Source organism: Dyadobacter sp. AC419, assembly GCF_979253085.1.
Genome location: NZ_CEEDCD010000022.1, coordinates 1 through 57,671 on the forward strand (window position 1 = coordinate 1; position 57,671 = coordinate 57,671).

A 57,671-nucleotide genomic window follows, 5' to 3' on the forward strand; every position below is an offset into this window, starting at 1 on the left:
ACAAGGCGACTTTTCTTTTCAAATTCAGAATATTTCTTCCAAAAACATCAAGGAATTCAGGACCGGCATTGATCAGCGGGATGTTGAGTATGGTTGGTCTGATCGACGACATTCAACAGGATGTGATTTTGCGGAAATTTAATCCCAAGAAACTAAATGCGGTCGATTTTTTCCTGAAAGTATATGACCCTCAAAAAGGCGATAAAGCAGTTCAGGAGACGATTGCAGGTTATCTGGAAAATTGCAAAGCAATTGGCATCCCGGTACCGCCTGAGCGGGAAAGAAATCTTCATTATGGGCAGCGATGGAAATCCGTTATGGAAACCCGTTGTCTGGGAGCCGGAAAAGGCGACAATCCGCTTTCATTTTATCAGAAACGAGGATAACACGCATTATTTTCCCACAATCCGCCACAAAGTTTCAGAAAGTCGATTTTCAATATAAAAATGCTTTCTTGTTATGTGAAGAACCGGCCTGGCTGGTTCTGGATGGACATTTGTTTCATTTTGAAGGACATGTTGACGGGAAAAAGATCAAACCATTTTTGGCCAAAAAATTCATTGCGATTCCCGGTCAGGTGGAGGAGCAATGTTATGGCCGCTTCGGTCGCGCCGCTGATTGCCTCTTACGACGTTGTGGCACGAGGGTTCGAAATCAGAAATGTGTCATCAATGCCGAAAACGGTGCTGACGATTTCAGAATATAACATCAATGCGAAAAAAACGCCGGCCCTTTTCCAGGATTCGGATGTAGAAGTTCTGGAAGAAGAGGATAATGATGTTGCGTTCGATCTGTCGTTTCAATATGCCAATTTCTCTTTCCATTATGACAGCTTTGCGCATGCATCGAGCGTGCATATGGAGAAAAAAGGGAACGATTATCTATTTAACAAAGTCAAACGCAGCATCGAAACAGAAAGTCAGAATGTTGCCTTGCTCAAAGAATGGGGACTTAACATTCGAAATGGAAGTGTGCAAATGCCTAAGTCACAGGCTTTTGGATGGCTGCAAGGCAATGCTAATGTGCTTTCGGAGAACGGCAAGCATCATCGTCAGGCAAAACACGAATGATACGAAACGCTATTTCCTCGGATATTCCTCGATTGACATTTCTTCTATTCAGGAAGGGCGCGATTGGTTCTGACATTAACGCAAAGGTTAAATTCGGTGAATTTGAAATCCCATTCCTTCAATTAAGGAGCTATATTCTTAACCGCAAGAAGGAATTCCTGCTTCCTAATGGTGAAATCGCAGTTATTCCGGAATGGTGGTTTACCAAATATTCTGCTAGTTTTTCTCTTTCACCGAACATGACGGTGGCGATGAACCGCTCAGGTTGCGCATGCATCACCTTGCGTTGGTCCAGGAGTTGAAAGAGGAACATCTGGCGACAGCCACGATTAGCCGCAAACTTGAAAATTTGCGTGATTTCAATCACATTGAAGCTGTTGAGCCGCCAAAAGATTTTACAGGAACACTGCGTCCTTATCAAAAAACGGGTTACGATTGGCTACGGTTTTTGAAGCAATATCGCTTTGGCGGCTGCCTTGCAGATGACATGGGTTTGGGAAAAACTGTGCAGACGCTTGCAATGCTGCAAACCGAAAAAGAAAGTGGCGTAAAAGAGCCATCCATGCTCATTATGCCAACTTCGCTGCTTTATAACTGGCAATTGGAGGCGAAAAAATTCACGCCTTCTATGCGCGTGATGCTTTACACAGGCACGAACCGCGAAAAAGACACGGCGCAATTTGATAATTATGATCTCATTCTGACGTCTTACGGCATTGTGCGGCTGGACATTGATCTGATCCAGTCTTACCGCTTCAATTACGTAATTCTGGACGAATCCCAGGCGATCAAAAACCCGGCATCGATTATTACCAAAGCAGTCAGGAAGCTCAATTCTGCAAACAGACTGGTGTTAACAGGCACGCCGATTGAAAACAACACATTGGATCTCTGGTCGCAAATGTCTTTTGTGAATCCGGGATTATTGGGCAGTCAATCTTTTTTCCGTGATGAATTTCAGATCCCGATCGAAAAACGTGGAGACGAAGAGAAAACCAAAAGACTTTACAATCTGATTAAGCCTTTCATTTTGAGGCGTTTAAAATCTCAGGTTGCCACAGATTTACCTGAAAAAGTGGAAAGCGTTCAATATTGTGACATGTCCGAGGAGCAGGAAAAAGCTTACGAGGAAGCAAAGGCATATTACCGCAACCTGATCTTGCAAAGCATTGATACGGAAGGGATTTCCAAGTCGCAGCTGGTTGTTTTGCAAGGACTTACCAGATTGAGACAGTTAGCCAATCACCCTTTAATGGTGGATCCGGATTATATGTTTGGCTCGGGAAAGTTTGAAGATGTGCTTTACAAAATGCAGACTGCCATTGGTGAAAATCATAAAATATTGATATTCAGCCAATACATTAAGCATTTAGATCTTTTCAGACAATTTTTGAATGAAAAGGAAATAACATACGCTTATCTCGACGGTGCAACCAAAAATCGGCAGGAACAAGTTGAGCTTTTTCAAAACAACAATGATATCAAAATCTTCCTCATATCATTGAAAGCAGGCGGATTAGGCCTTAACCTCACCGCCGCAGATTATGTTTTCATCCTCGACCCGTGGTGGAACCCGGCTATTGAAGCACAGGCCGTAGATCGAGCACACCGCATTGGCCAGGACAGAACGGTTTTCACTTATAAGTTTATTACTAAAAATTCAGTGGAAGAAAAGATTCTCGCCTTACAAAGGACGAAGAAGCAACTTGCCGATGATTTGATTTCAAATGAAGAAGGCTTTATAAAATCACTGAGCCGCGAAGATGTTTTGAACCTGCTGGCATAAAAAATGTCATCCTGAAACTCAGGATGACATCATTATAATCTTATTATTAAGTCTAAACCGACAATGCAGAAGGTTCTCTGCTGATCAATGCTTCTCTATCCGGACCGGTTGAAATAAACGTGATCGGCAATTTCAATTCCTCTTCCAAAAACTTCACATAAGCCAGCAATTCTTCAGGAATCGCATCCAAATCACGGATTCCATCCAAAGAAGTTTGCCATCCTTTGAAATCTTTGTAAACCGGCTCAACCGTTTCATCACACAAGTCGTATGGCAAATGATCGGTTAATGTTCCGTCTGGAAGGCGGTAATTGGTGCAGACACGAATGTTATCAAAAATTGTTAAAACATCCACTTTCATCATAATCAATTGCGTAACGCCATTGATCATGATCGCATATTTCAATGCAGGCAAGTCAAGCCAGCCGCAACGGCGCGGACGTCCGGTTGTTGCACCGAACTCGCGACCTTCCTGACGCATTTTTTCACCTGTTTCTTCCAATAATTCTGTCGGGAACGGGCCGCTTCCTACACGCGTGCAGTAAGCTTTGAAAATCCCGAAAACCTCTCCAATCTGGCTTGGCGAAATCCCAAGACCTGTACACGCACCGGCCGCCATGGTTGTGGAGCTTGTTACGAATGGATAAGAACCGAAATCAATATCCAGCAAAGAGCCTTGTGCGCCTTCTGCCAAAACTGTTTTTGATTCTGCTAATGCTTCATTTACAACGTATTCGCTATCAACAAGCGAGAATTGCTTCATGAATTCAATAGCACCAAAGAAATTTTCTTCTGATTTCGGAAGCACTTCAGAGTAATCGAATGCGTAAAAATCGAGGATTACTTTATGAGCATCAACGAGCTTTTTGTATTTGTCAGCAAAGTTTGGAGAAAGCACATCCCCTACGCGCAAGCCCAATCTTGCCACTTTATCTTGGTAAGCAGGACCAATTCCTCTCAATGTTGAGCCAATCTTGGAATCACCTTTCGAACGCTCGTAAGCAGCATCCAGCAAAGCGTGGGTAGGAACAATAATCGATGCTTTTTTGGAAACAAACAGATTACTGATGAGGTCGAGGTTATATTTTGCAAGATTCTCAATCTCTCTTTTAAAAACGATCGGATCGAGAACAACGCCATTTCCAATGATATTCTGGATATCGCTACGGAAAATGCCTGATGGAATCTGATGCAAAACGTGTTTGATGCCGTCAAATTCCAATGTGTGACCAGCATTAGGTCCTCCCTGAAAACGGGCTACAACCTGATAACGTGGTGCCAGGACATCCACAATTTTACCTTTTCCCTCGTCTCCCCATTGAAGACCAAGTAATACGTCAACTTTCATTCAATTTATGATTACTGAAAATAATATGGTGTAAGGTTGGCCGGACAATCAATGTCGTCCGGCCCAATATGCATTATCTGTCTTCGTAAAACAGCAGAAGTTTCCCGTGCTTCGGCGCGGTTCTGGCAGTTCTCTTTGGTGCAGTTTCCATAAAAAATAAGCGAATGGTGCATAACGCTGAAATTCAGCATTTCGCCCACCATGTTCTGGATAGACTGGATCCTCGGATCGCAGAATTCCATCACTTTATGGCAATCGGTGCAGATCAGGTGATCGTGCTGCTTGTTACCGTAAGATTTTTCGAACTGCGCCAGGTTTTTACCAAACTGATGCTTGGTTACCAGATCACAATCAACTAAAACGTCCAATGTATTGTAAACAGTCGCGCGGCTAACCCGGTAACGTTTGTTTTTCATGCTGATGTAAAGTTCATCCACATCAAAGTGATCTTCCCTGGTGTAGATCTCTTCCAGGATTGCGAAACGCTCAGGCGTTTTGCGCAATCCTTTGTTTTCCAGGTAAGCCGTCAAGATTTTCTTTGCGGCTTCAAAATTCGGTTTGCTGGCTTGTGGCATATCTCAAAAATTCTTGCGCGAAAATACGCTTTTTTACTTAAATCACAGTCACTCTCACAGGCATACTTGTCACTATCCTGCTAAATTACAATTCAATAACACGTCAGCATGCTAATCGTTCACTGCGGCTATTTTCCGCTGAGGTTTGTGTCGAAACGCTGCACATTATAGACTCCTTCCACTTGTTCCAGCTTGCTGATCAAAATATCCAAGTGCTTGGTATCCTGCACATAAAGCTTAATATCACCATTAAAAACGCCATCTTTTGTATCAATGGTCAGCCCGCGCATGTTGATGTGCAGCTCGTTTGAAATGATCCTGGTAACGTCATTTACCAAGCCCACCCGGTCCGTTCCCGAGAGATAAAGTCCTGCCAGAAATGCCTCATCTTTACCCGATTCCCACTTGGCCTTAATAATGCGGTTTCCGTGTTTCGACATCAGCTCCGCAGCGTTCGGACAAGTTGTTCTGTGGATTTTGATTCCTTCATTAATGGTAACAAAACCAAAAACGTCATCACCCGCAATCGGATTGCAGCATGGAGCAAGCTTGTAATCAATTTTATCCATGTCATCGCCGATCAGCAGCGTGTCGCTGTCTGCCCGGTCGCCATGAATGTGTTTGAGAAACTTGGTTAATGTCTTGCCATCACCTGCCCCGGGCGCTGGTGCGGGCACTGCATTGTTGTTATCAGTTGCCTTGCGCTCCTTGGCTTCTTTATCTCTCTTAAATCGCTTTAATTCATCAAGTTGAATGTATCCTTTTCCGATCCTGTAGAAAAAATCGGCTGCTGTTTTACACTCAAAAAACGCCCTGAGCTGATTTACAACTTCGGCTGTAAGCTCGATGCCAAGGATTTTCAGCTTTTTCTCAACGAGTTGACGCCCGTCTGTTTCGTAACGGCGGTTATCTTCTTTCAGGAAATCCTTAATCCGCGCCCTGGCCTTGGAAGTAACCACGATCCGCAGCCAATCCTCGTTTGGTTTTTGCTTGCTGGATGTGATAATCTCTATTTGATCCCCGTTATTGAGCACATAACTGATCGGAACCAATATGCCGCCCACCTTCGCAGCCATGCAATGTGCACCGACTTCGGAGTGAATATCAAATGCAAAATCCAGTGCGGTTGCACCGCTTTGCAGCACTTTAAGCTCTCCTTTTGGCGTAAAAACAAAAACCTCCTCATTGAAAAAGTTGCTTCTAAACTCATCCAGAAACTCAATTGCGGCTGTTTTGTCACCAAAACCATTTTCCAGTGTCTCCCTAACCTGCGTAATCCACTGCTCAATGTTGCCGCGGACCTTGGTGTCATTGCCTTTATATTTCCAGTGCGCTGCGTATCCTTTTTCCGCAATCTCATCCATGCGCGAAGTCCTGATCTGCACTTCCACCCACTGACCGCTTTTGCTCATAACCGTTGAATGCAACGATTGATAACCATTCGCACGCGGTGTGCTCAGGAAGTCTTTCAAACGATCCGGGTTTGGCTTATAATGGTCAGTAACAATGGAATATGCTTGCCAGCAAATGGCTTTTTCCCGGTCATTCTCCGCAGAAGATTCTAAGACAATGCGGATGGCAAAGAGGTCATAAATTTCCTCGAAAGGCTTGTTCTGCTTCCGCATTTTATTCCAGATCGAATAAATCGATTTGGGACGACCTTTCAGGATAAAATTCAATCCGGCAGCTTCCAGATCCTGCGCAATTGGCTCCATGAATTTCGCAATGAAGCGATCACGAATGCCTTTGGTTTCCCTCAGCTTCCGGGCAATGGCGCGATATTCCTGCGGCTCAGTATATTTCAGATAAAGCTCTTCCAGCTCAGACTTAATGCTGTAAAGTCCAAGCCTGTGCGCAAGCGGCGCGTAAATGAAGATCGTTTCAGACGCGATTTTCAACTGTTTGTCCCGCGGCATGCTGTCCAGCGTCCGCATATTATGCAGCCGGTCGCAAGTTTTACCAAAATCACACGAACATCATCTGAAAGCGTAAGGAGCATTTTCCGGAAATTCTCCGCTTGTTGAGAGGTTCCATATTCGAACCTTCCTGAGATTTTGGTAAGTCCGTCGATGATCTTGGCCACTTTTTTTCCAAAAAGGCGCTCAATGTCCTCGATACGCATGTCCGTATCTTCAACAACATCGTGCAGCAAGGCTGCGACAATCCCCGTCGTCCCCAATCCGATCTCTTCAACGACGATCTGGGCAACGGCAAGCGGATGATATATGTAAGGTTCACCCGACCGGCGACGCATATCTTTATGTGCGTCAACGGAGGTGTAAAAGGCTTTTTTTATTAATTTGGCATCATTGTCTTTTAGAAAGGGCTTGGCTGTTGTAATAACCTGCGGTATTTTTTGAGAATATCCTTACGCTCCTGTTCCAGATCAATGGCGAGGGGTTCAACGAGTTGCTCCACTGAGATATTTAATTGGTATGCTTTACCAAAATAACAAATTCCGGCGACATTTTTCAATTTAATTTTACCCGAAGATAAAATTTTTAAAAAAGTTTGGATCTATCTAAAAAATAAGAATACCTTTGCACTCCCAATTCGACAAAAGGCGTCGAAAAAAGGAAATAAGTGAGCGGGCGTGGCGGAACTGGTAGACGTGCTAGACTTAGGATCTAGTGCCGCAAGGCGTGGGGGTTCGATTCCCTCCGCCCGTACGATTAACAAGGGAATGACGGGGCGTCAAGATTCCTATCTCGATAAGAAAAATGAGCTGCTCCGAAGTAAAACCCGTCAAATGCCCTCAGGACTTAGTTTTGAGGGCATTTTTGTTTTTCTTTTCTATTTAATCTTAAAGGTATTTACCATAGCATAAGCGACACATGGAAGTTGTATTAGAACAAAATTCGCCGACATTAGCCTCTCTCAAAGTTAAGTTGACCAAAGACGATTATCAGCCAAAAATTGATAAGACGATCAAGGATTACTCCAAAAAGGTTAACCTGAAAGGCTTCCGTCCGGGTAAAGTGCCATCCCATGTGATTCAGCGCATGTATGGTAAAAGCATTCTGGTTGACGAGGTGAACAACCTCCTGAGCACTGCGGTAAGCAGCTATATCAGAGAAAACAAATTGCAGGTGGTGGGCGATCCTGTTCCCAACCGTGAAAAAGCTGCCGAAGTAAACTGGGACAGCCCAAGCGAGCTGGAATTCATTTACGACCTGGGCGTTGCAACCGATTTTGAAGTTAATTTATCAGAGCTTCCTGCTGTAAAACGTTACACCATTAATGTGGACGATGCAGAATTGTCTAAAACAGTTGAAAGCCTGCGTGAGCGTTTTGCAGAAAACATTCACCCTGAGGTTAGCGAAGAAGGCGACATGATCTTCGGAGAATTGAAACAAGAATCTTCTGAGTTCACAACCCGCACTGCAATTCCTACAAAACAGGTTAATGCGGATTCACTTTCAAAATTCATCGGCGTTAAGAAAGGCGACGAAGTTGTTTTTGACATTCAAAATACATTTTCTGACGAAGCTGCGATTGCGCATGTAACCGGAAAGAAAAAAGAAGACATTGGTGAGCTTTCGGGCGATTTCACATTGGTTGTTGAAGACATTACGCGTTCAGCTGCTTCGGAATTAACTCAGGACCTTTTTGATAAAGTTTTGGGACCGGGACAAGTGGAGAACGAAGAGCAATTCAACGAAAAGCTTCTGGAAATCATCAAAGGCAACTACGAGCGCGAAACAGAAGCATTGCTTCGCCGCGATATCGAAAATGCATTGCTTGACAACATTACAATCGAACTGCCAGGTGACTTTTTGAAAGACTGGTTAGAGCGCACAAACGAAGGAAAATTCACGCGTGAGCACATCGAAGAGCAATTCGAGGATTTCAAAAAATCATTGAAATTGAGCTTGATCAAAAATAAGATCGCTGATCGTGAAAGCATTAAAGTAGAATATCCTGAAATCCTTGAATTTACCCGCAACATGGTAAAAGGACAGTTCGGAATCTACGGCGATGACGATAACATGAATGAAACAATTGACCGCGTTGCACAAGGTTACCTTGCTGACAAAGAGCGTGATAATTATACCAATGTGTTCAATCAGGTTTTTGATAACAAGGTGATGGACATTATCCGTAACCAGGTTTCTACAGATGAGCAAACCATTGAAGTAAGCGAATTCGAGAAATTGGCCAAAGGCGAAGAAGTAGCCGCTTAACCAGTTTCAAAAAACATTTTTTTCACCGTTCCACGCCAAGGCGTGGACGGTGTTTTTTATTTAAAGCCAATCCGTTCGCGCTCCTCGCCAATATGCCGGATAATCCCGTCGCCGAACCACTGACGGAATTTCACCTTCCATTGATCGAGTTCATTCTGCATTCTCCTGTTTTCTGCCAGCAACCTCGTATTTTCCTGACGAAGCCATTCTGTTTCAGACATGGTCAGCGAATCGAAACCCAGTAATTCAGGAAGCGGGACGTCTAGTAATTTGGCAATATTTTCTACTCTGGAAACCGACAATTCGGTTCTTCCCCTTTCCAGATCGCCATATGCCGTGGTCGATAAGCTCAGCATATCAGCCATATTTTCCTGCGAAAGGCCCTTTTGCAGCCGGATGAGCCTGATTCGCTCAGATAAGTTTGATGCAACATTCATAGCCATTGTATTTTATTCTGCTTTTGAATCAATTCATAATGCAATGTAATCAAGGTGCCCGCTTGCTGACTCTCGCAATTTTCGATAATTTATCGCTTCAATAGACAAGGATTATTCAATGAAATAATCAATTTTGTGAAAACCAAAGAATAAAGAGGCCGGATTATTATCAGAAACTAACATATAGCGCTTTTTGTTCTTTTACTTATTTGCCCTTTATTATTACTTCAATTAAAATTTAAGTTGATCGATGAACCACGGAAATGAATTTAGAAAATACGCCGTTCACCACCTTGGAATGAATGGCCTTACAGTTGACGGCTACGTAAACCACACAGTTGAAAATATGACGCGTTCGGTCATCGAAGAGCGTCCGATGAACTTCCGTGAAGTAGATGTGTTCTCCCGCCTGATGGCTGACCGCATTATTTTTATGGGAACAGGTGTTGACGACAACATTGCCAACATTATTGTTGCCCAGCTGTTGTTCCTTGAATCAGCTGATGCCAAAAAAGACATTTTGATGTACATTAACAGCCCGGGTGGATCTGTTTACGCAGGTTTGGGAATTTATGACACCATGCAATATGTGCGTCCTGACGTTGCGACAGTTTGTACAAGTCTTGCGGCTTCTATGGGTGCAGTGCTTCTGGCAGGCGGTGCGGCTGGAAAAAGATCCGCACTTCCCCATGCGCGTGTAATGATTCACCAGCCTTCGGGAGGTGCACAAGGCACGTCGGTTGACATTGAAATTACAACGTGTGAAATCGTAAAATTACGTCACGAATTGTACGAAATCCTTGCTAACCACACGGGTCAGACTGCTGAGCAAATCGCATTGGATTCTGATCGTGACAAATGGTTAAAAGCCTTAGAAGCAAAGGAATACGGCTTAATTGACGAAGTTTTGACAAGAGATAAATAAGCAATCTCATATGCCTTTGAAATCGCCCGGACAGGTCCTCTGCCCGGGCGGTTCTTATTATAAGGGTCCGGGTCGATTTGGTAACCCCGACAAAAAACCGGAAATTTGTATAATTATAACTACAGGGATGAAAGGTCGGCAAGATTTTTGAAACAATAAATTCAGTCTTCTTGTTAACTGGGTTCCGGTTTTAGCCTTTCACAGACTGGCGCTCACAGACTGCGGACCTCGATTACGACCGGTAAAATTCAAAACGATAAAGAAATCAATGGCACAAGTAAGTTGTTCGTTCTGCGGACGTAAAAAAAACGAAGTAGATTTATTACTTTCCGGAATCGACGCACATATACGGTAATCACTGCATCGCGCAGGGACATCAGGTAATTACGGAGGAGCTGGGGTCGAAAGAAGACAAAAAGGAGAAAAAGACGAAGTTACCGAAGCTTAAACCAATCCCGCCAGCTGAAATAAAGCACTTTCTTGAACAATATGTAATTGGCCAGGACGAAGCAAAACGCTCATTGGCGGTTGCAGTCTACAACCATTACAAGCGCCTTAACCAAGCTGTTACCGACGATGATGTTGTTATCGAAAAATCGAACATTATCATGGTGGGCGAAACGGGAACTGGCAAAACATATCTTGCCAAATCTATAGCACGCATTCTGCAAGTTCCTTTCTGCGTGGCGGATGCGACTGTTGTTACAGAAGCGGGTTATGTGGGCGAGGACGTTGAAACGATTTTGACCCGATTGCTGCAAGCTGCTGATTATAATGTGGAAGCGGCGGAGCGCGGAATCGTTTACATTGATGAAATTGATAAAATCGCAAGAAAATCGGATAATCCTTCGATCACACGCGATGTAAGCGGCGAAGGTGTTCAGCAGGCACTTTTGAAATTATTGGAAGGCTCGTCTGTTAATGTTCCGCCACAAGGAGGTCGCAAGCACCCGGATCAGAAAATGATCACTTTGAACACAGAAAATATTCTGTTCATCTGCGGCGGCGCTTTTGATGGCATTGAAAGACATATTGGAAAACGCATTAACACGCGCCCGATCGGTTTTTCCGGTGACAATCGCATTATTGAAATTTTTGATAAAGGAAATCTGATGCGCTATGTAACAGCAATGGACCTTAAATCTTTCGGTTTAATTCCCGAGCTGATCGGTCGTCTGCCAGTTTTGACGCACTTGAATCCATTGGATCGCGAAACTTTGCGGAGAATTTTGACTGAGCCAAAAAATGCTTTGGTAAAACAATATGCGAAGTTGTTCTCCATGGAAGGCATCACGCTTCATTTCGAAGAAGCCGTTCTCGACTACATTGTGGATCAGGCTATGACTTACAAGCTGGGAGCCCGCGGTTTGCGCGCCATTTGCGAGTCGATCATGACAGATGCAATGTTCGATCTTCCTTCGCAAAAGGACATAAAAGAATTTACGCTTTCGCTTGATTATGCAAAAGACAAGTTTGAGAAATCATCCATGTCTTTGCTGCGCTCCGTAGCATAAAAAGTAAATCGGAATTTAGAAACGCTCTGCAATCCACTAGGGAATGCAGAGCGTTTTATTTGTTGCCGGTGTGAAGATTTTGTACCGCACGCTGGCGACATCAGTTTTTTTGCTTTATTCGCGTAAATTCGTTGGATAAGTAATCCTACTATTCGGTTTTTAACTCACGCAATTGTAATTATATGGCAACCGGCCCTATTGTAACGCTAACCATAAATCCTGCCTCGATAAAAGTTCGAACGTTTCACGCATTGTCCCTGACAATAAACTGCGTTGCGACGCGCCCAACTTTGAGGCGGGCGGAGGAGGAATTAATGTTGCCAAAGCCGTGCACAGACTGGGTGGAAACCCGATCGCCATTTTTACAATCGGCGGTCCTACGGGCCAGAGGCTGCATAAGCTTGTAAAAGCCGAAGGTGTGGAAACAATGGTGATTGAAACCAAACAATGGACGCGCGAAAATTTCCACGTTTTGGAAACCAGCACAGGATTTCAATATCGGTTTGGAATGCCAGGAACCGAAATGATGCCAACCGAGGTGCGTGCGATCCTGGAAACCCTCGAAGAACTTGATCCGAAGCCTTCCTACATTATCGCAAGCGGAAGCCTTCCTCCCGGCGTTCCAGCTGATTTTTATGGTCAGATTGCCAAAATTGCAAATCAGCAAGGCGCCAAATTCATTGCGGACACTTCTGGCGACGCGCTCAGATATGCAACCGAGGCAGGGATTTACCTTTTGAAACCGAACATTGACGAGCTGAGTGAGCTGGTAGGGGTTGAAAAATTAGAGCTCGATGAAGTTGATGATGCCGCAAGAGCGCTTATTATTCGCGGTCAATGCGAAATCGTTGTCGTTTCCATGGGTGCAATGGGCGCTATGCTCGTAACCGAAGATCAGGTCGAACATATTCCAGCTCCTCCAGTTGAACCAAAAAGCACCGTAGGCGCCGGCGACAGCATGCTTGCGGGCATTATATGGACATTATCACAGGGAAAATCTCCTCGCGAGGCGGTGCGAATGGGCGTTGCCTGCGGAACTGCCGCAACAATGAACTCCGGAAGCGAGCTGTTCAAAATGCAGGATGTTAACCGATTGATGGACTGGCTGAACCGTTACGGAAAGCGCTACTCCGCGAGCTAGGGTTTTTGTGTGCAAAAGTGCCAAGTAGTAAGAAATTATTGCCCGCGCCTTTTGCATAGAAAACATCCGTCATGCCTGAAAAACAAACCCGCCGCGACTTTGCGAAACTGACAGCCGTTACTGCCGCTGCCCTGACTTTCAAGCCATTTTACATTTTGCACGCCAAGCCGAAAGTAGACGGGGAAGTCATTGGTCATGGCGCTTATAAATACAAAGTGCACCAAGGCTGGGGAAATCTGGATGCTGCTAAATTTCCTGTCAACAATTGTCACGAAATGGTGCAGGACAGCAAAGGCAGGCTCATCATGGTGGGTGACGAGGTTAAAAACAACATTCTCATTTACGATCGCTCGGGTAAGTTGCTCGAAACCTGGGGACACGAATTTCCAGGCGGGCACGGACTGACGCTCTGGAATGCAAACGGCGAAGAATTCCTTTTCATTTGTGACCCAAACATTGGAAAAGTCTTTAAAACGGACTTGAAAGGAAAAATCCTGCTGACCATTGAGCATCCTTCCAAAGTAGGCGCATATAAGGAAGCCGATCCATTTAAACCCACTGAAACTGCAATCGGGCCGGATGGAACCATTTATGTTGCTGACGGTTACGGCTCGCAATGGATTTTGCGATACAATCAAAAAGGCGAATTTATCGACAAATTTGGCGGATCAGGTGATGGAGATGCCCAGTTCTCAACTGCGCACGGAATTGCAATCGATTACCGCGATAAGGCCAATCCTACCCTGCTCGTGACATCACGGGCACATAATGCTTTCAAAAAATTTACGCTGGACGGAAAATATCTGAGCACATTATTTCTGCCGGGTGCATTTGTTTGTCGGCCCGTATTTCATGGAGACACGCTTTTTGCTGGCGTCTGCTGGTCTCGCCTGCGTTATCTCAACCAAACACCTGACTCTGGTTTCGTAACGATTATTGATAAAAACAACAAAGTAATTTCCAACCCAGGCGGCACGAAACCTGTTTATGAAAATGGCAAGCTGCAATTGATGGTGCAAGAAAAACCGATTTTCATGCATTGCCACGACGTTTGTGTCGACAATGATGAGAACATTTACGTTTGCCAGTGGAATGCGAAAAAGACTTATCCCGTAAAGCTGGAAAGAGTTTGAGAAGATCAGGCTGAGTCGCTTCTCAGCGGATCAGCCTGATGGTAATGCCATTGATCACCATTGTTCCTATGGTCAGAATTCCGTAAGCTGCACCGATGGACATGGTCGGCACGAGATATGCGACGCCGACCAGGAAAGCGACAAACCCATATCCTGCCAAAAGTAATCCATAAAGGATCCGAACTGCTGCGTCCGAACCTTGCTGCGAATGTGTAAAAACAGCCAATGTAGACGTCATGATCGGAAAAGGCGTCAATATGCCGCTCCAAGTCGGGCCGAGATAATCGGCGGCCTGCGTTAGTAACACCACAAAAAACGTTGCAACAAGCATTCTGAGCGGAATGTCATAAACGGGCTGTTTCCTCGCCTCCGCTTTTCCTTTTGGTTTTGGAAAAAAATATAAAACTGCCGTAAGCACGACCAGATTCAACACAACTGCCGCCATCAGCGAAATCGTGTTCCCTAATGACAGTACTGCCACAATGAAAAAGACCAGATAACTGATCAAAACGGTTGGTAACCACGAAAGTCGTGACGAAACGATCGAATAAACCAGCGCAAAAAGAATAGTCCCGACCGACCCCAGCAATGCCGAAGTGATTGTGGAGGCAGCAAACAATGGGCCGTGCTCTAATGCAATGAAGAATGAAATCGGTCCCGCGACCCAGGGAAATCCTCCGATCCAGCCGCCCAGGCCTTCACCCCATTTTCGTACAGCGAGTGTAACGCCTGCAATCAAGGGAGGCATGAGCAGGATTTTGGCCAAAAGCAGATCAGACAATGCGGTGGTGCGTAAAATTCGATCACAAATTTACGTTCAAGCGGTTAAATCGCAGTTAAAATGCAAAAATAGTTATCACTCACATTTGCAACAGAGTTGCAAATGGTATAAGTTTACATTGTAACACCGCACGGTTGCACAGATTTATTTTTCGAGCGCAGCATCAACAATGGCCAGGATTGTTTTAAGCCTATCTTTTTTATTAATCTCCTATTTTACACAAGCCCAAAACCCGGGATGCGCCTGCTTTGTCAAAGGCGTTGTGAAGGATCAGCACACGGGCCAGCCCATTGTCGGAGCAACGGTTCTGATCGTCGGGCAAAACAGCGGTGTGTTTACCGATGCAAACGGGCGTTACGAATTAAAAAACCTCTGTCCGGGCGCTTACACGCTGGAATGCAGGATTGTTGGTTATAATGCCTTTCAGGAAAAACTGGATCTCACGGCTGGTCACGAAGAAAACTTCAACCTCGAAGAACAGGAAGTCCATTTGAAAGACGTTGAGATTACCGCGCACCGGACCGACGCACCCAGCTCACAGCCATTGTCGACCATCAGCGGCAGTGATTTGGAAAAAACACGCGGACAAAATCTCGCAGAAAGCCTCAAAGGACTCTCCGGAGTCACTTCTCTGCAAACCGGATCATCCATTGCAAAACCTGTCATTCACGGACTGCATAGCAACCGCATTCTGATCATGAACAACGGCGTGCGCCAGGAAGGGCAGCAATGGGGCTCGGAGCACGCGCCGGAAATCGATCCTTTTATTGCCACCAGATTGAATGTTGTAAAGGGAGCGGCCGGCGTTCGTTATGGCTCGGATGCCATTGGCGGCGTTATTTTGGTGGAGCCGGAGGAGCTTCCGTTCAACAAATCGCTGAGTGGTGAGTTGAATGTTGTGGGTTTTACAAATGGTCGCCAGGGTGTGACGTCGGGAACGCTGCAAGGCGGCATCAAAGGATTTACAGGCTTTGGCTGGCGCGCACAAGGCACAATTAAGCGGGGCGGCAACATTCGGACACCGAATTATTTTTTAGACAACACCGGAATCAGTGAGCAGAATTTTTCGCTGGCAGCAGGTTATCGGGTTAAAGGCTTTGGCATTGATGCATTTTACAGCCGGTTTGATACGAAAATCGGCATATTTTCAGGTTCCCACATTGGCAGCGTGACGGATCTTTTGAATGTGATCAAAAACGGCGAGCCATTTGTAAAATCCGATTTTAGCTATGGCATCGGCAGGCCAAACCAGAATGTGATCCATGAGCTGCTGAAAGTGGAAGCACATTATCACTTTGCCAACGGTAACCGCTTTCAATGGACCATTGCGAGGCAGCTGAACGACCGTAATGAATATGATTTGCACCGCCCGCGAAACGATTCCATAGCAAACCTCAATCATCCCGAACTGACATTCAAACTGAGCACATTGACAAATGATGTGATCTGGGACCATAAGCCGATTGCCGGAAAGCTGACGGGGCAAGTGGGTTTAAGCTCTTTGTATCAATATAATTTAATGGATGGCCGACCGCTCATTCCAAATTTCAACCAGTTTAATATTGGCCTTTTCTGGATTGAGCGATATGTGAAAAACGGGTGGGAACTGGAAGCTGGCGCTAGATATGATTACAGAACATTAACCACGCACCGCATCGTTAACCGGGAAAAAGTCTCACGGGACTTTACATTCGCTAATTTTTCGGGAACAATTGGTGCAACAAAGTCGATTTCCGAACGCCTCTCAGCCAGATTAAATTTTGGAACTGCGTGGCGGGCACCCAATGTAAGCGAATTGTTCAGCGATGGCGTGCACCACGGGGCGGCAGCCTACGAAAAGGGCGACGACAATCTGCAATCCGAAAAAGCGCTCAACACCATTGCCAGTGTCAAATATGCGTCACCAAGATTTTCGTTGGAAATAGGCGGTTACTATAATTTCATTTCTGATTTTATTTACTTAAAACCGCAGGCAGAACCTATTCTGACCATTCGCGGCGCATTTCCCTATTTCAAATACACGCAAACGGATGCCACTTTTAAAGGCATTGACCTGACGGCCAACTGGGAATTCGCGAAGAATGTAACAGCCACAAGCAAAGTGAGTTACCTGCGTGTTTACGACCAGAGAAATGATAATTATTTGGTAATGATCCCCGCAAACCGGGTCGATAATATGCTTAAATATGAAGTTCCGGAGGTGGGGAAATGGCGCAAGCCTTATTTTTCAATTGGAAATCTGTTTGTAGCACAGCAAAAGCGCGTGCCGCCCGCAAGCGATTTCCTTGCGCCACCAAAAGCATATTCTTTATGGAATTTGCAACTCGGCGCTTCTCTGAATTTGTCTGAAAAGCAGGAATTGGAGATTGGTATTTCAGTTCAAAACCTGTTCAATGTTGCTTACCGCGACTATTTGAACAGGTTTAGATATTATGCTGACGAGATGGGAAGAAATGCTTCGCTTCGTCTTAAATGGAAATTCGGCTCTTAATTGCTGGCAACTTCACTTCCACTAAAATTCCTTAATTACATTTAGGACAAACACCCTGAATCAGCAAATTGAAGTTTTCAGGCTGGTAACCGCTGGGAAGCTGGATCGCAGGAATATGCATGGTTTCCAGGCAATTGGTCTCTCCGCACGAACTGCATTTAAAATGGATATGATCGTGATGGTGCTTTTCTTCCGAGCAACTATGCGAGCATAATGCATAGCGTAGGCCTTCGTCGTCCAGCACTTTATGGATAATGCCCTTTTCAAGAAACGTTTTCAACGTACGATAAATCGTCACGCGGTCATAATTCTCTCCCAACGCTCCTTCCAAATCGCCATGCGACAACGCGTTTTTCTTATTGATAAAGGTTGAAAGCACATCTTCACGACAAGTTGTTGTCCGTAAATGGTGTTCTTTCAGCGTCTCTCTTAACTGGTCCATTGTTTCCAACAGTTTAATAATTTATCAGCAACCTTAATGGCATTTCAACCCGGTATGCTTTTTATAAAACCTTTCCTGCCAAAGTTAAGTTCTGGCAGCTTCATATTCAATCACCTTTTCGTCCTGAACCAACATTACCGGCCAAAAGCATAAAAAATAATTATGCAACTTTGTTGCAAGTGATAAAGGTTAGCCTTATTTTTGCAACGTTATTGTATTTAGTATGAAAGCAACACACTCCCACAGCAAGGCAGATTATATTGGAATTTTAGGCTCGGTGTTATGCATTATACATTGCCTATTGGTGCCAGCGTTGGCATTCGGAACCACTATGACCTCGCATCACTCGCATGCCGGATATGTATCGCTTGATTATCTTTTTATATTGATCAACGGCGTGGCGGTTTTCTACGCAACACGTAATCACAAATCCCTGCCCGTTCGGGTTATTCTTTGGGGAGCGTTGGCTTTATTTGCCGTTTCATTAATTCTTGAAGCACGGCATCCGATATTCACCTGGCTGGGTTATGCAGGCTCAGCATTACTGATTTTCGGCCATTTGCTCAACCTTTACATTTGCCAGATTGCCCCAAGAATGAAATGGAAGATTTCTTAACTTCTATTTGTCATATTGCACTTCGAATCGGCTCAAATCAGGCCTAACCGATCTTTTTCGGTTCAATTCATACTCAAAGATTGTTTTGCCAAGATTCGCCATAAAGGGAAAACCCACCTTTTCGTAATCGTATTTATCGTCGTTAAAGATCTGATCTTCATTGCAATAGATCACAGCAGTCAGCATAAATTCAATTCCCTTTTCAAAATCGGCAATGTAAGCATTGTCTAAAAGGAAGCCATACGCATCGCCGACTTTGTTAAACAAGCGAATGTGCCTTGGTAACCTCGTTTTTGTGGCGCCAAAAAGCAGAAATTTGGCATAACCATCGTAATAATCGTCCGTATAATGCTCCGGAAAGCTGGTCTCGACCGGAAACTGGGACATATATTGATACATAAACCGGTAATCGTCCGGCGTGAGGTTAAAGCGCTGATTCGCTGGCACCTGATCCGGGAAAAAGATCGTTTTCAATAAGCGATGCTGATCTTCCAATGCGAAATAATTTTTGCTTGAAAAATCAAAAGGCTCATTCACCAGTTCAGTGCCTTTCATATATCCCTTTCCTTCCAAAATCGGAGTTGGCGATTTGAGCTCCTTCGCCGCATATTTAGCGGGCTGTTCAAAAATCACTTTGCCATCCTTTTCAAACTTGATCGGGTTTGTATATCTGTTATTTTCAGGTCCGATCGGCGAATCAAGCCGGTGCACAATCCGCACATCTTTAAAGCCCTTTTTATGAAGCGAATCATTGAATTCTTCCTGCCCGATGAATTCATACAATCTGTTAAAAGCATCATTATCACTTACCAGCAGGATCTTTTTTGCATAATGTGCAACGGAAGGCAGCTTGTTTTCGGCAGTTGAATCAGCGGTTACGGCAGTTTGCTCCGGCCGGTCAGCGCCGGTGAGCATGGGTGTGTTTTTATCAATTCCTAATTTATTGAGCTTTTCAAATGCGAGGGCAACGGCGGGAAGCTTTACGGTGCTGGCTGGATAAAAGTATTTTTCGCTGTTAACCTGATATCGGTGGGTTGTAAAATGCGGCTCGTTTTTTCTATTGCGGTCAATGCGGGTGTAGAGGATCTGGATCTTGTATTTGTCTGGTTCTTTGAGGAGTTCGGCGAAGCGATCGGGATGCTTTTTCAGCAACTTTTCAATGAAATTGTCAGCTTGAAATTGTGCGAAAGAAGGCAATGCAACCGATTGTAAAAGCAAGTAAAGCAACAATTTATAACCTCTAAACCGAATCATGGACTTCCAGGGAGCGTGTAAAACGAAGATACAATATTTATTTTAAAGGGTTACCGGAATTATATTTTACTGATATTGGCCTTTACTTATTTGAATGTAAAACTATGGCATATAATGGAAGAAAATAAATTGCGCAGCCAAGGTTGGTTTGGTAAGTCCGGGAAGGACGGCTTTATATACAGGGCTTGGATGAAGAATCAGGGTTATCCAGCCGACGAATTCGAAGGAAGGCCGGTAATCGGCATTTGCAATACATTTTCAGAATTAACGCCTTGCAACGGGCACTTTCGCGAACTGGCGGAGTCGGTCAAAAGGGGCGTTTGGGAAGCCGGCGGTTTTCCGCTCGAATTCCCGGTAATGTCGCTGGGTGAAACATTGATGAAGCCGACGGCAATGCTTTACCGCAACCTGGCGAGTATGGATGTCGAAGAATCGATCCGTGCCAACCCGATTGACGGCGTTGTGCTGCTTTGCGGTTGTGACAAAACCACGCCATCGCTCGTGATGGGCGCTGCCAGTGTGAACATTCCTACCATTGTGGTTTCGGGCGGACCCATGCTCACTGGTCGTTACAGAGGAAAAACGATCGGCACGAGCGACGTTTGGCGGTTCAGTGAAATGCACCGGAGAGGCGAGCTTTCGCAGGAGGAATTTGCCACCGCAGAAGCCTGCATGTGCCGCAGCGACGGACATTGCGCAGTAATGGGCACAGCCTCGACCATGGCTTGTATGGTTGAATCGCTAGGACTTACATTGCCTGAAAACGCAGCAATTCCCGCGGCGGATTCGCGCAGAAAAAGGCTTGCACATTTATCCGGACGCAGGATTGTGCAAATGGTGCACGAAGATTTGCGCCTTTCTCAAATATTGACCAAAGAAGCATTTGAAAACGCTATTATGCTAAATGCGGCGATTGGTGGCTCAACGAATTTTGTCATTCACTTGCTGGCGATTGCCGGCCGTATCGGCGTTGATCTTTCGCTGGATGATTTCAATGCGCTTTGTGCCAAAGTTCCGTTGCTATTGAACCTGCAACCTTCCGGCGGTTATTTCATGGAAGACTTTTATTACGCAGGCGGACTTCCCGTTGTCATTAAAGAAATGATCGGTTTGCTTCACCAGGATGTGATTACGGCCAATGGCAAAACAATGGCCGAAAATTGCAGCACTGCTGAATGCTTTGACCCTGAGGTGATTGGAACACTTGCAGAACCGGTTAAGGACCTTACCGGCCTGGCTGTCGTTCGCGGAAATCTTTGCGTCAATGGTGCCGTCATTAAACCTTCGGCTTCGTTAAAGCCTGAGCTGATGCAGCATGGCGGAAGAGCCGTTGTCTTTGAAGATATTGACGATTACAAAGCACGCCTCGACGATCCGGACCTGGATGTGGATGAAAACAGTGTTTTGGTTCTTAAAAATGTGGGGCCAAAAGGTTATCCGGGCATGCCGGAAGTTGGTAATATGTCATTGCCCAAAAAAAGCTTTTGGCAAAAGGCGTAATCGATATGCTGCGGATTTCTGATGGCCGGATGAGCGGGACAGGTTTTGGAACAGTTGTTTTGCACGTTTCCCCGGAAGCAGCTGTGGGCGGAACGCTGCGCACTCGTGCAGGACGGCGACTACATAACACTGGACGTTGAAAACAGAAGCTTGAATCTGGAAGTGTCTGATGAAGAGCTGGAACGCCGCAAGACGCTCTGGAAACCATTGGAATTGGGTTACAATCGCGGATATGTGAATTTGCACATTAAGCACGTGACCCAGGCACATTTGGGAGCGGATCTTGACTTCTTAATCGGAGGTTCGGGAGATAAGGTGACGAGGGATTCCCATTAAGAAACAACAAAATGAGTAGCCAAACATTTGATAATCAAGTTGCAATTGTAACGGGGGCAGGCCAGGGAATTGGGTTTGAAATCGCCAAACAACTGGCTTGCCAAGGTGCATGCGTGATCCTGAATGATTTTGACGCGGACCTGGCGGCGCAAGCTGCCAGGAAAATCCGTGATAAGGAGGGTGAATGTGTTGCATTTGCAGGCGATGCGTCCAAAATTGAAGTGATCGAAGGCATGGTTGAAGAAGCGATTAAATGCTTTGGACACCTTAGCATTGTGGTTGCTAATGCTGGAATCACACTTTTTGGCGATTTTTTTGATTATCCCGAAGAAAATCTCCGCAAAGTGCTCGAAGTGAATCTGATGGGTTCATTTCTGCTTACACAAGCTGGCGCGCGCCAAATGCGCATGCAGAAAAATGGTGGCAGAATCTTGTTAATGTCCTCTGTTGTGGGGCATCAGGCGCACCAGTTTTTGGGTGCTTATGCTATGACAAAGGCCGGATTAGAAATGCTGGCTAAAAATCTTGTTCTCGAATTATCCCCGCACGGAATTACAATTAACACGGTCGCTCCAGGCGCGACGCTTACGGAGAGAACATTAGCCGAAGACCCGACTTACCCTAAAATGTGGTCTGCAATTACGCCTATGGGCCGGCCTGCTATTTGTGAAGACATTGCGAATGCAGCATTATTCCTCTTATCGCCGCATTCAGGACATATTACCGGGCAAAGTCTGGTCGTAGACGGAGGCTGGACGTCCGTGAGCCCCCTACCCGATCTGAGTAACCTGCATGTGAAAAAGTAGGAGACTTATTCCTCCATTCCCTGGGAGAAAAGCTGCGCTTCAAGGTCATCAATGTTTCCGTCTTTGGAAACGAATAATTCCCGTGGTTTTGCAGAAGCAACCGGCACGACCGTCATGAAGTTGCGATACTGCTCATCCGTGATGATTTTGAATGCCAAAGCTCTCTTTAACACCATTGGAAAAGGTACTTTGAAGAAGTTGGCAATGTCCGAAGCGAGGAAGCCTGGAATCTTAGAAATGTCATTTCTGAAAAAGCTTTCCACCTCTTCAAATGGCATTAATGCTTCAAAAATAAGCTGCTCCGAGCGTGCGGCGAGTGAATTTGTATTGGAATACAATGTTTGCAAGCCTAATGAAACCGTCAGCAAATGAATGTGATAATTGCGCTCATTAATCTCAGAAGCAGCATTTACAAACACCCATCCTTTCTGGCGAAAAATAGCAGAAAATCCTTTGAAATTAGGATCAACATTATGCAACTGTGCGATCTTAATTCCCTCAGGATAAGGCAACTTATGACCGATCTGATGCACAATATCCTGTGCGTAAGAAATGTCAGCCACTGCTCCTGCCGGCTCGATCATCCAATCGCCATTTACCAAACCTTCAAAAAGCTGGTCCGCCAAACGCTGACTTTCAACTTGCCCTAAATGCAGGACAATCCGGTTGCCACGAACCGAAAAATCGAGAGGTAGCTGGTTTTTTGGTTGCTTTTTAGCCATTAGTTAAAGTTGTTGAGGTGTGAACTTCAAAGATACTGCCTTACGCTTTCTGCAGCAAAGCCTTTCAGGTTTTTATCTCCAGTTCAGGGTGTTCAAAAGTTGCAGCATGTCTTTTTGCAAATAATCAATGACGGGCGCCAGAGAATCATTTTTGGTGGCCGTAGGGAAATAAATGGCTCCTCTCATAAAGTGCTTCGTGCTGTCCGTCGTATAAAATTGATAAGGACTTGGCACGTCTCCATCGATCTTAAAAAGGATCGCAGTTTTGCCGGTTTTGCTCAAAACGCGCTGCTCCTGGATAGCAGAAGCACGGATCTGATGCTTGCTCGCGAGCTTGTAGGAATCATTGATAAAGTCCCGCAGATAAGCCGGATTGTTATTGACTTCCTTATAAGTGATCTGAATATTAGCCTTAAACTGTGGATAATTGATAAAGATCCAATCTTTCCCAGCCATTGGAAAAGTGTCAGGAACAACCTGCGCATATTTGGAGACCTCGAAAGTGTAAGGATGGTTTTGCGTCAATTTCTGATAGGCATGGTCCGGCAAGTCAACCCGGTTATAACCCTTCGGTTTCGGAACATATCGATCTTCCTTTTTTTGGCAAGAAAAAATTGCAGCACTGATAACGAGGAAAAGCAGTAATGGTCTAAGCATCTTAAAATGTGTCATAGCAAACTGAACGCGCAAAACTAACGAAAAGAGCCTAACATTATTTCCCGTTTTGGCACGGACAAAAACAAAAAGCGAAACTGCCTGTGAGACAATTTCGCTTTCATTATGTTGATTAATTTACTATTCCACTGTAACGGATTTGGCAAGATTCCGCGGCTGATCCACATTCCTGCCGCGCATGACGGCAATGTAGTAGGAAAGCAATTGCAACGGAATCACGGACACCAGCGGAGTCAGCAACTCATGCACTTTTGGAACCTCAATAACGAAATCCACCATGCCCGGAATCAGCGTATCGCCTTCTGTAACAATGGCAATCACCCGTCCTTTTCTGGCTTTCACTTCCTGAATGTTCGACACGATTTTCTCATAAGAACCGTCCTTAGTCGCCAGAAATACAACCGGCATATCCTCGTCGATCAATGCAATCGGGCCGTGTTTCATTTCAGCGGCAGGATAACCTTCTGCGTGAATGTAGGAGATCTCTTTTAGTTTCAGCGCTCCTTCCAAAGCCACAGGGAAATTAAGTCCGCGCCCCAGATAAATGAAGTTGCGTGCATAGGTGAAAATAAAGGCGATTTCCTTGATCTTGTCCGCATTCTCAAACACTTTCTCAACCTTCGAAGGAATCGTTTCCAGCTCTATTAAAAGCTGTCGGTAAGTCTCCTCTGATATTGTGCCCTTCCTTTTGGCAGTCGCGATAGCGATCAAGGTCAGCACCGTCACTTGTGCGGTGAACGCCTTGGTGCTGGCAACGCCAATTTCCGGGCCTGCGTGTGTGTAAGCGCCAGCGTCCGTTGCACGTGCGATGGAAGAACCCACCACATTGCAGACGCCAAATATCGTCGCACCTTTTGACTTAGCCAGTTCAATGGCTGCCAGCGTATCAGCCGTTTCTCCCGATTGAGAAATAGCAATTACAATGTCCTTTTCATTAATAACCGGATTCCGGTAACGGAATTCAGAAGCATATTCAACCTCGACATTGACTCTCGCCAATTCCTCGAACAAATATTCAGCGACAAGTCCGGCATGCCACGATGTGCCGCAGCCCACGATGACAATGCGATCGGAATTGGCTAATTTGTCCAGATAATTATTGAGCCCGCCAAGTTGCAAATGTGCATTGTCGGCCAGCAATCTACCGCGCATGCTGTCGGCAATAGAACGCGGTTGCTCAAAAATTTCTTTGATCATGAAATGGTCGTAACCGCCTTTTTCGATGGTTTCCAGCTCCATTTCAAGTTTCTGAATGTAAGGGATTGTCTCTGTGTTATCCAGATTTTGTATGCTCAGCTTGCCGTCCTTAATCACAGCAACTTCATAATCGTCCAGATAAACCACATCTTTCGTGTATTCAATGATGGGCGTGGCATCGGAAGCAAAGAAAAACTCATCTTCGCCAATCCCAATCACAAGCGGACTTCCTTTGCGCGCAGCAATGAGCTGGCCGGGATGATTCACCGACATCACAACGATTGCATATGCGCCCACGACTTCTTTGAGCGCGAGCTTTACAGCTGATTCTAATGACCCGCCTGTCTCCTGCTGAATGTCCTCAATGAAATGGATCAAAACTTCTGTGTCCGTGTCACTCAGGAACTTATGTCCTTTTGAAATGAGATTTTGCTTGATAGCCGCGTAATTCTCAATGATCCCGTTGTGAATGATCGCAAGCTGGCGATTATTGGAGTAATGCGGGTGGGCATTTACATCATTTGGTTCTCCATGTGTTGCCCAGCGTGTGTGCCCTATGCCGATTGTGGCAGTTAGATGTTTGGCAGCAAGCTCACTTTCCAGATCGGAGACTTTTCCCTTCTTCTTATAAATATCCAATTTATCATTTTCCAGCAATGCAATTCCGGAGCTGTCATAACCGCGATATTCTAATCTTTTCAGACCTTTAAGAATTAGAGGATAAGCTTCTCTTCCTCCTACATAAGCTACAATTCCGCACATATTTTCAAGATTTCGTTTGCGTGTATTTGAACATTTTTGCTTGCAAATAAATAGCAATCAGCCATGCATAACAAGCTAACTTTTAATTAATTACTAAAAATTATCCAATTTCACCGGAGTGCTCGAACACACCGTTCAAATGATTTGAAAATAAAAAAGACGAAAAGGCACAAAAAAAAATGGCGGCCCTTCCGAACCGCCATCTCTTTTCAGTGAATCTATTCAGATCAGCTCATCAAATCTGTATACAAGTTGTAATACGATTCTGAGAACTTCTCATCCTGCTCATCAAGCTCAACGCGTTTTGGCGCATTGTTGAAAATCTGGTTCAGACTTTCGCTGCAATGGTCGTCCGCTTTCAAAACTGCGTCCGCATATGCACATCCGATCTTAACAAAACCTTCAAAGTCAGCAGAATGCAAGTGAGCCAAAGCTTCGTCGCTTACATCCATTGCTTTTGCCTTGCTTTGCAGATCAGCGTCAAACTTGTAGTCAAAAGCGTTATTATGAACTGTAAACACACTTTTCGTATCCTTAAACATCGGATCGTTGCGATAAGTGGTTTTCAGATATAATGGAATCAAGGCGGTCATCCAGTCATTACAGTGCACTACATCCGGCGCCCAGCCCAGTTTTTTTACTGTTTCCAATACACCTTTGCAGAAGAAAATCGCACGCTCGTCATTGTCATCATAAAAGTTATTCTCCTTATCGAAGAACACGGATTTACGGTGAAAATAATCATCATTGTCGATAAAATAGACTTGAAGCTTCGCGTTTGGAATGGAAGCAACCTTAATGATTAATGGCTTTTCTTCATCTCCTACGGTAATGTTTATTCCTGACAGTCGAACTACTTCATGAAGCCGGTTTTTGCGTTCATTGATAAGACCAAAGCGGGGCACGAGAATTCTGATTTCGGCACCTCGCTCCTGCATTGCCTGAGGAAGTTTTCTTACGTAATCGGCAACATCGGTGGTTTGGAGGAAGGGATTGATTTCACTGGCTACATATAAAATTCGTAGTTTCTCCATAGATCCTTTTAGCAGTTTGTGAAAAAAAGTTTTGCAAAATTATACAAAAAAAATGGCAAAATCAAAAAATATTCCAAACTAAATGTCATATTGCGCTCAGTTTGGGAATTCCCATTCCAAATTTTTTTCATCGCCCACGGATTGCTCCTCACATTATAGAAAAGCATTCGCTGCGGTTTGATTACTCCCTCTGATTCCACTTTTTCAATGGAAGTATTTACTTCAATCAAAGGCCTGCGCAGTTTCCTCGATTCACAACTTTTAGAGCAAAAAACCATTGGGCTTATTCCCACCATGGGCGCATTGCATGAAGGTCACATTTCGCTCGTTGACGCGTCTATTAAAGAGAATGACGTTACGGTTGCCAGTATTTTCGTCAATCCTACGCAGTTTAATAACCCGGAAGATCTGCTCAAATATCCGCGTACGTTAGAAGCAGATTGTGCTATGCTGGAACAAGCAGGCTGCACAGCCGTCTTCGCGCCATCCGTGGAGGAGATGTATCCGGAAAAGTCGTCCTTACTGATCAATTTCGGCACATTGGAAAGTGTGATGGAAGGCGCTTCTAGACCGGGACATTTTAATGGTGTAGGAATCGTCGTCTCAAAGCTCTTTCACATTGTAAGTCCGCACCGCGCCCGTATTTTGGTCAAAAGGATTTGCAGCAGGTTTCCATCATCAAAAGGCTGGTCGCTGATCTTGCCTTTAACCTGAAACTGATCGTTTGCCCTACTATAAGAGAAACGGACGGGCTGGCCATGTCATCCCGCAACCGCAGGCTTAGTGATGCAGAACGCAACATTGCTCCCCATATTTATCGGATTTTGAAAGAAGCAAAAACGGATTTGCAAACAGGAAAATCCATAAATGAAGTCGTAGCAACCGCAACCGAAGCATTTAACAGCATTCCCGAATTCAAACTGGATTATTTTGAAGTGGCCGATGTGAAGACATTGCAACCCATTTCATCCATCGGATCGGCTGAAACGAATGCGATTTGTGTAGCCGCGTTTTTGGGACCAGTCAGATTAATTGATAATGTTGTTTTTTAAATAAAAAAAAGGCTTTCAGAACAACCCTGAAAGCCTTTTTTACGATTATCAATATATTTTAAGACAACTTCCAGTCTCCTCTGTATTTCCTTTTCACAAACTGGTTCGCTTCGTCGAAGTTGGTGATCTTCATATTGTTTCCATCCCAAAGCAATTTCTTGCGACCTGGATAGTCAAATCCTTTGCCATCTGCTTTTGCTGTGCGCAAGTTGTAGCTGCGAATTCCGAGGTTACCCATGATGACTGTTTCGGTCAAAGGTCCCGCATAGTCAAATGATGACGTTAATGCTTTGTGCTCTTTGCTGTTGAAACCTGCTTTGCAAGCGTCTGTCCAGGAAACGTGGTGACCGTATTCTGGCATTATCGTGTATTTGTTTCCAAAATCACCCTGCTTGTATTCCAGCTTCGTGCCGTCATTCAGGTAAAGCTTTGGGGTTATGCCGTAAGTTCCGCAGGTCATAACGCCTTTTTCACCAATTAACAGGACACCATTGCTGCTGTCTGGCTCGCCCAGCGGATCGTTTGCAGGGATAATGTCCGGGTGGAAAGGACGCAAGCCGCCGTCATGCCATGTTAGTGTTACTTCGGATTTATTGACCTTGTTTGCAGGGAATTTCAATTGAACCCTTGACGATGGCGGGCAGCCTTCCGGAATGTATTCTGGTGTCCAGTCTTTGATGAAAACTTGTCCTACACTGCATTCCAGTTCGGTTGGATAACCCAATCCCAATGTCCGGAAAGCCGGGTCGATCAGGTGGCATCCCATATCGCCTAATGCGCCTGTTCCGAAATTCCACCAGCCTCTCCATTTGAACGGGTGCCATGCCGGATTGTAATCAACCCAGTCTGCAGATCCTACCCAAAGTTCCCAGTCAATGTCAGCAGGAACAGGGAATTTTTCGGTAGGAACGGGAATTCCTTGCGGCCACACCGGACGGTTGGTCCAAACGTGCGCTTCGTGCACATTACCGATCAGGCCTTTGGTAAACCATTCTTTCATCTGGGTTTGCGCAGGATTTGAAGCACCCTGGTTTCCCATTTGTGTTACTACTTTATATTTACGCGCTGCCTCTGTAAGCATACGCGCTTCATAAATGTCGTGCGTCAACGGCTTTTGCACATATACGTGCTTGCCCCGCTGCATGGCTGCCATCGCGATAATGGCATGCATATGGTCGGTTGTGGAAACGGTTACGGCGTCGATGTCCTTTTCCATTTCATCAAACATCTTCCTGAAATCCTTGTATTTTTTCGCAGTCGGATGAAGCTCAAAATTCTTTTTGGCCTGGTTCCAGTCCACGTCGCAAAGCGCTACAAGATTTTCGGCACCTTTATTCCACGCATTATTTGTATCTGAAAAACCCTTTCCGCCAACCCCTATTCCCGCAATGTTCAATTTGTCACTGGGTGCCACGAAGCCCTTGCCCAGCACATGACGTGGGACAATAAAAAAGCTTCCTATGGCTGCTGCCGTCGTTTTTTGCAAAAACTCCCGGCGCTTCACATCCTTCGGTTTATTTTCTGAACGCATCTGATTTGATAGTGAAAAGATAAAGTGGATAATATTGTTTAAAGCATACTTGTCATAATAATTACTTGCAGCCGCCCTAATTGTAAAAGGGAACCGTAAGCATAACGGGGATGTTTTGAAGGCTGTATATTATTCCCTTAACTTTGGGGTGAATAAGGACATTAATAAATTCCCGACATACATTACCCGGTAATGCAAATAACACTCATGAAATCGAAGATTCACCGGGTTAAGGTGACTCAGGCGGAGTTGAATTACGTAGGCAGCATAACCATCGACGAAGATCTGATCGATGCTGCCGGATTGGTTGAAAATGAACAGGTTCACATTGTCAATAACAACAACGGAGAGCGCTTTGTGACCTACGTCATCAAAGGCGAAAGAGGTTCAGGAATGATCTGTTTGAATGGTGCGGCTGCAAGAAGGGTTCAGATCGGTGACATTATCATTATCATTGCATACGGCTCCATGAGCCAGGAAGAAGCGAAGACGTTCAAGCCCATGGTCGTTTTTCCGGATCATAACAATCACCTTGTGGTCTAAGTCAAACTTCCTTTCTTTGCGGGATCTCAAAATTCTTTAAATAGCTATGAAAAGCGCTTTACGTTACATCATATCGCTTGCGCTGGCAGGCGGGCTGATCTGGTTTGTCTTTAAAGACATCAACTTCGCAGAAATGCTCGACAGATTTGCCAAATCAGATTGGCGGTGGATCGCTTTATCATGTGCATTGCTGCTTTGCGCGCACATTACACGGGCCTGGCGCTGGGGCATGCTCATGGAGCCACTGGGCCACAAACCCGGACTTTTCAACAGCTCCATTTCTGTCCTAACTGGTTATTTTGCCAATTACATTGTCCCAAGAATGGGCGAAGTAACGTGTTGCGGAACATTATACAGACTGGAACGCATTCCGGTTAACCTCAGCTTCGGGACCGTTGTCGCAGAACGTATATTCGACGTGCTGATCTTATTAATCATGATCGGTTTGAATTTTATTTTAGAATTTGAGCGGCTTAGCAAGTTTTTCACTGATTTCTTTCAAAGCAAAGTTTCCGGCGGCGAAGGCGGCAGCACAGGGACTGGAATCCTGGCGGGGATTTTGGTTACGGGCATGGTTGTGGTGGTTGCTGCGGGCATTGCGGTTTATAAAAATGTCGCTTTAAGAGACCGTTTGCAGCAGAATGCATTGATCCAGAAGATCGTCACGTTCGCAAAAGGAATGCTCGATGGCTTTTTGAGCATTCGCAAACTGAAAAGCCCTGGACTATTCATTTTGAGCACAATCGGCATCTGGGTTTTCTATTATTTCGTTTCCTATGTGCTCTTTTTCTGCATTCCCGAAACATCGAATCTGGGACCATTGGCCGGTTTAACATTACTGGTTGTAGGCGCAATCGGAATGACTGCACCAACGCAGGGCGGCATAGGCGCTTACCATTTGCTGGTTGGTAATGTGATGATTTTGTACGGATTATCTCAAAATGATGGCATTACATTGGCCACATTCATTCATGGTGCACAAATGGTTTTTATGCTGATCATCGGCGCACTGGCATTCCTATACGTTTTAGTCCAAAACAAAAAATCGGTTGCTGAAAACAATCAGGTTCCGATTGAAAATTAATCACGGTTTTGTAGTCCGGTCATATCGAATTGCCGTATGACATCGTATTAACATTACTAATTCCTAACACCGATTTACCCCATGAACCTCACCGAAAGCAAGATTTTAAGACTTGAAGAAGCGATCCCAACCGTGGAAGACTGGCAACGCGCCGGACAAAAGGTTGTTTTTACAAATGGCTGCTTCGATATCGTTCATCTGGGACACATTGATTATCTCGAAAAAGCACGCGCATTGGGCGACAGACTGGTTCTGGGACTGAACACGGATGCATCGGTAAGCCGCCTAAAAGGACCCTTGCGCCCGGTCGTAAATGAGTACGCAAGAGCAAGATTGATGGCCGCTTTATCATTCATTGATGCTGTCATTTTGTTCGACGAACCGACGCCTAGTCAGTTGATTGAGGCTGTAAAACCTGACATTTTGGTAAAAGGAGACGATTATACTGTTGAAACTATTGCTGGCGCGGATTTTGTTTTAGGTAAAGGAGGTGAGGTAAAAACGATCGCTCTTGTAAAGGGTTACTCGACTACCGCGCTGATTGAGAAAATAAAACAAGGATATAACTAACACGAACATGGCTGGTGCATATGTAATTGGTATTTTGGTGATGCTCATTAGCCTTTATGTGCAATGGCGTCTCAAAAGTAAGTTTGAAGAATACTCGCAAGTAGGGCTGAGCAATGGCATGAGCGGAAAAGAAATCGCTGAAACCATGCTGCGTGAAAGCGGAATATATGATGTAAGGGTTTTATCTGTTGAAGGACGCCTTACTGACCACTATAACCCTCAGGATAAAACGGTTAACCTTAGCCCGGATGTCTATCACGGAAGAAGCGTATCGGCTGCGGCGGTTGCATCTCACGAATGCGGGCACGCGGTTCAGCACGCAACTGCGTATAAATGGTTACAGTTCAGATCGCAAATGGTGCCGTTTTTGAGCATTGCTTCTTCTTATATGCAATGGATCATTTTGGGTGGAATCGTTTTGTTGAACACGACGCCGATTCCTTTGGCGATTGGTGTAGCATTGTTTGCTGCAACGACATTGTTCAGCTTTATCACATTGCCTGTTGAATATGACGCAAGCAACAGAGCACTTGCCTGGATTAAGAACAACAGAATTGTGAACGAAAGAGAATACATTATGTCTGCCGATGCATTGAAATGGGCTGCCAGGACTTACTTAGTCGCTGCAATCGGTTCACTTGCAACATTGCTTTACTATGTTAGCTTGTTAATGGGCAGAAGAGACTAAGACTTCTGATCTTAATAAAAACTAAAAGGGCTGAGAATCTATTTCTCAGCCCTTTTTCATTTCTTTTTCTGATTCCAGTAGACGACCACATTGTGCGTCGATCTCCCTGACGCCAAAATATCCAGATCGCCGTCGCCATCCAGATCAGCAGCTGCAATGTCTTCGCAGGCAATCTTAATTTTGTCATCCAGCGTGTATTCCTGCCACTTTTTTCCTTCCGGGTCTGATCCTACAAAAATTCTTACGCCTGTTTCTCCCGTCACATTCGGGTTACGCCAGCCCATAACCACCTGGTCACGGCCCTGGCCGAAGAAATCTGCGCAAACCAATGCATGGCCTTCTTTGATTTTATCTGTTAAAACGGTTCTGTTATCTTTTGAATACACAACCACACTGGTTCCGTGCATGGGTTCAATGGTTGCTGTAAAAAGCTGGTTTTTACCCAAACTCCCCGTCCTGACCTCTCCTACTCCCGTTTGCGGAACCATCCACGTTCCCGATGGAGCCAAACCTTCCGCGCCGTCCAGAAATACCTGAACGCCTTCCTTGCCCGCAACAGCCAGCCCCAGCATTCTGCCCGGCACTTCCATTGGATGCATATTATGCGTCATGTGCATGCCCGTTTCAACCAGATCGTATCCCCAGATTCCGGTTTTATTTTCAGGAACATCAAATGCAATCAGCTTAACGCCAGCGCCTTCACCTCCTGCATTGCCTTCGCCATGTAAAGGAAGGACTGCAAGCTGAAACGTGCCGTCGGCTTTCTTTAACCATTGCATTCTGTGAATGGTTACTTCGTGATGCAGGCGAACCGGCTCCCAAAGCTGCGTCCGGTCCTTAGGCGCTGATAAATAATAAACAGCTCCTGATTGTTTCAAATTCTTTGTTTCAGAAGGATTCCACTGCGCACCAACTGCCACTTCCACTTTTCCGTCACCGTCAACGTCCCGGGCGGCAATGCAAACATTATCCTGCTCGGTAAGGTCTCTCGCAATGACATAACGCGTCCATTTTTCAGCCTTTTTACCCGGATTTTTATACCAAACAATTTCCTTTTTATCCGCCAGCAGAATGTCCAGCTTTCCGTCGCCGTCCACATCGCCAGAGGTCACGCCGTAGCCGATACTGATTTTATCGTCAATGACTTCGCCTACGAAAGTGGCCGTTTGAGCAATGGATTTTTGAGCGATTATGCAAAGGGTGATTAAGAGCAAATGTTTCTTCATAATGGTCATTCGGGACGCGATTCCCTGGTAATTATTTAAGCCAATTTTTTCACAATATACTTCAAAATGCCCACAGCAGCATTTGAAAAAAGACTTTTTTGTGTCGCTTTGATCGGCTTTACCTACTTTTGTAAATTATTGTGAACCAATTTACCATTCATGAAAACCGTCCCTTTACATCAGGTCCATATTGATTTGGGTGCCAAAATGGTGCCTTTTGCAGGTTTTGAAATGCCTGTGCGTTATTCCTCGGACCTGGATGAACACCACACCGTAAGAAATAATGTTGGCGTTTTTGATGTGTCCCACATGGGCGAATTCAGCATTAAGGGGCCAAAAGCATTGGATTTGATACAAAAGGTGACTTCTAATGACGCATCCGCATTATTCGATGGCAAAGTGCAATACAGCTATTTGCCAAATGGAAAAGGAGGCGTAGTCGATGACCTGCTTGTCTATAGAGTGAATGAAGAAGAATATCTGCTCGTTGTGAATGCTTCAAACATTGACAAGGACTGGAACTGGATCCAAAGCCAGAATTCGGATGGCGTCGCAATGGAAAACCTTTCTCAGGACTTGTGCTTGTTCGCGGTTCAGGGACCGAATGCAGTGGCCACTTTGCAAAAACTGACCGTCGTTGATCTGGCTGCGATGGATTATTATACATTCAAAATCGGCGAAATGGCTGGCATTGGTGATGTGATCATTTCGGCAACGGGTTACACGGGAGCCGGCGGATTTGAAATATATGTAAAGAATGCGGACGCGGTCAAAATGTGGAATGCCATATTTGAAGCCGGGGCTGAATTTGGCATAAAACCTGTTGGATTAGGCGCCCGCGACACATTAAGGCTGGAAAAAGGCTTCTGTCTTTATGGAAACGACGTTGACGATAACACTTCCCCATTGGAAGCTGGCTTAGGCTGGGTTACCAAATTCTCAAAAGACTTCATCGGTGCGGCTGATTTAAAACAGCAAAAAGAAGCTGGATTAAAGCGTAAACTGGTTGGTTTTGAAATGATTGACAGAGGCATTCCGCGTGGTCATTATGAACTTTGTGACGAAACCGGCGCAAAGCTGGGCGAAGTCACTTCAGGAACGCAGTCCCCTACTTTGCAAAAAGGCATCGGAATGGGTTATGTTCCAGCCGATTACAGCAAACCTGAAACGGAGATTTTCGTAAAAGTCCGCGACCGGTTGTTGAAAGCCAAAGTGGTTAAACTGCCTTTTGTTAAAAACTAATCTTCCCTAACCCACAGTTTCGATTGCATTTTTATGAAACAACTTGATGTTTGCCTTACACCCGACCTGCTTCATTTACATAAGCTTGATAATTCAATTGTAGTTGTAGCGGACGTTTTCAGGGCCACTTCGTGCATGGTTACCGGCCTTGCTTACGGTGTAAAAAGCATTACGCCCGTTGCCAGCGTTGAAGAATGTAAGCTTTTGCAAGATAAAGGATATATAGCCGCAGCTGAGCGGGACGCAAGAAAGGTGGAAGGATTTGATCTTGATAACTCGCCATTCAGCTATATGAACGAGCGGCTGATCGGTTCGCAGATCGCAATGACAACCACCAACGGAACGTTATCTATCGCCAAAGCGAAGTCGTCTGCGGTTAAAGTAATGATCGGTTCTTTTTTGAATCTGGGGGCACTTGCCAATCATTTGCGTTCTGAACCTTACGACATTCTGGTGCTTTGCGCAGGCTGGAAAGGCCGTCCGAATCTTGAAGACACATTGTTTGCAGGAGCACTTGCGGATGCACTAAAAGACGAATTTATGCTTTTGGAAGATGGAACATTGATGGCGCAAAGACTTTATAACCAGAGCCGCGATAACCTGTTGGCCAGCGTTTCCAATTCTTCCCACGTGCGCCGTTTGCAACGCCTGGGCATCCAAAAAGACATTTCATATTGCCTGCAAAAAGATCTTTACGACGTTGTGCCGGTTTTGCGCGGGACCACTTTGGTAGCAATGAATTAAGCTAAAAAAACAAAAAATTTACATGTTCAGATTCGTCTTTCTCATTTTTTGCGGCTTGCTGATTTTTACCAATCAGGCCCACGCCCAAAAAAAAAGTAATGCACCCAAAAGACAGATTTCGGCTCCAAAGAAAAAAGCGCCAGCTCCTGCAAAGCCAGTTGTAACACCAAAAGCAGACACGGCTGCCGCGCCGCAAGCAACTCAGGCAACATCTATAAGCGCTCCGGCCACGGATACAACTGCTGTCCGGGACGCCGTCCGGGACACCATTATTACGGCGGACAGCACCAATGTCGGCATTTCGTCAGATACATTAACTGAAAAGGAAGCGGAAGACAGATTGCCCAAAACGGAACCTGCCGCCGACAGCGTAAAGTCTTTTAAAATCATCATTGACGATATTTCTTACTTGTCCGTCTGCCCGGGAACGACGATTAACATTCCTTTTCACACCGTAGGACCTTATGATGAAGGCAATACATTCATTGCGCAGATCATTGATGCAAATGGAAAGTCGGTGGCGATTTCACTTCCGGTGAGCAAAAGTCCGGTTAAAGCTGTAATTCCTTCTTACAAAATAGGCGGCGAGGTTTATCGTCTGCAAATTGTCAGCTCCATTCCGGTCGTTCGCAGCCAGGAAGTTCCGATCCGGTTATTACAAAATGCGAGCGCGAGAATTGAGGTCATTGATGGCACGCAGTCTGTGCGCATTATGCCGGGACAGGATGTGAACTTGAAAGTAAATTTTACAGGAGCTGGACCGTGGTCATTTTTAATGTCGGACAGCACGGTTGTTTATCAAACATTATCGAATCCGCATTATCTGACGGTAAAACCGATGGATGTTAAGGCTTATAAATTGATGGGCGTGTCCAATGCGTGCGGAAGCGGAACGGTTTCAGGCGAAGCCATTGTGAATGTGAACAACAATCCTGAACCTAAGCTCGAACTGAAAGAAGTTGAAAAAATCGCGAGACTTTGCAGCGGCATTCCTTTCCAGGTGCCTTTTAATGCGACAGGAAAATATAAGGACGGAAATAAATTTACAGTTCAAATCGCCGAACGCACCGGCGCATTCAAAACCATTTCAACTCCTGACACAACCGGATACATTACAACCCAGATCCCAACAAGTTACAAACCAGGCGAATACAAGTTACGCGTGGTTTCGTCAGCGCCTTATCTGGTTAGCCAAACGACCAACATTACCATCGTTTCACCAACGGTTGCCACTTTGCAAAGAGATTCGTTGAGATTAGGAGAAAATGAAACTGGTGAGCTTACATTGAAATTCACCGGCGGCGGCCCTTGGTTTGCATTGCTTTCGGACGGAACTTATGAGAACAACATTCAGGAATCTCCGCATAAGATAAAGGTAAAGCCTCTTTTTGACACCAATTATCAAATTACATCTGCGGGCGGATTGTGCGGGGTTGGCAAGTTTTCGGGCAGCGCAAAAGTGAGCGTAAAAAGTCCTCCTGCCAGCATTACATTGGAAAAATTGCCGCAAAACATGGTTTGCGCGGGTTCGACGATCGAGCTTCCTTACAAAACCGAAGGACGTTATAACCCGAATAACAAATTTACGGTGCAGGTTACGGACAAAGCAGGACGTTTTGTGAACTTGCCAACGACAGTTACGCCGACTGCAATGAAGGTTAAGATGAATGCGATTTCGCAAGGCGACACGATCAGGACGCAAAAGATCCGCATCATTTCTTCATCCCCTGCCGTTTCAAGCGCTATTGAAGAAATAGATGTTGTTGCGCCAGACAAAGCAATTGCAGAAGTTTCCGGAAAAGGAACCATTACTGCCGGTAGAACCACACGCATTCAGCTGAAATTCAAGAACGGCTTACCGCCGTGGTCTTTCACATTGTCGGACGGAACTGCCATTAACGGCACATTCCTGAATCCTTACCTGATTTCCGTTTCTCCGGCGACAACAACGGAATACAAGATCAGCTCACTAAAAAGCGGCTGCGGCACAGGAACCGGAAAAGGGTCAGCAATCGTCACCGTGTCGAATTGATGAGTTGAAGGCAGCTTATCGCCATAAAAGGAAGTGACTATGAAGCGGCCGCTTTTGATCGTGTTTCTTTTTGCAATTTGCCACGCGGCAATCAGCCAGAATGTGCCGATCGGGCAATGGGAAACGCATTTTAATTATCTTTCGGCGAAGCATTTGACCAAAGTAAATGATGCTGTTTTCTGCGCTTCAAACCATGGTCTTTTTAGCATTAATATTGCCGACAAAAAAATCAAAACCTGGTCAAAGTCCGACGGATTAAACGATTCCGGAATCAGTAGCATGGCGTTTGATTCGCAAAATGCGCTGCTAATGCTTGCTTACAAAAGCGGGAACATTGATCTCGTTTACATGAATGCAGAATCCCTGCCAGAACAAATTATCAACTGGCCTGTCTTGCTCGAAAGCGCGGATTTGCCCGACAACAAAGACATTAAGCGGATTGTGTTTCGGGATAATCTCGCTTATGTATGCACCAGTTTTGGCATTGTGGTTTTAGACACAAAAAACCAACAGGTCGAAGAAACGTATCGCTACATTGGAAGCAATGGCGCACAGGTTTCAGTCACTGATCTTGCTTTCACAAACGACTCAATATACGCCGTAACTGCTCAGGGAATGCGGTCCGCATCCATGTCAGCATCCGTTAACAGGCAGGATTTTGCTAATTGGAAAACCGTTGCAACGCCGGGAAAAGCAAAGTCCGTTTCAACCATTAACGGGCAACTTTATGCAGGATTTGAATCGAAAGGGCTTTTTCAGAAAGTGAGCGGAAACTGGAAAGTTGTATTCTCTTCCGGCAGCCAGAATTATGCAATGTCTGTTTTAGAAAATGAGCTTGCGGTTGCATTGGATGACCGTTTTATTGTTTTGAATGAAGCGAAAGAGGTAAAATCCTTTACTAACCCAGCATTTAAATCGACGCAAGCGGTTTTACAGACCAGCACCGGGAAATTTTGGGTTGCTGATGCCAAAAGCGGATTATTGCATAATGCGGATTCAAACTTTCAATCATTCACACCAGCACAAGCCGACACGACAATATTTCCAAGAACCGACTCTTCCATCGTTGACCTGAACGGACTGAACTGGACCCGGCTGCCCGATTATCTCGGTGCTGGAATTTTGGTAAAAAATGCCGAAAATCAGCAGCGCGTGCTTTCCACTAACATTGGAAGCGGCTCCCTGCCATCATCCGCGATTAACAGCCTCACATTAAGCACCGAAGGTTACGTTTGGTTTGCCAGCGATCGCGGTGTCGGATATTTTGTTACCGACGACATTCTGGGCGGCACGCGGGCCGATGCTGTTTTGCCGGTTTATGGTCAGCGCAAATTGTTTGCAAATGAAAAATGCACCGCGATTGCCACAGAGCCAGGAAATCGTAAGTGGATCGGAACGAGAAATGGCTTATATCTTTTTAATGATGACGGAACAGAGTTGATCGAAAAGTTTAACGCTTCCGACAGTCCGCTCGTTTCCGATGTGATCACCGCCTTGCAATTCGATGCAGAAAAGGGCATCTTGTATGTTGATACGCCAAACGGAATGGTCTCTTACAGAAGCGGTTCATCCGCCGCATTGGAAGATTACTCGTCTGTAACAATTTTCCCAAATCCAGTGCATCCGGGCTATGGAGGAACGATCGGGTTCAAAGGCTTAGTGGCCAATTCTACCGTCAAAATTACAGAAATGTCGGGAAGGCTTATTTACGAAACGCGGTCTCAGGGCGGAACTGCCTCCTGGAATTTGAATGATTATAATGGAAAACGGGCGAAAGGAGGCATTTATATGGTGCTGATCGTGTCCGAAAGTGGAAGTGAAAAGTTTGCTGGGAAACTGGCAGTAATTGAATAAAAGTATAATTTTATCGAATGACACCCCCGAAATATTACCTTACATTGTTGGCATAACCGGCGGAAGCGCGTCAGGAAAGACATTTTTCATGAAAAGTCTGATCGACTCATTTGCAAAGGAGGACATTACCCGCATTTCTCAGGACAATTATTACCGTCCTATTCATGAAATTCCACGCGATGAAAATGGTGTGGAAAATTTTGACCTGCCCGAAACGATCGATCATCATTTGTTCGCAGAGCACATTGCGGTCCTGCGGGCGGGAAGAGAAGTGCATCAGAAAGAATACACTTTCAACAATCCGCTTATTGTCCCTGAAATGCTCGTGTTCGAGCCTAGGCCCATTATTATCGTCGAAGGAATTTTCGTATTCTATTTCCCTGAGATTGCGCGACTTATCGATTTGAAAATATTTGTTGATGCGAAGGAACACGTTAAAATAAAACGGCGGATAATTCGTGATAATAACGAGCGCGGCTACGATCTGGACGACGTGCTTTACCGCTGGGAGCATCACGTCGCTCCTACTTATGATAAATTTATCCTTCCGTTGCGCTCGGAAGCCGATATGATCATTAATAACAACACCCGTTTTGACACAGGTCTGGAAGTGTTGAAAGGCTTTTTGAAGGGAAAATTAGCGGAGCGTAAAGTTTAATTGCATTCATATTTACACACATATCTTTTATCTTTCATAATCCATTCCATTGAAAATGAGCAAATTTACACACATGACCAAATCAGCGATCTTCGCAACTTTGATCGCTGGCATTGTACTTTCCTGCGAGCCCAATCGCACCGAACCCGTCGACTCCTACGCATATTATCCGTTGGAAATCGGGCGTTACGCAATTTATGATGTGCAGGAAGAAGTTTATTCCTCCGGACAGGCCAATGCGGTGAAGAAAAATTGGCAGGAAAAAGATGAAGTGGATCAGATGGCAACCGGCGAAGATGGCATTCCGACTTACACCATTGCAAGATCAAGGAGAAATGCCGCGACGGATTACTGGCAAAAAGTGAAAGAATTTACTGTGCAAAAGTATCCCGACAAGCTGTTAACCAACATTGACAATCAAACGTTTTTCTCGCTAGTATTTCCTGTCGATCCCAATGTGACCTGGAACGGAAACAGTTACAACAATTCGGACGCGCAGGAATATCATTATGAAGAACTGGGCAAACCGGTTCAAGTTGGGTCGCAGTCGTTTGATAAAGCATTGGTGGTTGTGGAACGGAAGGACACTTCGATTATCAACCGATATATTGGCATTAAGCAATATGGACTGGGCGTGGGGTTAATTTATGATGATCAAACAGCGCTCGAATTGTGTCAAACTGATGAATGCATTGGATCAGGTAAAATTGAGTCTGGGACGCACATCGTTAGAAAAATTGTGGAATACGGCAAAAAATAAGGCTATTTTTTCAAGGTTTTAGACATTAATGGCCTGGATTTTTTCGAATTGATTATTGTAAAAGTTTGCAAATCAAATTTATCTGACTAAATTTACGCTGGATACTGGTATTAATCATATAACAAATTCAAAAATGAAAACAGTGAATTCGCACTCTACACAGACGAAAAAGTCTTATCGTAAACCGGTTTTGAACAAATTCGGTAACGTAGCAAAATTGACAAAAGGCAAGCAAGGAAGTCTTCTTGACGACCTTGGCGGTGAGTTTAACTATTCTCCAGACGCTTAAGTCGTAGCATTCACATTTGACCGTGGATATTGAGGGAGTTATAAATTATTATTCTCCATTTGTTTACGAGTTCAAAAGTCGAGGAAAGCGTAATTGTTTGGAACAATGGTTACATTAAACTTTCTTCAAAGTCATCGGAAATTCCTTTCAATGTTCTGATTGGAGTTAAAGAAGATAAAGAAGTCAAGTCATTGGGTAGTTCGACTCCCAAAGGCTTGACTTCTTTTTTTGAGTTCAGTGATCATCTGAAACAATCAAACGGTGATCTTGATATCGGGATATGGTTTAGCGTTGCGGATAATCAACTATTCCTGGCCCGCCAGTTGTTTGGACTCTGCCCGATTTACTACATGCACATTCCAGATCAGTTTGTCGCATTCTCCACGAACCTGGCTTCGCTGGTGCTTATGGATCAGGTTAAGCAACATCTCAGCATTGACCGCAATCGCATTATAAATTATACAACCTTCCGGGTAGACCAATCCACTGATTATTCTGAGGACACATTTTACGAAAACATCAAATCTGTGCTTCCCGGGCAACTTTTGAATTTGTCGCCAAACAAAAAAGCATATAGTTCTTTCACAGATTTTAACATTGATGCGTGGAAAAATTTGAAATCCATGCCGGAATATGCAGAAGCATTCCGCGAGTTGTTGAAAGAGTCGGTTCATAGAAATACAAAAGACGCATCGCATTTGCTAGGCTCCCATCTGAGCGGTGGACTTGATTCTTCGTCGATCAGTGCGCTTGCAAAAAATCTTTATCCGGAAAGGCCACTGAACACATTTTATTACAGCACCAGGGATTACCAAACCGATGATCATTTGTTTGCAAGAAGTGTTGCTGAGGACATTGGATCCGTGCATTACGAACTGGTTCAGCCAACAGATGACCTGGCGATTATCAGGACAAATACGGCCATATATGGACGTCCAATTGCATCATTGATTTCCCCAACGTCGGAGGCTGCGGTTATGCAGCTTGCAAAAGAACTGAAATGTGATTTGCTGCTAAATGGAAGTGACGGCGATTCAATCGTGGGCAGCGGACTCGAATTGCAAGATTTGTTATTCAAACAGAAGGATTACAGCACGTTAAAAGCAATGCTGCGCAGCCGGGTCAAATACTTTTCACTTGCGCATCAATATAAGAACTGGGATGCTTTAAGCTTTGAAGAAAAAGCGTCAATTGTCGAGCAGAATTTTATCTATAACAGACTCACTGCAGAAATCCGACGAACCGGATTAATGAGCGCTTTCAACACTTATAAGGAGCTTACCGCGCACTTTAACCTCTCGATAAGTTATTTTATGAAGCGTGCGGCGCAAGCATTGAAAGCGAAACTTGAAAGCACTTCTATTCAGCCAATTTCACTGGTTAGAAAAGATTTTCAAACATCAACTTTCCCCAAAAAACCTGTTGCTCAAAAGCTTTCGGTCATTTTGCGCGGCAATTTGCCGGGTGAATATCAACAATGGTTTGAGGACGTTTATAATCATCATTCTATTGCGTTGAATGAAGAACGGTTCGCGCTTACCAACTTTTATGGGTTCAAAAACAGCTCGCCATTCTACGACAAACGCTTGTTTGAGCTCTGTGTATCCATTCCTGCCATTGTGAAATTTGGTGATGGACAAGGGCGTGTTCATTTTCGCGAAGCAATGAAAGGAATTTTACCTGAACAGGTGCGCATCCGACATCAAAAAGCCACCGTCGGCTCTTTTGGAAAGGAGGCAACATTGAGGTTATACGAGCAGTCACGCGAGCTGCTGACGGAAGACAATGAAGTTTGGAAAATTATTGATAAGGATGCGTTTTCAAAGACAATGCGGTTTTTGCAAACGGAAGGTTTGGATATCAACATGTATAACCGGACATTGTTCCACGTCACAAGAACGGTCGCGCTTGCGGCTTGGTTTGAATGGCTGAAATCCAATGGCATTGAGGTCAAGTTATAGGACTTCAACGATTGGAGAGCAACCTGATCAGCCGAAAATTACTTCACGACAACTATTTTCCCTGACACAGTCACTTCACTATTTCCCTGCTGCCTGATGACGGCTTTGTAAAGATACAAACCAGACGTCTCAGGCTTCCAATACCAATCATTTGCAGCCGCAGACGGCGTAAAATCATGTTTGCCGCGAACATTTCCTGTTAAATCGTAGATCGTATAAGTGATTGCCTGCAAGTTACGCGCGTCATAACCCTCCGCATGGAAGCGTACATAATTCGTAGCAGGATTTGGACTTGACACAACTGTAATATTTGCGGGTGCGTCAATTTTGAATTGCATTTGAAAAGCATTTAAACTGCTCGCCCCCTGCGCATCTTTTGAATTAACGAGGATTGCATAATCGCCAGGCCCTAAATCAGAAGCATATGTGGCCTGAAATGAACGATCCGATAGCTGTTCCAATGTAACGTCAGACATATTTAACCGGACAAAATCACAGGAATTGTCAGCACAAGACTTGATGAAGATTTCCAGCAATGCTGTGTCCATTGGCATAAATCTATCGTCGGACAGCACGAAGCTTATTTTTGGGCTTGGAGAAACATTCTCTCCATTCTGAATTGTGCGACCGTCAACGAGCACGTCCAGAATCGGTGGAACAATGTCTTTGATCGTTTCAGCTGGATAAAGAAACTGGTCTTTGGCCACATTCCAGTCCACAATCAATTCCGCTGAATTGTTGGACTTGCTCAATTCAACAAGCAAATTTTCAGGATCGATTTTGGCTTCAACTCTTTTCAAATTCTGCTTGTTAGGGCTCACAATGTAGATCGTATCCTGATTTGATACGGCCTGGATCGTTTCCACCTTTGTAGTCTGGCTGCCATCCTCATAAAAGTATTTAACCTGCAGACTGACCTTCTCATCCTTATTATATCTTCCCTGATTCCTTACAATCAATGCCGTTTTCAAAGTAGTCGAGTTCTGAATCGTTTTGGACGGCGATTCAGAAGACAACAGAATGCTTTCATTAGCTCTAAAAGAATAATCAGGAGAACTTACACTGATCATATGCAAAGCCGGATCACCCTGAAGCAAAGCCTGGTGCACATTACCAATGTCAAACGCGCTGTAACCCGTAGCAAAAATCCGCTTCGCCACTTCTCTCTGCACATTTCCAATGGATAATCTGGATGTCTCGCTATCAACAAAAAGCGCCGTGTACAATTGTTCCAGGTATTTGCTTGTAGACGAGACATAAGTGTCAAAAGTGTTCGCAATGATGGCCACCGTCCCTCTTTTTGGTGCAAGAATCCAGTCCAGTGAAAGCGCGATACGGTCCGAAGCAGAAGGGCTTGGGTTAAATCTTCCGCTGAAAACATTTCCAACTCCGCAACCATTGAAATACATTAATGGATATTTACCCTGATTGCTATACGCCCGTGCTGCATCCGTAACGTAACCAATGTCAAGGTCCGTCACAGTTGTGGATCCGTGGCCGAAATAGGTTAATAACCCCACACCTGCATTGATTTCCGGCGTAATGTTCACGGATTCAACTTCACCAATTCCCTGCTGTTTTACAAAAGGCTTGACAACCGCACCCGTGTAACCTTTCTCCGCCAAAGGTGCCAGGCCGGAAAGAATGTTTTTCAATTGTGTGATTTCCTGTGCAGATTTTCCACCATTAAGGTGAAGCACGTTCTTCTGCCAGCTCATATCCTTATCGCTCGCAGCCTCAAATTCCTTCACCTTGTCCAGATAATCGTAAATATGCTGATTGGTCAACGCAGATAGGCGACCAATTGGAATTGCAGGCGTTTCGCGCGGACTTCCTGCCAACCCTTCCACAAGCAACAAATCAGATCCCGGAAAGCCAATTGTAGGCACTTCATTGGGCAACTCTCTGATCATTCTCTCATTAAAGGCGATCGATTTTCCAATCAAAAACAGGTGCTTATCCTTATTGTTATCGGACAGCATATAATCCACAAAACGCCTGATCCCAACCGGACTTGGCTCACCAAAATTGAACTGATTATAAATGTCCCTAATGTTGGCTACCAAAGTTTTGTGATTCCCACCTTCCTTTGACGCACGGTATTTCGCATATGCCGCCGCTCCTTCTGCAAGATTATCGCTGGTGATAATGATATAATTATAGTCCTTGGGCACAGGCTTTTGCCATTCTACTGCTGTAACGCTGGTTTTTGCCATAGCAACTGTCTCATTTGTCACATATAATTCACTGCCTACGCCCGCTTTTGCAGGAATCATTAAGCTGTTGTTTTTACCGGTTATTACTTTGGGAACATCACGATCGGTAATGTCGTAAATGGCGCTTCCCGCTGCGACATTAGCAATGGATAAACGGGCCCATCCGGTGCTTGCACTTTTTAGATTGAAAGTGTAAGATTTGTTTTCCCCTAATGTTAAATTCTGAGGATAAGTGATTGTATAGTAAGCCAGTGAATAACGATCTCTCGTGTCCGTGCTAACCGATTTAAGAGAAATAATCCCTTTGCCGTCAGCATTCAGGTCACTCTCTTCCAATTGGAAAGTGTAAATCGAAGCTGTGAAATTTGTGTTTGGAATTTTATGTACCAACCGCAGCGATTGTTCCGTTTTTCCAACCGAAACTTCTACATTCCGGGAGCTGTTGCTGCGTCCGTGAATCATCAGCTTTACGGTCGGCTTTTGCGGAAGAGCCTGCGGTTCTGTTGAGCAGCTGAAAGTTGTAATTGGTCACTTTTCCACCCAACACCGTAACGCCCGTTTTACTGGCGCCATTTTCAAAAAAACTATTAAAAAACTCTGCTCTGATCGAGCTGAGCGTGCTTAATGAATATTCGTTGCGGAAAGAAGTTACATCCGTTTGAGTGTGTGAAGTTGTTAGTTTAACATTCTCATCGGCAGCCTGATTAACAACCTGCGCCCGCAGCCCGTTGCTGTCTCCTACTGTAAGGAAATATGAACTTTCGTCTGAATAAATGCTCGTATAAGGATTGAGCCTGCCACTCATTGGCCTGAAAAGCAATGAATCAATAGCGCCGTCATTCGGGACACCGTAAAAAGTGATTTCATTGTTGCTTGTACTAATGATTGCAACCTGCTTGCCGCGATGCCACATTTGAATTTTAGCAGGCGCATTTACTGGAAAACCCGTGGGAAGGGCAGCGAAAGGAACTTTGTGAATTCCCTTTTTGGCAACAGCAATTTTTGCGTAGGGTTTGCCGTAAGTGATCCAGCTATTGTTATAAGGAGGCCCCACTGCGCAAAAGCGCTGAGGGGGCCACACAACAATATGGATGACAGCAAAAAAAGAAGGAGGTAATTTTTTTTGCAATACATATCGAAAAAAGCAATTTATAGTGTGAGTTCTAATGTGATTTTGACAAAAGGTTTTTAGTATTTAATGACCTTCTTGATAAACTTGTCACCATTCACCGTGATGATTTCAATCAAATATTCACCGGCAGACAAATTCTGCAGATTCACGCGCGTTCCAGCCTCATTGCGGCGCAGCACTTTTCCATTCGCATTGATCAGATTCCAGGATTTGATCGCCACCGGTGCTTTCAAATCGATGTCAACAAAGTCGGTTGTCGGGTTAGGCGAAACGGACAATGTGCTTGTGTGATTTCTGTTAACAGAAACGATTGATGATGTTGTGCTGATTCCCGGTTTGGTTTGGCCACCAACAACTTCGTCCAAATCAACTTGCGTTAAGCGATAATAACTTGTGCCGTCCAATGGATTGGAATCGATAAAGCTGTAAGCATATTCTGTATTTGAATCGCCTTTGCCTTCTACCCTGCCGATGGATTCGAAATTTCTTGCATTATAGCTTCTCTCAACAACGAAATGGCTGTTATTTTTTTCAGAAGCCGTTTTCCATGTTACTTCCACTTTATCTACACCATTTACCTTGGCATCAAAAGAAACCAGATCAACCGGAAGCGCACCTTCGTTGATCAGAATGCGTAATGCAGGGTCGCCTTGCAACAAAACCTGGTGAATGTTAGCACGATCCGCATCATAATAAGCAGCAACACGGCCGTTTTGCAGCGCATTGTAAGTGTAACCTTTGACGGCTTTTGTCTGAGCGGCAACATCTCTCAATATCTGACCGATTGTTCCACGCTGCGAATCGTTTTTTGAAAAGATCAAAGGATAAACGCGGTCCAGATATTCGTTGGAAACACTTGCATAAGCATCCCAGTCATTTCCGAAAACTACGATCGCTCCTTTACCCGGTGCCAGTAGCCAGTCCAGAGACATGGGTCTTGAAGAACTTTGGTTAACTGTTTCTGCAAAAAGATCGCTGAAAACATTTCCTACACCGCAGCCATTGTAAAACAACACGGGATATTTTCCGGCATTATTATAGCCTTTATCCGGATCTGTCGCATAACCAGCATTTAAGTCGGTCCGATATGTGGAACCATGACCAAAATAACTAACCATTCCCAATCCCTTCACAGCTCCGGCTCCGTTAAGCTCCGTGGCAATCGAGATTGGTTCCTGAACGTCCTCGGGAATTGACTTTACTTTTTTCACGATAACTCCTTGAAACGGTGCATTTGTAACCGCATTTCCAATCGAGGAAAGATAACCTGAGAACTGATCAATTTCGAGCTGGTCTTTACCACCGCTCATATGCATGACATTCTTTCTCCATAAAAGATCTTTTTGAGACTCATATGTCTTGATTTTGGCAAGATAATCTGTCACATGCGTTGGCGTAATCGCTGAAATGCGGCCTACTGGAATAGTTGGAACATCTTCCGGCGTGCCTTTAAGTCCGTCCACCAAAAGCATATCTGAGCCTGGGAATCCAATGGTCGGCACTTCTTCATTCAGCTCTTTAACGACTTTGTCAGGACGCGTCACTGACTTTCCAATCAGCAGCAAGTATTTCTCCTTATTGTTATCCGAAATCATGTAATCAACAAAGCGACGAATTGCAACCGGACTTGGCTCACCATAGTTGAATTCGTTATATATGTCTTTGATTTTCTTAACCAAAGGCTTATATGCTTTGCCTGGGGAATCATTTTGTCGATAGTCTGCATATGTCTTGGCTGCACCGAAAAGCGCCTCATTAGTGACCACCAGATAATCGAAATTGGCAGGCGTTGTTTCTGTAAATTCAACCGTTGAAATCTTTCCATTAGCAACCACTGTCGTTTCATTAGTAGCGAGCAATTTCAATGGATTAGCATCACGCGTCACCATGAAGCCGGAAGCAGCTCCCTGGATAACCCTCGGCTGATCGACTTTTGAAATGTCGTAGAAAAGGCTGGAAGCAGCAGGAGAACCAATAACAATCCTGGATTTTGAACCGGCACTTACAGCAGGGAAATTAAACTCGTACGAGTTAAGGCCTTGCATGTTAACGGTTTGATCATAAGTGATCGTGAAGTAGGAAACCGAGAAGAAGTTCTGTGCGACTGTTGCTCTGAAACCAAATATTCCGCCATTGGCATCATAATCTGCGGTTGTCAGTGGAAAATTGACTTCGAGCAGCGCAAATTCAGAAGTTACTGCGGTTGTAACCGGACGCAAAGTGGCGGGGGTTTTCCCTACAAAAATTTCAGCCTGAGCGCTTCCGTAACGACCGCTTAGCAAGATCTTTACATTGGGCACCGCATTGTTATAAACGTTTTTAATGCTGAAACTAAATGGCTCCGGAACATATGAATTCGTATAATTGATCGACTTAGGGTTCGAAGTGTGCGTGGTCCCCAAGGCGTTTGCGATTGGCATCCGGCTTCCCGTTCCCGTTTTACCCTCTTCAAAATAACTGTTCAATGTTGTAGGCCGCAGCGAATAAAGCGTTGTGTGCGTGTATTCGTTCTGATAAGTGCGAAGCTCCGTCCTCACGTGATATTCCAATGCTGCAATTGCATTGTCGACCGGCGTATTTTCAACCGCAGCGCGCGCGCCATTCGATGTTCCTATGGTCAGGAAATAAGCGCTTTCATTTGAGAATGTGCTGAAATAAGGATTTTTTCTGGATGATGGCAAACGGTAAAGCAACTCATCGGAAGCTCCGTCATTGGGCACACCATAAAAAATGATCTCATTTGCATCCGCTTTGATCAGACTTACTTCATTGCCGCGATGCCACAACTGCAGCTTGGATTTATCAGCACTCTGAAATTCGGCCGGCAGCGAACTGATCGCAACCTTATGAATGCCCTTTGCATTAACACCGATGCGCACCCATTTCTGGGAATATTTGCCCTGCAACCACTCATTCCCATTTACACCGCTCCATTTTTGGGCAAACGCACTGCTTCCCAATTGAAGCAGGATAATGTAAAAAAAGACATGTTTAAGAAGAAATGTAGAATTTTTAAATCTCATATACCAACCGTTATTATAGTGTAACTGAATCTGTTTTGTTTGTTGTGAACGATAAAACTGAACATTTATTTAGTGTAACAAATTTACAATTATTTGAAAGCCGAACAAGTTCGGTTCAGATTTTTACAGATTTCAGCTAACTCCTTCGTCATACTAGTTCTAATTAGTCAACGATTAAAATGTTATGGGCATGATTTTTTCGTGTTACGACCAAAACGTGATTATATTTGCCCGAACGCGAATCTAATAACTTAAACAACTTTAAATATGATGAAAAAACTAATTTTCTGCGCCTGGATAGCTATAATCGGAGTATCGCTTGGTTGCGACGGAGACAAAGGTGATGTTGGACCGGCAGGACCTGCGGGCCCAGCGGGACCTGCTGGTATGAAAGGTGACTCCGGTGTTGCTGGTGAAGATGCATTGGGTGCACACGTTATTACAACCCCAGCTGTAAAATCTGACGGCGGCGGTTACACATTTGGTATCAGTAACCTGACACCGGCAGATACAACATTCCTTAGCACTTGCGGTGTGTTCGTATATGTGAAGAGCCAAAACTGGTGGTGGTCATTGCCAGGAGTTGTTGAGTTTTCTGCTGGAAAATCTACGACATTCAACTTCAAGCAATCGCTTCGTAACGGAAGAACATTTTTCGTAGACATCAGACCGGTTAGCTGGTCAGAAGATCAACCGACTGCACCGGACCGCACGTTCGAATCCATTCGTGTGGTGCTTGTTCCTACCGAGTCATTCAGACGCACAAGTGCTGAGATCGATTGGAAAGATTATAATGCTGTTGTAAAGGCGTTGAATTTGAAAGAATCTGATTTTATCAAAGCAGATTTGTAAAAAATTAGTTTTAGAAAAAGAGAGCTGGCTACATTTTTGTAGTCAGCTTTTTTTGTGGCCGTTTTTAAACCTTCCAAGTTTTAATTGCCCCAAATCAAGAACTTGTAACCCGCTATAACTTTTATTTTTTAAATTAAACTATTTTCGGGTTGAAAGGTGTTGTATACACTGTAACAATTAATTTATTGTACTATTCGGGGCAATACACCCCTTCAACATACCATTTTTTCTTCAATGATTACCAAAAAATCTTCAAAAACGATCTCCCCTGATGTTGTTTTGATTGGGGCCGGTATCATGAGTGCAACGTTGGGCGTTTTGCTGAAAAAACTCGAATCCCGCGATCACGATCTCGATTTTCGAAAGACTGGATAGAGTTACAGCTGAGAGCTCCGATCCTTGGAATAATGCAGGAACGGGACATTCCGCTTTCTGTGAATTGAACTACACACCGCAACTGGAAGACGGAACCGTTGAAACAAAGAAGGCGATCAAAATTGCAGAATCGTTTGAAGTTTCAAAGGAATTCTGGGCTTACCTTGTTGAAAATGGCATTATAGAATCGCCTGATGCATTTATCCACAACATTCCACATTTGAGCTTTGTTTGGGGAAATGACAATGTCGAATATCTCAAAAAGCGCTACGAAGGTCTGACGAAACATCACCTGTTTCACGGGATGGAGTTCACCGAAGACAAAAACGAGATCAGCAACTGGATTCCGGTGGTAATGCAAGGCCGTAACCCAGACGAGAAGGTGGCAGCCACGAAAATGGAGCTGGGCACGGACGTTAACTTCGGGACGCTTACCAAGTTCATGTTTGAATATCTGGAACAGCAGGAAGGCGTTGCATTATATCTGAATCATGAAGTGGATGATTTTGAGAAGAAAAAAGACGGCTCCTGGGTCGTTGAAGTGAAGGACCGTGCAACCCGCAAAACGACCAAAGTACAAACGAAATTTGTATTCATCGGAGCAGGCGGTGGTTCATTGCCCCTGCTTGAAAAATCTGATATTCCGGAAGGAAAAGGCTTTGGCGGCTTCCCTGTGAGCGGTCAGTGGCTCGTATGCAACAACCAGGAAATCATTGAAAAGCATCAGGCAAAAGTTTACGGAAAAGCTTCTGTAGGCTCTCCGCCGATGTCTGTTCCGCACTTGGACACGCGCATGATTGAAGGCAAAAAAGCACTCTTGTTCGGACCATATGCTGGTTTTTCAACTAAGTTTTTGAAAAACGGTTCGTTCCTGGATTTGCCATTGTCGATTAAGCTCAATAACATTCGTCCGATGCTGGCAGCGGGAATTCACAACATTCCTTTGACCAAATATCTGATCGATCAGGTGAGACAATCGCCGCAAGACCGTTTGGAAGCATTGAAAGATTATCTGCCAGAAGCGAAACTGGAAGACTGGGATCTTGAAACTGCGGGACAGCGTGTTCAAGTGATTAAGAAAGATAAGAAAGTAGGCGGCGTGCTCGAATTCGGAACTGAAATGGTTACTGCCGCGGACGGCTCATTGGCAGCATTGCTAGGCGCATCTCCGGGCGCATCCACATCGGTTTCCATCATGCTCGAACTGATCCATAAGTGCTTTAAAGAAGCGAAGTCAGAAGAATGGCAGGCCGAATTGAAAAAGATTATCCCTTCTTACGGAAAATCTTTGGCCAAAGATGCAAAGTTAGCCGCCAAAACGCGTGCATGGACAACAGAAGTGCTGCAACTCGGCGCTTCTCACTACTCGGAGGAGCTGACAACCTGAAACACTATTGTCGCTTTCAACTTGGTGACATTATATTAATTATAGCAAAAAGCCTTGGAAGAAATTCCAGGGCTTTTTCAGTGTACGTACCGAATATTCATTGCCCGCGACCGCATGCTCATCGCTTTGATCAATAAGACAGAATCTCATCCATATTGGACGACAGTATTTATGAACTATCCACCAAAATCATGAGAAAACACATATTATCAAAGCTCGCATTCTCAGCAGCGCTTCTTTTCGCCAGCCAGGCATCTTTCGCCCAAAACGTAGGCATCAACACAACCCAACCAGACCCCAGCGCCGCACTCGAAATTGTAGGCACCGACAAAGGTCTGCTCATCCCCCGCATTTCGCTCCAATCGCTAACAGATAACACCACAGTTCCCAATCCAGCAACGGCGCTGCTGGTTTACAACACGAATGCAGGTTTAGGGAAATCAGGGTTTTACTATAATGCAGGAACGTCAGCTAACCCATCATGGAGCATGGTAGGCGGCGGCGCCAGTTTGTCGCTGCCGTTTTCACAATTATCTACGCATAGCGGTCCATTATTCCTTATCAATAACCAGGATGCTAATGAAAATTCAGTCGCAATAAGCGGCCTTGCAGCGAATGCAATTGGTTTGAGAGGTGCAACATTATCGGGAAGAGGAATCGTTGGACACGCCGCTTCGACCGGAACAGGCGTTTTCGCATCAGCAGCAAATAAAAATGGCAAAGCGCTTGAAGTAAGTGGCCCAATCACAATTGCAGGCCCAGGACAATCTCCGGGAAATGGAAAAGTGCTTATGTCGGATGCAAATGGGAATGCTACTTGGGAGAATATTTCTGGGAATGTGGCTTTTCGGGCGAGTGGGGTGCAGGGAGGGGGAAGTGATGTTATCGCTGACGACGGTATACCAGTTAAAATAGCGTTTGCTGGGCAAAATTACGACTTGAATAACAATTATAATGATGTGAATGCTACTCCTCATAGCACTTTTATAGCCCCAGTCGACGGCATTTATCATTTTGATGTCAAAATTGGATTCCACAATTCAATTGGCAACGGAAATGATCATGAATTTTACGATCACTCTTTGATGCTTGTTTTGACTAGAAACGGTGTATCCTCCGTAATTGCAGAATCAAGAGAAACAAACCTTATATTTTCATCGATTTCGATGTCCACAGATATTCAGTTGGTATCTGATGATCAACTCCATGTCGAGATAAAAATGACAACTCCAATAGATTTCAATCAAGCAGGAACACTGATCACAGCTTTTAAGGACTCTTTCTTTAGTGGTAGATTGCTTTTCAAGTTGTAACAACAAATAAGATATTTCAAGTAATTCACACGTTGCGAAAAAACGGAATTAATTAATTGGATAACATCAGCACAATACTAATATAAGTGCACCTTATCAACAGCGACATAAAGTTTTGCTTTTATAACTTCAACATTCCTCGTTGACCCTCGATTAGCCAAGCATACCTATCAAACCTAGTCCCGGAACATATCCGGGACTTTTTTATTGTGTAATACCGTGATTCTTGGAAAATAAAACCAGCACTTTTTCTTAAATAATTGGAGCTTAATGAAAAGACGTATACATTTGTCTACTAAACCCATAGATTAAAGCATTTTACATATTTCTACATTTATGAAAATCGTCTACCAAGCCGCGAAGCTTGCCCTCTTTATTTCGCTTTTTATTCCTCTCATCACTTTCGGACAAGGCAACAATTTTATTGAAATCACCGGGAAAATTGTCGACAAAACAGACAAAAGCGCTTTGCCGGGCGTAAGCGTGGTGATCAAAGGAACCGTTACGGGCACCACAACCGAAGGGGACGGCAGTTTTAAGCTGCGTTCCAAAGCAAAATATCCATTTTCACTTATCATTTCCAGCGTCGGTTTTCAGACTCAGGAATTTGAAGTTACAGGACCCGGTTCGGACCTGAATGTAGAGCTTGTAACGCAGACACAACTTGCGCAGGAAATTGTCGTAACAGCTTCTCGGGTTGAAGAAAGTATTCTGAAATCCCCCGTTGCGATCGCTAAACTCGACATTCGTGCGATCCGCGACTCACCTTCTCCGTCGTTTTATGATGCGCTGGAAAACGTGAAAGGCGTTCAGATGACAACATCGAGTCTAACATTCAAAATACCAAATACACGCGGTTTTAACATTCCAAGTAATTACCGTTTCATGCAGCTGGCTGACGGAATCGATATGCAGGCTGCAACTTTGGGTGTCCCTTTGGGCAACGCAATTGGGCCAACTGAGCTTGACATTGCAAGTGTTGAAATCACGCCTGGCGCAGCCTCTGCACTTTACGGCCTCAACGCAATCAACGGAATGTCGAACCTTTTGACCAAAAGCCCCTTCTTTTACCAGGGTCTGAGCGTTTACCAAAAAACAGGTGTTAACCACGTCGGCGGCACAGGTCGTGATGCCAGCATTCTGACTGAAACTGCAATCCGTTATGCCAAAGCATTTAACAACAAGTTCGCTTTCAAGGTCAATTTCGGCTATATGAAAGGAACGGACTGGCTTTCGGACACGCGCCTTGACCAAAATCCGAATAACCTGAAAAGTGCGAACCCTAATTATGCTGCGCTGAACGGCGCTAACAATGTTGCATTTGACGGCTGGAACAAGTATGGCGACGATGTGCTTGCAGGAAGTAACACGGTTTCGGTGAGCGGACTGACGATCAACGGCAAGGCAAATCAGACATTGAACGTGGCGCGTACGGGATATTGGGAAAAGGACTTGGTTAGTCCGAATGTTGACAACCTGAAATTTGACGCTGCTTTACATTATCGATTGAGCGATCAGGCGGAGATTTCTTATAGTTATCGCGTAGGAAAAATGGATGGTGTTTTTCAACGTGGAAATAAGATCCAGCTTGACAATGTGATTGTTCAAAACCATAAAATTGACCTGAAAGGAAGTAATTTTCTTGTAAGAGCTTATATGTCGATTGAAGATTCGGGTGACTCATTTAATGTAAAACCGTTGGCTGACAACATGGATTTGTCAACTGGCGGAAGCGGATCGACCTGGGGCACGGCTTACAAAACGGCCTTAAACACATACGCGGAACAAAAGGGAGGCGCACTTACAGATGCAAACCTAGCCGCAGCAACGCAATATGCTCGCGAAATTGCCGATGCAAAACGGGCCGTTCCAGGAACAAAGGCCTTTGACGATCAGAAAGCATTGATCCGCAGCATTAACAACTGGGACATTAAATCATCGACCATTCCTGACGCGCCGGTTTCGGGAGGTGCAGCATTGATCCAAAAAAGCCATTTATATCACATTGAAGGCCAGTGGGATCTTTCTAAATACACAAAAGTTTTTGACTTGCTCATCGGCGGTGATGCGCGTGATTATCAGATTACACCGGACGGAAACACATTTGTAGATTTTTCAAGACCCATCGCGGATCGTGGCAAGCAGCTTGAAGACGGCACTTTCGGAGATAAGATCAATTACAAGAAAATCGGTGCATTTGCGCAGGTGACCAAATTGTTTTTTAAGGATAAATTGAAAGTGTTCGGATCGCTGCGTTACGATTACAACCCTGAGTTTGACCCAAAAATGACGCCACGTTTGGCAGCAGTTTACTCGCCGACGGTTAACAACAACTTCCGCGTAACATATCAGCAGGGCTATCGCTTCCCCGGGCTTTTTGAAGCACTTTCTTATGTAAATAATGGTCGTGTGAAGCGTGTAGGCAGTTTGTCTTACATTAATGAAGGACTTGGTTACCTCGACAACAGTTACACGCGTGCATCGGGTGTGAACTTCAATGCAGCTGTTAATGCGGCTGTTGCGGCTGGCGCCAATCGCAATGAGGCCGCTTTGGCAAACCGGAATTTGCTGGTAAAGGCTCAATTGGAAGAGGGCCGTCCGGAGCAAATTCACTCTTATGAATTTGGCTATAAAAGCGTTTTTTTGAATAATACATTGGTTTTTGACCTGGACGCTTACACCAACACATATGACGGTTTCCTAGGTCAGGTTCAGGTGGATGTGCCAAGAGGCCAAACTGTGGGAAGCGACGCGGCGGTGTTAGCAATGCTGGACGCTAATCGGGATGCAGGCCAGGACCGTTACCGGGTTTATACCAATGCAAAAAACAAATATCGCAATTACGGCTCGTCGCTCGGACTAACTTATAATTTTTACAAAAACTACACGGTTTCGGGTAACACAAGCTTTAACAAGATCAAAACTAACGCAACAACTGACATATTCGTGACGGGTTTCAACACACCGGAATGGACGGCTAATGTTCAGTTTGGCAACCGCCAGATCGTGAAAAATCTTGGTTTCAGCGTTGTTTACAGATGGCAACAGGAATTCCTTTGGGAAAGCCCGCTGGTGAATGGTGCCGTTCCTGCGATCCACACATTTGACGCGCAGGTTACTTACAAAGTGCCTCAGATCAAAGCGAGCATTAAGGTCGGAGGAAGCAATATTTTTAACAGAAACTACATTCAATACGCAGGCGGACCGACATTAGGCGGCCTGTATTACGCAGCCCTTACATTTGATGGATTGTTAAACTAAGGTTCGAAAAACAAAAACTCCTGCATGTTACAACGCGATGTTGAACAATGCAGGAGTTTTTTTTATATCCTTTAAAAATGCTTTCAGAACGCCAGCGATCTAAGAAAACTCAGTCCATCGACAGCAATTGCTTCTTTTGAAGGTTCAATCTGGCGCCATATGGAAGCGGCTTTCGCGATGACTTTCACATCAGGCGTGAAAGATTCAATTACAATGTCACCTTGATAATTAATGTTGTCCAAAGCAGCAAAAATGCGGTCCCAGTTGATCTGATCCCCTCCTGGTGTGCCTCTGTCGCTGCCCGATGCATGCAGTAAACCTAGCTTATCGCCCGCTTTTTTGATAGCAAGCGCTGGATCTTTTTCTTCCAGATTCATATGAAATGCGTCGAGGTGAACCATTAATGCATCGCTTCCAACGTCCGCAATCAATTGCAGTGCCTGATCGCAAGTGTTGATTAGGTCCGTTTCATATCGGTTTAGCGGCTCTAATGCCAGTTTTACACCCCGCTCGCCTGCATAATTTGCCAGGATTCTGAGGTTTTTCACGACCGTTTTCCACTGCTTTTCTTTCTTCTCTTTCCGGAACCAGGTTAGCACGTCCAACTGACGAATAGATCGGGCCGGCAACGAGCTGACTGCCCAGAATCGGTGCAATGTCAATCAATGTCTGCACATATTCAAGCGAAGTGACCTGTTCTTTCCGGTTGCCCCTAAGATCGCGGCCCGGACCGGTTGCAGCACAAACTGAGCGACATTCCAGACCACTCTCATCCAGTGCTTTTCTTATAAATGCAGCATCAATGTTCGAAGGTTCTTCAACTGCGATTTCCACAAAATCGAATCCCCATTCCTTAAACTTCGGAAAGAACGAGACGCTTTCATTCGTAAATGGTGACGAGAAAAGATACGTGTTAATGCCAAATTTCATACTAGCGGCTCTGTGTAAAAACGCGAACTCCTTTTTTATTTCCGGTTACAATGTCCATCAGTCCGTCGTTGTTGACATCCTCAACGGTGACATGCAAACCTGCACCCGAATCATTATCAATCTCGTGCCTTGTCCAGGTCGGGACTTTGCCCGGCTTGAATTCATACCAATAAATTACTGCTGGCTCAAACTCACCCGGATCGTTTCCGTGGTGCGCAA

The 57,671-nt window shown here is 44.8% G+C and carries 41 protein-coding genes, 1 tRNA gene and 5 pseudogenes (1 of these 47 running past the window's edge); 28 read left to right on the forward strand and 19 right to left on the reverse strand.

Going from position 1 to position 57,671, the window contains the following annotated elements; all coding sequences use genetic code 11:
• A pseudogene (locus AC0IYG_RS18795) lies at positions 1 to 2,856 on the forward strand (DEAD/DEAH box helicase); the annotation flags it as partial.
• A 52-nt stretch (positions 2,857 to 2,908) separates the two neighbouring features.
• Here AC0IYG_RS18795 and AC0IYG_RS18800 read toward each other — a convergent pair.
• The 3 genes and pseudogenes from AC0IYG_RS18800 to AC0IYG_RS18810 all read right to left on the reverse strand — a co-directional run bounded on the left by AC0IYG_RS18800 (position 2,909) and on the right by AC0IYG_RS18810 (position 7,197).
• Positions 2,909 to 4,204, reverse strand: a complete 1,296-nt coding sequence (locus AC0IYG_RS18800) for an adenylosuccinate synthase (RefSeq protein ID WP_471712632.1) — start codon at positions 4,202 to 4,204, stop codon at positions 2,909 to 2,911.
• Positions 4,205 to 4,215: 11 nt separating this feature from the next.
• Positions 4,216 to 4,779, reverse strand: coding sequence for a Fur family transcriptional regulator (locus AC0IYG_RS18805; RefSeq protein WP_471712633.1), 564 nt, complete (start codon positions 4,777 to 4,779; stop codon positions 4,216 to 4,218).
• Positions 4,780 to 4,907: 128 nt separating this feature from the next.
• Positions 4,908 to 7,197: pseudogene (locus tag AC0IYG_RS18810) on the reverse strand (RelA/SpoT family protein).
• Positions 7,198 to 7,366: 169 nt separating this feature from the next.
• Here AC0IYG_RS18810 and AC0IYG_RS18815 point away from each other — a divergent pair.
• Both AC0IYG_RS18815 and tig read left to right on the forward strand, forming a co-directional pair.
• Positions 7,367 to 7,448: transfer RNA gene (locus AC0IYG_RS18815), tRNA-Leu, on the forward strand.
• Positions 7,449 to 7,613: 165 nt separating this feature from the next.
• Positions 7,614 to 8,963 (forward strand): trigger factor, encoded by a 1,350-nt coding sequence (gene tig, locus AC0IYG_RS18820; RefSeq protein WP_471712634.1) that lies wholly within the window; start codon positions 7,614 to 7,616, stop codon positions 8,961 to 8,963.
• A 56-nt stretch (positions 8,964 to 9,019) separates the two neighbouring features.
• Here the strand turns inward: tig and AC0IYG_RS18825 are convergent, their stop codons facing one another.
• Positions 9,020 to 9,400: a helix-turn-helix domain-containing protein gene (locus AC0IYG_RS18825; protein ID WP_471712635.1), complete on the reverse strand. Its 381-nt coding sequence runs from the start codon at positions 9,398 to 9,400 to the stop codon at positions 9,020 to 9,022.
• A 250-nt stretch (positions 9,401 to 9,650) separates the two neighbouring features.
• On the opposite strand from AC0IYG_RS18825, the gene AC0IYG_RS18830 reads away from it, so the two are divergent.
• The 4 genes and pseudogenes from AC0IYG_RS18830 (at position 9,651) to AC0IYG_RS18845 (ending at position 14,113) form a co-directional block, all read left to right on the forward strand.
• Positions 9,651 to 10,325 (forward strand): ClpP family protease, encoded by a 675-nt coding sequence (locus AC0IYG_RS18830; protein WP_471712636.1) that lies wholly within the window; start codon positions 9,651 to 9,653, stop codon positions 10,323 to 10,325.
• A gap of 268 nt (positions 10,326 to 10,593) precedes the next feature.
• Positions 10,594 to 11,839: pseudogene (clpX, locus tag AC0IYG_RS18835) on the forward strand (ATP-dependent Clp protease ATP-binding subunit ClpX).
• A 268-nt stretch (positions 11,840 to 12,107) separates the two neighbouring features.
• Positions 12,108 to 12,980 carry a 1-phosphofructokinase family hexose kinase gene (locus AC0IYG_RS18840; RefSeq protein ID WP_471712885.1) on the forward strand — a complete coding sequence of 291 codons (873 nt, stop codon included), beginning with the start codon at positions 12,108 to 12,110 and terminating at the stop codon, positions 12,978 to 12,980.
• 71 nt (positions 12,981 to 13,051) lie between these two features.
• On the forward strand, positions 13,052 to 14,113 hold the full coding sequence (locus tag AC0IYG_RS18845; RefSeq protein ID WP_471712637.1) for a 6-bladed beta-propeller: 1,062 nt from the start codon (positions 13,052 to 13,054) through the stop codon (positions 14,111 to 14,113).
• Between the two features lie 22 nt (positions 14,114 to 14,135).
• Here the strand turns inward: AC0IYG_RS18845 and AC0IYG_RS18850 are convergent, their stop codons facing one another.
• Entirely contained in the window at positions 14,136 to 14,894 is a 759-nt protein-coding gene (locus AC0IYG_RS18850) for a hypothetical protein (RefSeq protein WP_471712638.1), read from the reverse strand.
• 169 nt (positions 14,895 to 15,063) lie between these two features.
• On the opposite strand from AC0IYG_RS18850, the gene AC0IYG_RS18855 reads away from it, so the two are divergent.
• Positions 15,064 to 17,385: a TonB-dependent receptor gene (locus AC0IYG_RS18855; protein WP_471712639.1), complete on the forward strand. Its 2,322-nt coding sequence runs from the start codon at positions 15,064 to 15,066 to the stop codon at positions 17,383 to 17,385.
• 31 nt (positions 17,386 to 17,416) lie between these two features.
• Here the strand turns inward: AC0IYG_RS18855 and AC0IYG_RS18860 are convergent, their stop codons facing one another.
• A complete protein-coding gene (locus tag AC0IYG_RS18860; RefSeq protein WP_471712640.1) occupies positions 17,417 to 17,827 on the reverse strand; it encodes a Fur family transcriptional regulator in 411 nt (136 codons plus the stop codon).
• 223 nt (positions 17,828 to 18,050) lie between these two features.
• Here AC0IYG_RS18860 and AC0IYG_RS18865 point away from each other — a divergent pair, with 223 nt between their 5' ends.
• A complete protein-coding gene (locus tag AC0IYG_RS18865) occupies positions 18,051 to 18,443 on the forward strand; it encodes a MerC domain-containing protein (RefSeq protein WP_471712641.1) in 393 nt (130 codons plus the stop codon).
• Between the two features lie 3 nt (positions 18,444 to 18,446).
• Here the strand turns inward: AC0IYG_RS18865 and AC0IYG_RS18870 are convergent, their stop codons facing one another.
• Complete coding sequence (locus AC0IYG_RS18870; protein ID WP_471712642.1) at positions 18,447 to 19,697, reverse strand: serine hydrolase; 1,251 nt, start codon at positions 19,695 to 19,697, stop codon at positions 18,447 to 18,449.
• A 114-nt stretch (positions 19,698 to 19,811) separates the two neighbouring features.
• Here AC0IYG_RS18870 and AC0IYG_RS18875 point away from each other — a divergent pair.
• Positions 19,812 to 21,533, forward strand: a pseudogene (locus tag AC0IYG_RS18875) (IlvD/Edd family dehydratase).
• Between the two features lie 11 nt (positions 21,534 to 21,544).
• Positions 21,545 to 22,339 (forward strand): SDR family NAD(P)-dependent oxidoreductase, encoded by a 795-nt coding sequence (locus tag AC0IYG_RS18880; RefSeq protein WP_471712643.1) that lies wholly within the window; start codon positions 21,545 to 21,547, stop codon positions 22,337 to 22,339.
• A gap of 5 nt (positions 22,340 to 22,344) precedes the next feature.
• Here AC0IYG_RS18880 and AC0IYG_RS18885 read toward each other — a convergent pair whose 3' ends face one another.
• The 4 genes from AC0IYG_RS18885 to AC0IYG_RS18900 form a co-directional block, all read right to left on the reverse strand.
• Positions 22,345 to 23,061: a hypothetical protein gene (locus tag AC0IYG_RS18885; RefSeq protein WP_471712644.1), complete on the reverse strand. Its 717-nt coding sequence runs from the start codon at positions 23,059 to 23,061 to the stop codon at positions 22,345 to 22,347.
• A 72-nt stretch (positions 23,062 to 23,133) separates the two neighbouring features.
• A complete protein-coding gene (gene gldD, locus AC0IYG_RS18890) occupies positions 23,134 to 23,718 on the reverse strand; it encodes a gliding motility lipoprotein GldD (RefSeq protein WP_471712645.1) in 585 nt (194 codons plus the stop codon).
• 138 nt (positions 23,719 to 23,856) lie between these two features.
• Positions 23,857 to 25,695, reverse strand: coding sequence for a glutamine--fructose-6-phosphate transaminase (isomerizing) (gene glmS, locus AC0IYG_RS18895; protein WP_471712646.1), 1,839 nt, complete (start codon positions 25,693 to 25,695; stop codon positions 23,857 to 23,859).
• A 227-nt stretch (positions 25,696 to 25,922) separates the two neighbouring features.
• The gene (locus AC0IYG_RS18900; protein ID WP_471712647.1) at positions 25,923 to 26,729 is read right to left on the reverse strand and encodes a glycogen/starch synthase; all 807 of its coding nucleotides are present in this window, start codon (positions 26,727 to 26,729) and stop codon (positions 25,923 to 25,925) included.
• A 207-nt stretch (positions 26,730 to 26,936) separates the two neighbouring features.
• Here AC0IYG_RS18900 and AC0IYG_RS18905 point away from each other — a divergent pair, with 207 nt between their 5' ends.
• Positions 26,937 to 27,443, forward strand: coding sequence for a 4-phosphopantoate--beta-alanine ligase (locus tag AC0IYG_RS18905; RefSeq protein ID WP_471712648.1), 507 nt, complete (start codon positions 26,937 to 26,939; stop codon positions 27,441 to 27,443).
• Positions 27,389 to 27,781, forward strand: a complete 393-nt coding sequence (locus AC0IYG_RS18910; protein ID WP_471712649.1) for a pantoate--beta-alanine ligase — start codon at positions 27,389 to 27,391, stop codon at positions 27,779 to 27,781. Before AC0IYG_RS18905 ends, AC0IYG_RS18910 begins: the two co-directional genes overlap by 55 nt.
• 58 nt (positions 27,782 to 27,839) lie before the next feature.
• Here the strand turns inward: AC0IYG_RS18910 and AC0IYG_RS18915 are convergent, their stop codons facing one another.
• A complete protein-coding gene (locus tag AC0IYG_RS18915; RefSeq protein WP_471712650.1) occupies positions 27,840 to 29,312 on the reverse strand; it encodes a Gfo/Idh/MocA family protein in 1,473 nt (490 codons plus the stop codon).
• A 192-nt stretch (positions 29,313 to 29,504) separates the two neighbouring features.
• Between AC0IYG_RS18915 and panD the strand changes: the two genes are divergently transcribed.
• The 4 genes from panD to AC0IYG_RS18935 all read left to right on the forward strand — a co-directional run bounded on the left by panD (position 29,505) and on the right by AC0IYG_RS18935 (position 32,197).
• Positions 29,505 to 29,855, forward strand: a complete 351-nt coding sequence (gene panD / locus AC0IYG_RS18920) for an aspartate 1-decarboxylase (RefSeq protein ID WP_233795310.1) — start codon at positions 29,505 to 29,507, stop codon at positions 29,853 to 29,855.
• A gap of 46 nt (positions 29,856 to 29,901) precedes the next feature.
• Positions 29,902 to 30,939 carry a lysylphosphatidylglycerol synthase transmembrane domain-containing protein gene (locus AC0IYG_RS18925; protein WP_471712651.1) on the forward strand — a complete coding sequence of 346 codons (1,038 nt, stop codon included), beginning with the start codon at positions 29,902 to 29,904 and terminating at the stop codon, positions 30,937 to 30,939.
• Positions 30,940 to 31,020: 81 nt separating this feature from the next.
• Entirely contained in the window at positions 31,021 to 31,509 is a 489-nt protein-coding gene (rfaE2, locus tag AC0IYG_RS18930) for a D-glycero-beta-D-manno-heptose 1-phosphate adenylyltransferase (protein WP_471712652.1), read from the forward strand.
• 7 nt (positions 31,510 to 31,516) lie between these two features.
• The gene (locus tag AC0IYG_RS18935) at positions 31,517 to 32,197 is read left to right on the forward strand and encodes a zinc metallopeptidase (RefSeq protein ID WP_471712653.1); all 681 of its coding nucleotides are present in this window, start codon (positions 31,517 to 31,519) and stop codon (positions 32,195 to 32,197) included.
• A gap of 56 nt (positions 32,198 to 32,253) precedes the next feature.
• Here the strand turns inward: AC0IYG_RS18935 and AC0IYG_RS18940 are convergent, their stop codons facing one another.
• Positions 32,254 to 33,411: an FG-GAP and VCBS repeat-containing protein gene (locus tag AC0IYG_RS18940; protein WP_471712654.1), complete on the reverse strand. Its 1,158-nt coding sequence runs from the start codon at positions 33,409 to 33,411 to the stop codon at positions 32,254 to 32,256.
• A gap of 171 nt (positions 33,412 to 33,582) precedes the next feature.
• On the opposite strand from AC0IYG_RS18940, the gene gcvT reads away from it, so the two are divergent.
• The 7 genes from gcvT (at position 33,583) to AC0IYG_RS18975 (ending at position 42,963) form a co-directional block, all read left to right on the forward strand.
• Entirely contained in the window at positions 33,583 to 34,665 is a 1,083-nt protein-coding gene (gcvT, locus tag AC0IYG_RS18945) for a glycine cleavage system aminomethyltransferase GcvT (protein WP_471712655.1), read from the forward strand.
• Positions 34,666 to 34,698: 33 nt separating this feature from the next.
• Positions 34,699 to 35,409: a 2-phosphosulfolactate phosphatase gene (locus tag AC0IYG_RS18950; RefSeq protein ID WP_471712656.1), complete on the forward strand. Its 711-nt coding sequence runs from the start codon at positions 34,699 to 34,701 to the stop codon at positions 35,407 to 35,409.
• Positions 35,410 to 35,431: 22 nt separating this feature from the next.
• Positions 35,432 to 37,441: a hypothetical protein gene (locus tag AC0IYG_RS18955; protein ID WP_471712657.1), complete on the forward strand. Its 2,010-nt coding sequence runs from the start codon at positions 35,432 to 35,434 to the stop codon at positions 37,439 to 37,441.
• Positions 37,442 to 37,480: 39 nt separating this feature from the next.
• Positions 37,481 to 39,295, forward strand: coding sequence for a PorZ beta-propeller-like domain-containing protein (locus tag AC0IYG_RS18960; protein WP_471712658.1), 1,815 nt, complete (start codon positions 37,481 to 37,483; stop codon positions 39,293 to 39,295).
• On the forward strand, positions 39,288 to 39,953 hold the full coding sequence (locus tag AC0IYG_RS18965; protein WP_471712659.1) for a uridine kinase family protein: 666 nt from the start codon (positions 39,288 to 39,290) through the stop codon (positions 39,951 to 39,953). Before AC0IYG_RS18960 ends, AC0IYG_RS18965 begins: the two co-directional genes overlap by 8 nt.
• A gap of 55 nt (positions 39,954 to 40,008) precedes the next feature.
• Positions 40,009 to 40,713 (forward strand): hypothetical protein, encoded by a 705-nt coding sequence (locus AC0IYG_RS18970; protein WP_471712660.1) that lies wholly within the window; start codon positions 40,009 to 40,011, stop codon positions 40,711 to 40,713.
• Positions 40,714 to 41,061: 348 nt separating this feature from the next.
• A complete protein-coding gene (locus AC0IYG_RS18975; RefSeq protein WP_471712661.1) occupies positions 41,062 to 42,963 on the forward strand; it encodes an asparagine synthase-related protein in 1,902 nt (633 codons plus the stop codon).
• 38 nt (positions 42,964 to 43,001) lie between these two features.
• Here the strand turns inward: AC0IYG_RS18975 and porU2 (AC0IYG_RS18980) are convergent, their stop codons facing one another.
• The 3 genes from porU2 (AC0IYG_RS18980) to porU2 (AC0IYG_RS18990) all read right to left on the reverse strand — a co-directional run bounded on the left by porU2 (AC0IYG_RS18980) (position 43,002) and on the right by porU2 (AC0IYG_RS18990) (position 49,334).
• The gene (gene porU2 / locus AC0IYG_RS18980) at positions 43,002 to 45,641 is read right to left on the reverse strand and encodes a putative type IX secretion system sortase PorU2 (RefSeq protein ID WP_471712662.1); all 2,640 of its coding nucleotides are present in this window, start codon (positions 45,639 to 45,641) and stop codon (positions 43,002 to 43,004) included.
• Positions 45,559 to 46,233, reverse strand: coding sequence for a hypothetical protein (locus AC0IYG_RS18985; RefSeq protein WP_471712663.1), 675 nt, complete (start codon positions 46,231 to 46,233; stop codon positions 45,559 to 45,561). The genes porU2 (AC0IYG_RS18980) and AC0IYG_RS18985 overlap by 83 nt, the downstream gene beginning before the upstream one ends.
• A gap of 134 nt (positions 46,234 to 46,367) precedes the next feature.
• Entirely contained in the window at positions 46,368 to 49,334 is a 2,967-nt protein-coding gene (porU2, locus tag AC0IYG_RS18990; protein WP_471712664.1) for a putative type IX secretion system sortase PorU2, read from the reverse strand.
• Positions 49,335 to 49,601: 267 nt separating this feature from the next.
• Here porU2 (AC0IYG_RS18990) and AC0IYG_RS18995 point away from each other — a divergent pair, with 267 nt between their 5' ends.
• The 4 genes and pseudogenes from AC0IYG_RS18995 to AC0IYG_RS19010 all read left to right on the forward strand — a co-directional run bounded on the left by AC0IYG_RS18995 (position 49,602) and on the right by AC0IYG_RS19010 (position 56,522).
• The gene (locus AC0IYG_RS18995) at positions 49,602 to 50,186 is read left to right on the forward strand and encodes a hypothetical protein (RefSeq protein ID WP_471712665.1); all 585 of its coding nucleotides are present in this window, start codon (positions 49,602 to 49,604) and stop codon (positions 50,184 to 50,186) included.
• Between the two features lie 234 nt (positions 50,187 to 50,420).
• Positions 50,421 to 51,948 (forward strand): annotated as a pseudogene (locus AC0IYG_RS19000) (malate:quinone oxidoreductase).
• A gap of 155 nt (positions 51,949 to 52,103) precedes the next feature.
• On the forward strand, positions 52,104 to 53,261 hold the full coding sequence (locus AC0IYG_RS19005) for a hypothetical protein (protein WP_471712666.1): 1,158 nt from the start codon (positions 52,104 to 52,106) through the stop codon (positions 53,259 to 53,261).
• Between the two features lie 336 nt (positions 53,262 to 53,597).
• The gene (locus AC0IYG_RS19010; protein ID WP_471712667.1) at positions 53,598 to 56,522 is read left to right on the forward strand and encodes a TonB-dependent receptor; all 2,925 of its coding nucleotides are present in this window, start codon (positions 53,598 to 53,600) and stop codon (positions 56,520 to 56,522) included.
• An 83-nt stretch (positions 56,523 to 56,605) separates the two neighbouring features.
• Here the strand turns inward: AC0IYG_RS19010 and AC0IYG_RS19015 are convergent, their stop codons facing one another.
• The 3 genes in view from AC0IYG_RS19015 to AC0IYG_RS19025 are tightly spaced (at most 1 nt apart) and all read right to left on the reverse strand, a layout consistent with a single transcriptional unit that may run on beyond the window.
• Positions 56,606 to 57,070 (reverse strand): TIM barrel protein, encoded by a 465-nt coding sequence (locus AC0IYG_RS19015; protein WP_471712668.1) that lies wholly within the window; start codon positions 57,068 to 57,070, stop codon positions 56,606 to 56,608.
• Complete coding sequence (locus AC0IYG_RS19020) at positions 56,991 to 57,452, reverse strand: sugar phosphate isomerase/epimerase family protein (protein WP_471712669.1); 462 nt, start codon at positions 57,450 to 57,452, stop codon at positions 56,991 to 56,993. The genes AC0IYG_RS19015 and AC0IYG_RS19020 overlap by 80 nt, the downstream gene beginning before the upstream one ends.
• Before the next feature lies 1 nt (position 57,453).
• Positions 57,454 to 57,671, reverse strand: partial view of an FG-GAP repeat domain-containing protein gene (locus AC0IYG_RS19025; RefSeq protein WP_471712670.1) — the 3' end only. 994 nt of this gene lie beyond the right edge of the window; only the last 218 of its 1,212 coding nucleotides appear in the window; its start codon lies beyond the right edge, outside the window; its stop codon occupies positions 57,454 to 57,456.

Bases quoted from the DNA above. Each gene is read 5' to 3' on its own strand.
- AC0IYG_RS18925 (WP_471712651.1), top strand. From the start codon at position 29,902: ATGAAAAGCGCTTTACGTTACATCATATCGCTTGCGCTGGCAGGCGGG.
- AC0IYG_RS18860 (WP_471712640.1), bottom strand. From the start codon at position 17,827: ATGGACCAGTTAAGAGAGACGCTGAAAGAACACCATTTACGGACAACA.
- AC0IYG_RS18900 (WP_471712647.1), bottom strand. From the start codon at position 26,729: ATGGAGAAACTACGAATTTTATATGTAGCCAGTGAAATCAATCCCTTC.
- AC0IYG_RS18950 (WP_471712656.1), top strand. From the start codon at position 34,699: ATGAAACAACTTGATGTTTGCCTTACACCCGACCTGCTTCATTTACAT.
- AC0IYG_RS18830 (WP_471712636.1), top strand. From the start codon at position 9,651: ATGAACCACGGAAATGAATTTAGAAAATACGCCGTTCACCACCTTGGA.
- AC0IYG_RS18995 (WP_471712665.1), top strand. From the start codon at position 49,602: ATGATGAAAAAACTAATTTTCTGCGCCTGGATAGCTATAATCGGAGTA.
- AC0IYG_RS18915 (WP_471712650.1), bottom strand. From the start codon at position 29,312: ATGCGTTCAGAAAATAAACCGAAGGATGTGAAGCGCCGGGAGTTTTTG.
- glmS (WP_471712646.1), bottom strand. From the start codon at position 25,695: ATGTGCGGAATTGTAGCTTATGTAGGAGGAAGAGAAGCTTATCCTCTA.
- AC0IYG_RS18870 (WP_471712642.1), bottom strand. From the start codon at position 19,697: ATGATTCGGTTTAGAGGTTATAAATTGTTGCTTTACTTGCTTTTACAA.
- AC0IYG_RS18905 (WP_471712648.1), top strand. From the start codon at position 26,937: ATGGAAGTATTTACTTCAATCAAAGGCCTGCGCAGTTTCCTCGATTCA.
- tig (WP_471712634.1), top strand. From the start codon at position 7,614: ATGGAAGTTGTATTAGAACAAAATTCGCCGACATTAGCCTCTCTCAAA.
- AC0IYG_RS19010 (WP_471712667.1), top strand. From the start codon at position 53,598: ATGAAAATCGTCTACCAAGCCGCGAAGCTTGCCCTCTTTATTTCGCTT.
- AC0IYG_RS18935 (WP_471712653.1), top strand. From the start codon at position 31,517: ATGGCTGGTGCATATGTAATTGGTATTTTGGTGATGCTCATTAGCCTT.
- AC0IYG_RS18880 (WP_471712643.1), top strand. From the start codon at position 21,545: ATGAGTAGCCAAACATTTGATAATCAAGTTGCAATTGTAACGGGGGCA.
- AC0IYG_RS18865 (WP_471712641.1), top strand. From the start codon at position 18,051: ATGAAAGCAACACACTCCCACAGCAAGGCAGATTATATTGGAATTTTA.
- panD (WP_233795310.1), top strand. From the start codon at position 29,505: ATGCAAATAACACTCATGAAATCGAAGATTCACCGGGTTAAGGTGACT.
- AC0IYG_RS19020 (WP_471712669.1), bottom strand. From the start codon at position 57,452: ATGAAATTTGGCATTAACACGTATCTTTTCTCGTCACCATTTACGAAT.
- AC0IYG_RS18800 (WP_471712632.1), bottom strand. From the start codon at position 4,204: ATGAAAGTTGACGTATTACTTGGTCTTCAATGGGGAGACGAGGGAAAA.
- AC0IYG_RS18825 (WP_471712635.1), bottom strand. From the start codon at position 9,400: ATGAATGTTGCATCAAACTTATCTGAGCGAATCAGGCTCATCCGGCTG.
- AC0IYG_RS18805 (WP_471712633.1), bottom strand. From the start codon at position 4,779: ATGCCACAAGCCAGCAAACCGAATTTTGAAGCCGCAAAGAAAATCTTG.
- AC0IYG_RS18845 (WP_471712637.1), top strand. From the start codon at position 13,052: ATGCCTGAAAAACAAACCCGCCGCGACTTTGCGAAACTGACAGCCGTT.
- AC0IYG_RS18970 (WP_471712660.1), top strand. From the start codon at position 40,009: ATGAGCAAATTTACACACATGACCAAATCAGCGATCTTCGCAACTTTG.
- gcvT (WP_471712655.1), top strand. From the start codon at position 33,583: ATGAAAACCGTCCCTTTACATCAGGTCCATATTGATTTGGGTGCCAAA.
- AC0IYG_RS18960 (WP_471712658.1), top strand. From the start codon at position 37,481: ATGAAGCGGCCGCTTTTGATCGTGTTTCTTTTTGCAATTTGCCACGCG.
- porU2 (WP_471712662.1), bottom strand. From the start codon at position 45,641: ATGATTCACGGACGCAGCAACAGCTCCCGGAATGTAGAAGTTTCGGTT.
- AC0IYG_RS18855 (WP_471712639.1), top strand. From the start codon at position 15,064: ATGGCCAGGATTGTTTTAAGCCTATCTTTTTTATTAATCTCCTATTTT.
- porU2 (WP_471712664.1), bottom strand. From the start codon at position 49,334: ATGAGATTTAAAAATTCTACATTTCTTCTTAAACATGTCTTTTTTTAC.
- AC0IYG_RS18885 (WP_471712644.1), bottom strand. From the start codon at position 23,061: ATGGCTAAAAAGCAACCAAAAAACCAGCTACCTCTCGATTTTTCGGTT.
- rfaE2 (WP_471712652.1), top strand. From the start codon at position 31,021: ATGAACCTCACCGAAAGCAAGATTTTAAGACTTGAAGAAGCGATCCCA.
- AC0IYG_RS18955 (WP_471712657.1), top strand. From the start codon at position 35,432: ATGTTCAGATTCGTCTTTCTCATTTTTTGCGGCTTGCTGATTTTTACC.
- gldD (WP_471712645.1), bottom strand. From the start codon at position 23,718: ATGCTTAGACCATTACTGCTTTTCCTCGTTATCAGTGCTGCAATTTTT.